At 65.0% G+C, this 54,843-nt stretch carries 55 protein-coding genes, 11 tRNA genes and 2 pseudogenes (2 of these 68 cut by a window edge); 21 read left to right on the forward strand and 47 right to left on the reverse strand.

Annotated elements, in window-relative coordinates:
• Together BM252_RS10185 and BM252_RS10190 are read left to right on the forward strand one after the other, a co-directional pair.
• A tRNA-Met gene (locus BM252_RS10185) sits at positions 1-63 on the forward strand; it begins 14 nt to the left of the window's first position.
• 259 nt (positions 64-322) lie between these two features.
• The gene (locus BM252_RS10190) at positions 323-550 is read left to right on the forward strand and encodes a hypothetical protein (protein ID WP_093387079.1); all 228 of its coding nucleotides are present in this window, start codon (positions 323-325) and stop codon (positions 548-550) included.
• Between the two features lie 176 nt (positions 551-726).
• Here BM252_RS10190 and BM252_RS10195 read toward each other — a convergent pair whose 3' ends face one another.
• Both BM252_RS10195 and BM252_RS32110 read right to left on the reverse strand, forming a co-directional pair.
• Complete coding sequence (locus BM252_RS10195) at positions 727-1,350, reverse strand: glutathione S-transferase family protein (RefSeq protein WP_093387082.1); 624 nt, start codon at positions 1,348-1,350, stop codon at positions 727-729.
• A 184-nt stretch (positions 1,351-1,534) separates the two neighbouring features.
• Positions 1,535-1,990 (reverse strand): acylphosphatase, encoded by a 456-nt coding sequence (locus BM252_RS32110; RefSeq protein WP_313872847.1) that lies wholly within the window; start codon positions 1,988-1,990, stop codon positions 1,535-1,537.
• Positions 1,991-2,092: 102 nt separating this feature from the next.
• On the opposite strand from BM252_RS32110, the gene BM252_RS10205 reads away from it, so the two are divergent.
• The gene (locus BM252_RS10205; RefSeq protein WP_093387084.1) at positions 2,093-2,989 is read left to right on the forward strand and encodes a hypothetical protein; all 897 of its coding nucleotides are present in this window, start codon (positions 2,093-2,095) and stop codon (positions 2,987-2,989) included.
• 28 nt (positions 2,990-3,017) lie between these two features.
• On the opposite strand, the gene BM252_RS10210 is transcribed toward BM252_RS10205, so the two are convergent.
• The 3 genes from BM252_RS10210 to BM252_RS30000 all read right to left on the reverse strand — a co-directional run bounded on the left by BM252_RS10210 (position 3,018) and on the right by BM252_RS30000 (position 4,943).
• Positions 3,018-4,139 (reverse strand): DegT/DnrJ/EryC1/StrS family aminotransferase, encoded by a 1,122-nt coding sequence (locus BM252_RS10210; RefSeq protein ID WP_093387087.1) that lies wholly within the window; start codon positions 4,137-4,139, stop codon positions 3,018-3,020.
• Positions 4,140-4,215: 76 nt separating this feature from the next.
• Positions 4,216-4,623 (reverse strand): PIN domain-containing protein, encoded by a 408-nt coding sequence (locus BM252_RS10215; RefSeq protein WP_093387089.1) that lies wholly within the window; start codon positions 4,621-4,623, stop codon positions 4,216-4,218.
• On the reverse strand, positions 4,620-4,943 hold the full coding sequence (locus BM252_RS30000) for a hypothetical protein (protein WP_139236396.1): 324 nt from the start codon (positions 4,941-4,943) through the stop codon (positions 4,620-4,622). Before BM252_RS30000 ends, BM252_RS10215 begins: the two co-directional genes overlap by 4 nt.
• A gap of 217 nt (positions 4,944-5,160) precedes the next feature.
• Here BM252_RS30000 and BM252_RS10220 point away from each other — a divergent pair, with 217 nt between their 5' ends.
• From BM252_RS10220 to dbpA, 3 genes are all read left to right on the forward strand, one after another.
• Positions 5,161-6,825 carry an acid phosphatase gene (locus tag BM252_RS10220; RefSeq protein ID WP_245774182.1) on the forward strand — a complete coding sequence of 555 codons (1,665 nt, stop codon included), beginning with the start codon at positions 5,161-5,163 and terminating at the stop codon, positions 6,823-6,825.
• Between the two features lie 268 nt (positions 6,826-7,093).
• Entirely contained in the window at positions 7,094-7,318 is a 225-nt protein-coding gene (locus BM252_RS10225; protein ID WP_093387093.1) for a hypothetical protein, read from the forward strand.
• A 114-nt stretch (positions 7,319-7,432) separates the two neighbouring features.
• Complete coding sequence (gene dbpA / locus BM252_RS10230; RefSeq protein WP_093387095.1) at positions 7,433-8,845, forward strand: ATP-dependent RNA helicase DbpA; 1,413 nt, start codon at positions 7,433-7,435, stop codon at positions 8,843-8,845.
• 108 nt (positions 8,846-8,953) lie between these two features.
• On the opposite strand, the gene BM252_RS10235 is transcribed toward dbpA, so the two are convergent.
• Positions 8,954-10,123 carry an MFS transporter gene (locus BM252_RS10235; protein ID WP_245774189.1) on the reverse strand — a complete coding sequence of 390 codons (1,170 nt, stop codon included), beginning with the start codon at positions 10,121-10,123 and terminating at the stop codon, positions 8,954-8,956.
• A 220-nt stretch (positions 10,124-10,343) separates the two neighbouring features.
• Here BM252_RS10235 and BM252_RS10240 point away from each other — a divergent pair, with 220 nt between their 5' ends.
• From BM252_RS10240 to BM252_RS10250, 3 genes are all read left to right on the forward strand, one after another.
• Positions 10,344-11,183 carry an AraC family transcriptional regulator gene (locus BM252_RS10240; protein WP_093387101.1) on the forward strand — a complete coding sequence of 280 codons (840 nt, stop codon included), beginning with the start codon at positions 10,344-10,346 and terminating at the stop codon, positions 11,181-11,183.
• Between the two features lie 201 nt (positions 11,184-11,384).
• The gene (locus BM252_RS10245; protein WP_093387304.1) at positions 11,385-11,975 is read left to right on the forward strand and encodes a helix-turn-helix domain-containing protein; all 591 of its coding nucleotides are present in this window, start codon (positions 11,385-11,387) and stop codon (positions 11,973-11,975) included.
• On the forward strand, positions 11,972-12,502 hold the full coding sequence (locus tag BM252_RS10250) for a GNAT family N-acetyltransferase (RefSeq protein WP_093387103.1): 531 nt from the start codon (positions 11,972-11,974) through the stop codon (positions 12,500-12,502). The genes BM252_RS10245 and BM252_RS10250 overlap by 4 nt, the downstream gene beginning before the upstream one ends.
• Here BM252_RS10250 and BM252_RS10255 read toward each other — a convergent pair.
• From BM252_RS10255 to apbC, 16 genes are all read right to left on the reverse strand, one after another.
• Positions 12,489-13,775 (reverse strand): amidase family protein, encoded by a 1,287-nt coding sequence (locus BM252_RS10255; protein ID WP_093387106.1) that lies wholly within the window; start codon positions 13,773-13,775, stop codon positions 12,489-12,491. The two genes, BM252_RS10250 and BM252_RS10255, sit on opposite strands and share 14 nt — an antisense overlap.
• A 256-nt stretch (positions 13,776-14,031) precedes the next feature.
• Positions 14,032-14,607 carry an elongation factor P gene (locus BM252_RS10260; protein ID WP_093387109.1) on the reverse strand — a complete coding sequence of 192 codons (576 nt, stop codon included), beginning with the start codon at positions 14,605-14,607 and terminating at the stop codon, positions 14,032-14,034.
• 123 nt (positions 14,608-14,730) lie between these two features.
• Positions 14,731-15,909: an elongation factor P maturation arginine rhamnosyltransferase EarP gene (earP, locus tag BM252_RS10265; protein WP_093387111.1), complete on the reverse strand. Its 1,179-nt coding sequence runs from the start codon at positions 15,907-15,909 to the stop codon at positions 14,731-14,733.
• Between the two features lie 195 nt (positions 15,910-16,104).
• Positions 16,105-16,180 (reverse strand) — tRNA-Glu (locus BM252_RS10270).
• Between the two features lie 67 nt (positions 16,181-16,247).
• A tRNA-Glu gene (locus BM252_RS10275) sits at positions 16,248-16,323 on the reverse strand.
• Positions 16,324-16,576: 253 nt separating this feature from the next.
• Positions 16,577-16,652, reverse strand: a tRNA-Glu gene (locus BM252_RS10280).
• A 19-nt stretch (positions 16,653-16,671) separates the two neighbouring features.
• A tRNA-Ala gene (locus BM252_RS10285) sits at positions 16,672-16,747 on the reverse strand.
• Positions 16,748-16,824: 77 nt separating this feature from the next.
• Positions 16,825-16,900, reverse strand: a tRNA-Glu gene (locus BM252_RS10290).
• A gap of 25 nt (positions 16,901-16,925) precedes the next feature.
• A tRNA-Ala gene (locus tag BM252_RS10295) sits at positions 16,926-17,001 on the reverse strand.
• Positions 17,002-17,090: 89 nt separating this feature from the next.
• Positions 17,091-17,166 (reverse strand) — tRNA-Glu (locus BM252_RS10300).
• Positions 17,167-17,219: 53 nt separating this feature from the next.
• Positions 17,220-17,295: transfer RNA gene (locus BM252_RS10305), tRNA-Ala, on the reverse strand.
• Between the two features lie 154 nt (positions 17,296-17,449).
• Positions 17,450-17,525: transfer RNA gene (locus BM252_RS10310), tRNA-Glu, on the reverse strand.
• 57 nt (positions 17,526-17,582) lie between these two features.
• Positions 17,583-17,658 (reverse strand) — tRNA-Ala (locus tag BM252_RS10315).
• Positions 17,659-17,767: 109 nt separating this feature from the next.
• Positions 17,768-19,183 carry a glutamate--tRNA ligase gene (gltX, locus tag BM252_RS10320; RefSeq protein WP_093387114.1) on the reverse strand — a complete coding sequence of 472 codons (1,416 nt, stop codon included), beginning with the start codon at positions 19,181-19,183 and terminating at the stop codon, positions 17,768-17,770.
• Between the two features lie 141 nt (positions 19,184-19,324).
• The gene (locus BM252_RS10325) at positions 19,325-19,672 is read right to left on the reverse strand and encodes a DUF4399 domain-containing protein (protein ID WP_093387307.1); all 348 of its coding nucleotides are present in this window, start codon (positions 19,670-19,672) and stop codon (positions 19,325-19,327) included.
• Positions 19,673-19,855: 183 nt separating this feature from the next.
• Positions 19,856-20,944: an iron-sulfur cluster carrier protein ApbC gene (apbC, locus tag BM252_RS10330; protein ID WP_093387117.1), complete on the reverse strand. Its 1,089-nt coding sequence runs from the start codon at positions 20,942-20,944 to the stop codon at positions 19,856-19,858.
• Between the two features lie 135 nt (positions 20,945-21,079).
• Here apbC and metG point away from each other — a divergent pair, with 135 nt between their 5' ends.
• The gene (gene metG, locus BM252_RS10335; RefSeq protein ID WP_093387119.1) at positions 21,080-23,236 is read left to right on the forward strand and encodes a methionine--tRNA ligase; all 2,157 of its coding nucleotides are present in this window, start codon (positions 21,080-21,082) and stop codon (positions 23,234-23,236) included.
• A 9-nt stretch (positions 23,237-23,245) separates the two neighbouring features.
• Entirely contained in the window at positions 23,246-23,725 is a 480-nt protein-coding gene (locus BM252_RS10340) for a GNAT family N-acetyltransferase (RefSeq protein WP_093387122.1), read from the forward strand.
• A gap of 87 nt (positions 23,726-23,812) precedes the next feature.
• On the opposite strand, the gene BM252_RS30950 is transcribed toward BM252_RS10340, so the two are convergent.
• The 3 genes and pseudogenes from BM252_RS30950 to BM252_RS31625 all read right to left on the reverse strand — a co-directional run.
• A complete protein-coding gene (locus BM252_RS30950) occupies positions 23,813-23,980 on the reverse strand; it encodes a hypothetical protein (RefSeq protein ID WP_174900485.1) in 168 nt (55 codons plus the stop codon).
• Between the two features lie 63 nt (positions 23,981-24,043).
• The gene (locus tag BM252_RS30005; RefSeq protein ID WP_217429896.1) at positions 24,044-24,274 is read right to left on the reverse strand and encodes a hypothetical protein; all 231 of its coding nucleotides are present in this window, start codon (positions 24,272-24,274) and stop codon (positions 24,044-24,046) included.
• Between the two features lie 243 nt (positions 24,275-24,517).
• A pseudogene (locus BM252_RS31625) lies at positions 24,518-24,645 on the reverse strand (IS481 family transposase); the annotation flags it as partial.
• Positions 24,646-24,683: 38 nt separating this feature from the next.
• Here BM252_RS31625 and BM252_RS10345 point away from each other — a divergent pair.
• Positions 24,684-24,836 (forward strand): annotated as a pseudogene (locus BM252_RS10345) (GNAT family N-acetyltransferase); the annotation flags it as partial.
• 111 nt (positions 24,837-24,947) lie between these two features.
• Here BM252_RS10345 and BM252_RS10350 read toward each other — a convergent pair.
• The gene (locus tag BM252_RS10350) at positions 24,948-25,847 is read right to left on the reverse strand and encodes a DMT family transporter (protein ID WP_093387124.1); all 900 of its coding nucleotides are present in this window, start codon (positions 25,845-25,847) and stop codon (positions 24,948-24,950) included.
• A gap of 144 nt (positions 25,848-25,991) precedes the next feature.
• On the opposite strand from BM252_RS10350, the gene BM252_RS10355 reads away from it, so the two are divergent.
• From BM252_RS10355 to panC, 4 genes are all read left to right on the forward strand, one after another.
• Positions 25,992-27,053 (forward strand): porin, encoded by a 1,062-nt coding sequence (locus BM252_RS10355; protein ID WP_093387126.1) that lies wholly within the window; start codon positions 25,992-25,994, stop codon positions 27,051-27,053.
• A gap of 123 nt (positions 27,054-27,176) precedes the next feature.
• Positions 27,177-27,386: a DUF3460 family protein gene (locus tag BM252_RS10360; RefSeq protein ID WP_093387128.1), complete on the forward strand. Its 210-nt coding sequence runs from the start codon at positions 27,177-27,179 to the stop codon at positions 27,384-27,386.
• An 18-nt stretch (positions 27,387-27,404) separates the two neighbouring features.
• Positions 27,405-28,370 carry a segregation and condensation protein A gene (locus BM252_RS10365; RefSeq protein ID WP_245774183.1) on the forward strand — a complete coding sequence of 322 codons (966 nt, stop codon included), beginning with the start codon at positions 27,405-27,407 and terminating at the stop codon, positions 28,368-28,370.
• Positions 28,371-28,426: 56 nt separating this feature from the next.
• The gene (gene panC, locus BM252_RS10370) at positions 28,427-29,266 is read left to right on the forward strand and encodes a pantoate--beta-alanine ligase (RefSeq protein WP_093387131.1); all 840 of its coding nucleotides are present in this window, start codon (positions 28,427-28,429) and stop codon (positions 29,264-29,266) included.
• Positions 29,267-29,377: 111 nt separating this feature from the next.
• On the opposite strand, the gene BM252_RS10375 is transcribed toward panC, so the two are convergent.
• From BM252_RS10375 to flhD, 16 genes are all read right to left on the reverse strand, one after another.
• On the reverse strand, positions 29,378-30,586 hold the full coding sequence (locus tag BM252_RS10375; RefSeq protein ID WP_093387133.1) for an EAL and HDOD domain-containing protein: 1,209 nt from the start codon (positions 30,584-30,586) through the stop codon (positions 29,378-29,380).
• A 178-nt stretch (positions 30,587-30,764) separates the two neighbouring features.
• The gene (gene cheZ, locus BM252_RS10380) at positions 30,765-31,412 is read right to left on the reverse strand and encodes a protein phosphatase CheZ (RefSeq protein WP_093387136.1); all 648 of its coding nucleotides are present in this window, start codon (positions 31,410-31,412) and stop codon (positions 30,765-30,767) included.
• A gap of 2 nt (positions 31,413-31,414) precedes the next feature.
• Entirely contained in the window at positions 31,415-31,804 is a 390-nt protein-coding gene (gene cheY, locus BM252_RS10385) for a chemotaxis response regulator CheY (RefSeq protein WP_008450066.1), read from the reverse strand.
• A 126-nt stretch (positions 31,805-31,930) separates the two neighbouring features.
• Positions 31,931-33,001 (reverse strand): protein-glutamate methylesterase/protein-glutamine glutaminase, encoded by a 1,071-nt coding sequence (locus tag BM252_RS10390; RefSeq protein ID WP_093387138.1) that lies wholly within the window; start codon positions 32,999-33,001, stop codon positions 31,931-31,933.
• 88 nt (positions 33,002-33,089) lie between these two features.
• Complete coding sequence (gene cheD / locus BM252_RS10395; RefSeq protein WP_093387141.1) at positions 33,090-33,689, reverse strand: chemoreceptor glutamine deamidase CheD; 600 nt, start codon at positions 33,687-33,689, stop codon at positions 33,090-33,092.
• A gap of 12 nt (positions 33,690-33,701) precedes the next feature.
• A complete protein-coding gene (locus tag BM252_RS10400; RefSeq protein ID WP_093387143.1) occupies positions 33,702-34,562 on the reverse strand; it encodes a CheR family methyltransferase in 861 nt (286 codons plus the stop codon).
• A gap of 148 nt (positions 34,563-34,710) precedes the next feature.
• Positions 34,711-36,438 carry a methyl-accepting chemotaxis protein gene (locus BM252_RS10405; protein ID WP_093387146.1) on the reverse strand — a complete coding sequence of 576 codons (1,728 nt, stop codon included), beginning with the start codon at positions 36,436-36,438 and terminating at the stop codon, positions 34,711-34,713.
• Positions 36,439-36,592: 154 nt separating this feature from the next.
• Entirely contained in the window at positions 36,593-37,081 is a 489-nt protein-coding gene (locus BM252_RS10410) for a chemotaxis protein CheW (protein WP_093387148.1), read from the reverse strand.
• Between the two features lie 26 nt (positions 37,082-37,107).
• The gene (gene cheA / locus BM252_RS10415) at positions 37,108-39,306 is read right to left on the reverse strand and encodes a chemotaxis protein CheA (RefSeq protein WP_093387150.1); all 2,199 of its coding nucleotides are present in this window, start codon (positions 39,304-39,306) and stop codon (positions 37,108-37,110) included.
• 45 nt (positions 39,307-39,351) lie between these two features.
• Entirely contained in the window at positions 39,352-39,717 is a 366-nt protein-coding gene (locus BM252_RS10420; RefSeq protein ID WP_093387152.1) for a response regulator, read from the reverse strand.
• A gap of 71 nt (positions 39,718-39,788) precedes the next feature.
• Positions 39,789-40,337, reverse strand: coding sequence for a chemotaxis protein (locus BM252_RS10425; protein WP_093387154.1), 549 nt, complete (start codon positions 40,335-40,337; stop codon positions 39,789-39,791).
• Positions 40,338-40,385: 48 nt separating this feature from the next.
• Positions 40,386-41,318: a flagellar motor protein MotB gene (gene motB, locus BM252_RS10430; RefSeq protein WP_093387157.1), complete on the reverse strand. Its 933-nt coding sequence runs from the start codon at positions 41,316-41,318 to the stop codon at positions 40,386-40,388.
• Positions 41,319-41,369: 51 nt separating this feature from the next.
• Positions 41,370-42,230 (reverse strand): flagellar motor stator protein MotA, encoded by an 861-nt coding sequence (gene motA / locus BM252_RS10435; RefSeq protein ID WP_093387159.1) that lies wholly within the window; start codon positions 42,228-42,230, stop codon positions 41,370-41,372.
• A gap of 182 nt (positions 42,231-42,412) precedes the next feature.
• Positions 42,413-43,201 (reverse strand): class I SAM-dependent methyltransferase, encoded by a 789-nt coding sequence (locus BM252_RS10440; protein ID WP_093387162.1) that lies wholly within the window; start codon positions 43,199-43,201, stop codon positions 42,413-42,415.
• Positions 43,202-43,262: 61 nt separating this feature from the next.
• Entirely contained in the window at positions 43,263-43,808 is a 546-nt protein-coding gene (gene flhC, locus BM252_RS10445; RefSeq protein ID WP_093387165.1) for a flagellar transcriptional regulator FlhC, read from the reverse strand.
• 68 nt (positions 43,809-43,876) lie between these two features.
• On the reverse strand, positions 43,877-44,194 hold the full coding sequence (gene flhD / locus BM252_RS10450) for a flagellar transcriptional regulator FlhD (RefSeq protein ID WP_093387167.1): 318 nt from the start codon (positions 44,192-44,194) through the stop codon (positions 43,877-43,879).
• A 661-nt stretch (positions 44,195-44,855) separates the two neighbouring features.
• Here flhD and kynU point away from each other — a divergent pair.
• Together kynU and kynA are read left to right on the forward strand one after the other, a co-directional pair.
• Positions 44,856-46,106, forward strand: a complete 1,251-nt coding sequence (gene kynU / locus BM252_RS10455) for a kynureninase (protein ID WP_093387170.1) — start codon at positions 44,856-44,858, stop codon at positions 46,104-46,106.
• Positions 46,107-46,130: 24 nt separating this feature from the next.
• Entirely contained in the window at positions 46,131-46,985 is an 855-nt protein-coding gene (kynA, locus tag BM252_RS10460) for a tryptophan 2,3-dioxygenase (RefSeq protein WP_093387172.1), read from the forward strand.
• Positions 46,986-47,073: 88 nt separating this feature from the next.
• On the opposite strand, the gene BM252_RS10465 is transcribed toward kynA, so the two are convergent.
• Positions 47,074-48,300 (reverse strand): AGE family epimerase/isomerase, encoded by a 1,227-nt coding sequence (locus BM252_RS10465; protein WP_093387175.1) that lies wholly within the window; start codon positions 48,298-48,300, stop codon positions 47,074-47,076.
• A gap of 79 nt (positions 48,301-48,379) precedes the next feature.
• Between BM252_RS10465 and BM252_RS10470 the strand changes: the two genes are divergently transcribed.
• Entirely contained in the window at positions 48,380-48,925 is a 546-nt protein-coding gene (locus tag BM252_RS10470; RefSeq protein WP_093387178.1) for an RBBP9/YdeN family alpha/beta hydrolase, read from the forward strand.
• A gap of 177 nt (positions 48,926-49,102) precedes the next feature.
• On the opposite strand, the gene BM252_RS30010 is transcribed toward BM252_RS10470, so the two are convergent.
• From BM252_RS30010 to BM252_RS10485, 4 genes are all read right to left on the reverse strand, one after another.
• A complete protein-coding gene (locus tag BM252_RS30010) occupies positions 49,103-49,303 on the reverse strand; it encodes a hypothetical protein (RefSeq protein ID WP_139236398.1) in 201 nt (66 codons plus the stop codon).
• 99 nt (positions 49,304-49,402) lie between these two features.
• A complete protein-coding gene (locus BM252_RS10475) occupies positions 49,403-49,600 on the reverse strand; it encodes a hypothetical protein (RefSeq protein WP_093387180.1) in 198 nt (65 codons plus the stop codon).
• Between the two features lie 328 nt (positions 49,601-49,928).
• Positions 49,929-51,845 carry a molecular chaperone HtpG gene (gene htpG / locus BM252_RS10480; RefSeq protein WP_093387183.1) on the reverse strand — a complete coding sequence of 639 codons (1,917 nt, stop codon included), beginning with the start codon at positions 51,843-51,845 and terminating at the stop codon, positions 49,929-49,931.
• A 149-nt stretch (positions 51,846-51,994) separates the two neighbouring features.
• Positions 51,995-53,506 (reverse strand): aminotransferase-like domain-containing protein, encoded by a 1,512-nt coding sequence (locus BM252_RS10485; RefSeq protein WP_093387185.1) that lies wholly within the window; start codon positions 53,504-53,506, stop codon positions 51,995-51,997.
• Between the two features lie 219 nt (positions 53,507-53,725).
• Here BM252_RS10485 and BM252_RS10490 point away from each other — a divergent pair, with 219 nt between their 5' ends.
• Together BM252_RS10490 and BM252_RS10495 are read left to right on the forward strand one after the other, a co-directional pair.
• A complete protein-coding gene (locus tag BM252_RS10490; RefSeq protein ID WP_093387312.1) occupies positions 53,726-54,586 on the forward strand; it encodes a DMT family transporter in 861 nt (286 codons plus the stop codon).
• A gap of 134 nt (positions 54,587-54,720) precedes the next feature.
• A protein-coding gene (locus BM252_RS10495; protein WP_093387188.1) for a RidA family protein crosses the window boundary here: on the forward strand, positions 54,721-54,843 show its beginning. Its footprint extends 345 nt past the window's final position; 123 of the gene's 468 nt are visible here — the first part of the coding sequence; it begins with the start codon at positions 54,721-54,723; its stop codon lies beyond the right edge, outside the window.

The following is a 54,843-nucleotide window of genomic DNA, read 5'->3' on the forward strand; positions in this document are numbered from 1 at the left end:
GTCTGGCAGCTCGTCGGGCTCATAACCCGAAGGTCACAGGTTCAAATCCTGTCCCCGCAACCAGATCTAAAAAAGCCGTTGATTCCGCAAGGATTCAACGGCTTTTTCACGTTCTGGACTGCGTGATTCGAGCCGGCTTTGAATTTGCGGCGCAGGCAAACTAGACTTCCGCCCCCCAAAGCGGACGTTATGCGGCGCGGCTATAATGCAAGATTGAATTGGCTTCGCTGGTTTGAACAAAAAATGAAGCTGCTGAAGCAGCGTTTTGAGGAAATGCTCCTCACAATAGATAGTGTCAAGTAATAGCCTGGAAATACTCAAAATGATGGATTGGATCCCTATAGTCTTCGCTTCGTTCAAGGCCCTCGTGCTCGGCACGGGCATGTTCTTCGCCATCAAGTGGCATTTCGATCAAGACAAGAAGGAGAGGCGCGCGGTGCTACGCGCGAGCGGCAAGGTGGCCGCAGTCTTCACGCTATCGCTCCTGGGCCTGGTGCTCGCCACCTTCGTCCTTAGCAGGAGTATCGGTTTGGACTTGACCTTCCCGTGATGGCAAAGAACAGTCGGCCGATAGCTGGCATTGGATTTACGATGTCGAAACCATGGATTTCGAACAGCAACCTTGACGTGGGGTAGATGTCCGCATTCGGCCGAAGACGAACAACACGGCGCAAGAAGCCCACGTTCACCGCCATCGAGAAGCCGCAACAATGGCCAGCACTGCCGCTATACCTCGCCATTGCAACAATGCAATCGGCACCCGTCACGTTGGCCGAGCCGCTCCAAATACGCCGAGATTGCTGGAAAGTCTGGTCGTTGCATTGGCGCCATGGCCCATCGGTTGACAGACAGGCCAAGAACAATATCCGCCAGCGTAAAAGCCGGCCCGGTAACGTACCGGCCTGTTTTGCACAGCTGATTCTCAAGAATACCCATGTGCCGGTTCCAAGCAACAATGCTGCTGGCGATTGCCGCAGGGTCCTTGTGCGAGTTACTTTTTCGAACCAACGCCATGAACGCATAACGCCAGGAGTTGTTGAGCTCCCCCGCCTGCCAATCCATCCACTGCTCTACCATGGCACGCTCTATTGGATTGGCAGGCAGCAGGTCGGCGCGGCCGTGTTTGACTGCCAGATACCGGCAAATCGTGTTGGACTCCCATAGCGTGACGGGCCCATCGGTGATGACGGGCACCATTCCGTTTGGGTTGAGCGCGAGGAACTCGGGAACATCGGTGGCCTTGAAGCCAGAGCCCCAAAGCTCCTGCTCGAAAGGTAGCCCGATTTCCACGCAGGTCCACAGAACCTTACGAACATTAATCGATGACGACTTACCTAGAATCTTCAGCATGGGCGACGAATTCAGAAAGAAAATGTCGCCCCCGGGCTATCAAAGGCAACGGCGTGGATTGAAAAATATAATCAGAAGGATAACATATTCCTACTGTACAAGAATGGCCTCATAAGACCGCCGCCAGCTATCCCGTCAATAGCTACTTGCATGCAGTGGCTTCGGCCGACCATTCCCCGTCCCGTTACAAGGTCGGCAAAATCCTGAACCCCCTATCCGACGGCAACGGCGTCGCAACATCCTCAATACAGACATCGGCTACCCGGGCGGCCGGCGGCCCACGTCTTGCCCAGCGAACGAGCGCATCGATTGCCGCCTCGTCGCCATCAAAACAAGCCTCCACCGAGCCATCGCGCCGGTTGCGCACCCAGCCGCAGAGTCCCAGGGATACGGCCTCCTCGGCCAGGGAGGCGCGATAGCCAACCCCCTGCACCCGCCCACTTATCGTCAATCGCATCGCCATCGCCAATCCCATATTTGTCGCAAGCCAGAGTTTCACCGCTGCATAAGCGGCGGCCGGCCACCGCCCGCCGCGAGGCCTTTGCAAACATGATAACAACATTCGGCAGCACACCGGCAGCACGGCACCGAACATTTCCAGTGCCCCGCCGAGCGCCGCCGCCCGTGACAATCCGCGCATCTATCCGCGCGCCGACCCTGTATATTCTGCCATGTCGATATTGACAACGCCCGCCCGCACAACCGCGGCGCCCGTCGCCGGCGCCACCACCGGAGCTTCGCCATGGCCACCACCGCAGCCGCCGCACCCAACGCCTACACGCAACAGAAGGAAGCCATCCAGCTGGAGCTGGACCGCCGCGTCGCCGCCCACCGCGCCCGCTTCGAGCGCAGCGCGATGATGCAGAGCGCCACCCACCAGCTCGGCACCGCGCCGCTCAACCTGATCGCCCAGGGCGACAGCTGGTTCGACTATCCGCTGCCCGTCTTCGCGCCGAGCGACGTGATCGCCAACCTCAAGGCGATGCCGCTGTCGCCCATCATCCTGTCGCTGGCCCACTACGGCGAGGCCGCCGAGGACATGCTCGGCGTGACCAAGCTGCACCGCCTGCTGGCCCAGCTCAACGCCGGCGACGACGGCAGCCAGTACGACGCCATCCTGTTCTCCGGCGGCGGCAACGACCTGGCCGGCGACCAGTTCCGCCTCTGGCTGGCCGACGCCGCCGTGGTCCACAAGGACCCCGCCCGGGGCCTGCAGAGCGAGCGCGTCGACGCCGTGCTCGGCATCGTCAAGGCCGCCTACCAGGACCTGATCCTGGCGCGCGACAAAGTCGCCCAGGCGCAGCACCGCAGCATCCCCATCTTCGTCCACAGCTACGACCACGCCATCCCCAGCGGCGTCGGCGTGTGCACCGTCGGCCCCTGGCTCAAGCCCGGACTGGACGACCGCGGCTGGGACAAGGAGACCGGCCGTGGCATCGTCAAGCAGCTGCTGAGCCGCTTCGCCGACCTGCTCACCGAGCTGCAGGGCCAGCACGCCGACTTCATCCACGTGCCCACCCAGGGCACGCTGACGGCCGGCCAGTGGGCCAACGAGCTGCACCCAACGCCGGACGGCTTCGCCGCCATCTCGGCCAAGTTCGTCGCCGCGCTGCGCGCCCGCTTCCCGCACCGCATCTGAGCCCTCCCGGCGGGGTGGCGCGCCGCAGCTAGCCGGCGACGATCTGCGCCACGGCGGCGCAGACCCGGTCGACGTCGGCCGCCGTCATCGCCGCGTGCAGCGGCAGCGTCACCGTCTGCCGGCCGACCCGCTCGGCGTTGGGGAAGTCGCCCTCGGCGTAGCCCAGGCCCCGGCCCAGCGTGGTGGTGTGCAGCGCCTCGTAGGAGATGCCGGTGGCGATACCGCGCTGTTGCAGCGCGTCGCGGACCTGCTTGCGGTCCAGCGCCATGGTCTCGAACGGCAGCATCACGCAGAACATGTTCCAACTCTGCCGCGCCATGCCCCGCGGCGGCAGCATGGCGCCGGCGATGGCCGGGAAGCGTTCGAAGTAGCGCGCCACCAGCGCCGCGCGGGTCGCCAAAAAGCCGTCCAGCTGCGCCAACTGGCGCAGGCCGATCGCCGCCGACACGTCCGACATGTTGAACTTGCCGCAGGCCGCCACCACGTCGCGCGTGCCGTCGGGCAGGCGGGCGATGCCGTGGAAGCGCTCGATGTCGACCCGCTTCGCCTCGTCCTCCGAGGCCAGCACGATGGCGCCGCCCTCGATGGTGGTCATGTTCTTGTTCGGGTGGAAGCTGAAGGTGGCGATGTCGCCGAAGCCCCCAACCGCCTGCCCGTTCCAGCAGGAGCCCTGCACCAGCGCGGCGTCCTCGATCACCCGCAGGCCGTGGCGGCGCGCCAGCGCGTACAGCGCGTCCATGTCCACCAGGCTGCCCGGGAAGTGGGTCGGCATGATGGCCTTGCTGCGCGGCGTGATGGCCGCCTCCACCTGCGCCAGGTCGATCGCCCGCGACGGCAGCACGCAGTCGACGAAGACCGGCCGCGCGCCGACCTTGACGATCATGTTCATGGTCGAGAAGAAGCTCTGCGCGCTGGTGATCACCTCGTCGCCGGGGCCGATGCCGCAGACCCGCAGCGCCACCTCCATCGCGCCGGTGGCCGAGGTCAGCAGCCGCGTCGGCCGGCCGCCAAAGCGCGCCGACAAGGCCGCCTCCAGCGCCGCCACCTTGGGGCCGGTGGCGATCCAGTTCGACTGCAGCACCGCCGAAACGTCCTGGATGGTCTGCGCGTCCAGCACGGGCTGGGCGAAATTGAGCGGCGAAGCTTGCATGGGATGGCCTTCTGCGACAAAGCGCGAACTGTAGGGCCGCAAATTCTATCATTGCCCAGTAAGTAACTCTGCGGCATCACAACGCCACCTTCCAATTGGCGACCCCGACGCCAATTGCCAGATAGAAGTCCCTGGTGTTGTTCGTTACAACGACAAGCCCGCGCCGTTTGGCCTGGGCCGCGATCATCATGTCGCGATAGAGGTCTTGCCGATGAACCAGGCCGTTCTGAACAATGAGGTTTGCCGCCTCCTGGGCATCCTCATGGTCATAAGGCAAAGGACAAAACTGTTGAAAAACTCGCGTGAGCGCGATCCTTGCCGACTTAGATTGCCTATGCTTCAAATAGAAGCCGATAGTGAATTCAGTAACAACAATCGAGCTCGTCACGATCGAGGTCTTGGGGTATCGAAAAATTTGTCGCCGCAAGTTTTCATCCCCCCTTTCCAAGTCGATAATCGCATTCGTGTCCAGCAAAAATCTCATTTCTTGTGCGCCCGGATAATCCGCAACGCCTCCTCACGCCGCTGTCGAGTTTGGATGTCCATTTCATCCATAAATTCAAAAAACGCTTTGGAGAAAACAGGCTTGAACGGGGCCGGCCGTACAACATCTGGTTGCTCGGAGGAATCATTATCAGCAGGTAGCGACCTCTTGACGTCACCTTTTCGCGGCGAAATTCGATCTTTCATTTTGAGAGCTTTGATTTTTATAGGCATGGTACTCACCTCCATGGCGACGGGTTCTTTAACACTACGCCGGCCACCTGCATTTTTCAACCGGCAGTACCGCAGGGCGATTCGCACAGCATGCCACGCCATCCAGACCCGACATTTGATCGAACCCCGCCAAACAGCGAGCCAATCCGCCAAACCCAGCTCGCCGATTTCACCATCCTCTTGTCAACAGGACAAAACAGCAGCATTTCACTTTCCTCATTTATGACAAACTGTCACAATCCTGCTTTGCCCGGCGCGGCCGCCAACCCGCCCGCCGCCAGCCCAACCACCCGAGGAGAAGTGCGTGAAGGACCAAGACCGCGACCAGCAGAACCCGACTGCCGACCAACCCAGCAATCCCTCGCGCCGGCGCATCTTCCAGGCCGCCAGCGCCGCCGGCCTGGTCGGCGCCCTGCCCGCGATGGCCGACGCCGCCCCGGCCCGCAAGCTGGCCAAGGGCTCGCTCGACGCCAAGCTCAAGGCCCACGTCAAGAACGTCGTCGTGATCTACCTGGAGAACCGCAGCTTCAACAACCTGTTCGCCAACTTCCCCGGCGTCGCCTCGCCGCTGTCGGCCGTGCCGGCCGCCGCCAGCGCGCAAAAGGATCGCGACGGCAGCGTGCTGCCCACCCTGCCCAAGGTCTGGGGCGGCATCGTGCCGACGCCGCAGGACATCGGCGGCAAGAAGTACGTGCTCAACGAGGACCAGGTGCAGGGCCTGCCCAACGCCCCCTTCAAGCTGGTCGACGCCGAGGGCAAGCCGCTGCCGGAGGCGGTCATCACGCGCGACCTGTGGCACCTGTTCTACCACAACCAAATGCAGATCAACGGCGGCAAGAACGACGGCTTCGCCGCCTGGGGCAACACCGGCGGCATGGTCATGGGCTACTACGGCGAAACCAGCAAAAACCTCGGCCTGTGGAAGATCGCCGAGCAGTTCACCCTGTGCGACAACTTCTTCATGGCGGCCTTCGGCGGCTCCTACCTGAACCACCAGTTCCTGGTCAGCGGCCGCACGCCGGAATACTTCAACGCCGCGCAAACGCCGGCCAAGAAGAAGATCGCCGTGCTCGCCGACGGCCCCACCGGCACCCGCCTGAAGCTGGCGCCGGACTGCCCGCCGTCCGCGCTGGACGGCAAGCCGAGCTTCGTCAACGACGGCGGCGCCATCACGCCCGACGGCTACGCCGTCAACACCATGGCGCCGCCCTACCAGCCCAGCTACGTGCGCCCGGCGGCCGGCGGCGACGCCAACCTGGCCGACCCGCTCGACCCGAGCACGCTGCCGCCGCAAAGCTACGACACCATCGGCGACCTGCTGTCGGCCAAAAAGGTCAGCTGGGCCTGGTACGGCGGCGCCTGGCAGGCGGCACTGGACGCGCGCGGCGGCGGCGCCAAGCCGAACTTCCAGTTCCACCACCAGCCGCTCAACTACTTCAAGCAGTTCGCCCCCGGCACCGCCGCGCGCGCCGAGCACCTGCGCGACGGCGGCCTGGGCGACAGCCCGATCTCCAACAAGTTCCTCGCCGACGCGGTGGCCGGCAAGCTGCCGGCGGTCAGCTTCTACAAGCCGCAGGGCAACCTGAACCTGCACGCCGGCTATTCGGACATCGAGTCCGGCGACCAGCACATCGCCAACGTCATCGAGCACTTGAAGAAGTCGCCGCAATGGCAGGACATGGTCATCGTCATCACCTTCGACGAAAACGGCGGCTGGTGGGACCACGTCGCGCCGCCCAAGGGCGACCGCTGGGGTCCGGGTTCGCGCATCCCGGCCATCGTCGTTTCGCCGTTCGCCAAGAAGGGCCAGGTCGACCACAGCTTCTACGACACCACCTCGATCCTGCGCCTGATCACCCGCCTGCACGACTTGCCGCTGCTGCAGGGCCTGGCCGTGCGCAACGCCGCCTTCGCCGAACGCGGCGCACTGCCGCCGGGCGACCTGACCGCCGCGCTGAGCTTCCGCTAGGCGCGGCAATGGGCGGCGCCGTACTGGCCGGCGCCGGCGCGGCCGCTACCGGCGGCCGGCGCCGGCCCGCCCCCCCCCCACGGCCAAAACGGTTTGTGATACACTGCGTCCACTAAAAATTTACCGAGCCCGACTGCTGCAGCCGGGCTTTTGTTTTGTGCGGCGCATTTTACGCGCCGCCTTGTTCAAGCGTCCCCCGGCGTCGCCACGCCGGCCGGGGACGCTCCATTGCGCCAGCCGCCGCGGGCAATGGGTATGAGGTTCTGAAATGAGAGATAAAAAAGACAACGCGACGTTCGACCTGCCCGGCTTTAGCCCGGCGGCGCCGCTCGAGCCCGAGCCCAAGCGCGGCACCGGACCGCGCGGCAAGCGCGCCATCATGAAACAGGTCCAGCTCGAACTGCTCGAGGCGACCGACAACTCCGGCCTGCCGGTCTGGACCCGCGACGACGCGCTGGACCTGACCGGACTGCCGGTCTGGGCGCCCAACTAGCGTCCGGCGCAGCCGCCGCGCGCGGCTGCCCACCCATTGCACCAAGGCCCGCAGCCGCAGCTGCATCCAGCCTGTTAGACTGTGCCCCATCCCCTCTTTACCCGGTCCGCCACCATGACTACAGATTCCTTTTCCAGCCTGCCGCTGACGCCCGCCTTCCTGGCCAACCTCGACCTGCTCGGCTACCACAAGATGACGACCATCCAGGAACAGAGCCTGCCGGCGGTGCTGGAGGGACGCGACCTGATCGCCCAGGCCAAGACCGGTAGCGGCAAGACCGCCGCCTTCGGCATCGGCATCCTGCACAAGCTCAACCCGGCCTGGTTCGCCACCCAGGCGCTGGTGCTGTGCCCGACCCGCGAGCTGGCCGACCAGGTGGCCAACGAGCTGCGCCGCCTGGCCCGCAGTGCCGGCAATATCAAGATCCTGACCCTGACCGGCGGCTCGCCGATGCGCCCACAGATCGCCTCGCTCGAGCACGGCGCCCACATCGTGGTCGGCACGCCAGGCCGCCTGCGCGACCACCTCGGCCGCAACACGCTCGACCTGTCCAAGGTGCAGACCCTGGTGCTCGACGAAGCCGACCGCATGACCGACATGGGCTTCTACGACGAGATCGCCGGCATCGTCAGCGCCTGCCCGGCGCGCCGCCAAACGCTGCTGTTCTCGGCCACCTACCCGGACGACATCCGCCGCGCCACCGCCTCCTTCCTGGTCAACCCGCTCGAGGTGACGGTGCAGGCGCAGCACGACAACAGCCAGATCGAGCAGCGCTTCTACGAGATCGGCTTCGACCAGCGCAACGGCGCCGTCGCCAAGCTGCTGGCCCACTTCAAGCCCGTCTCGGCGCTGGCCTTCTGCAACACCAAGGTGCACTGCCGCGAACTGGCCGACGAGCTGCGCAGCCAGGGCTTCTCCGCGCTGGCCCTGTACGGCGAGCTGGAACAGCGCGAGCGCGACGAGATCCTGGTGCTGTTCTCCAACCGCAGTTGCTCCGTGCTGGTGGCCACCGACGTCGCCGCGCGCGGCCTCGACATCAGCAACCTGGAGGCGGTGATCAACGTCGACGTCTCCAAGGACACCGAGGTGCACATCCACCGCGTCGGCCGCACCGGCCGCGGCGGCGAGAAGGGCCTGGCGCTGTCGCTGTGCGCGCCCAACGAGAAGAAGTGGGTCAAGCTGATCGAGGAGTACCAGAAGGCGCCGGTCGAATGGCACAAGCTCGACGAGATCGAGGACGACGAGTACGCCGTCGCCGAGCCGGCGCCGATGATGACGCTGGTGGTCATGGGCGGCAAGAAGGACAAGCTGCGTCCGGGCGACCTGCTCGGCGCCCTGACCGGCGACGCCGGCCTGACTAAGGAACAGGTCGGCAAGATCAACGTGTTCGAGTTCATGAGCTACGTCGCGCTGGACCGCCGCGTCGCCCACCAGGCCTTCGAGCGCCTGGCCAAGAACAACCCGCTGGGCGGCGACTTCGGCGCCATCAAGGGCCGCAACTTCAAAATGCGCTTCATCGAAGCATAAGCCGGCAGCCCCGGTTCGCCAACAAAGCCCAGCGGCACAAACGAGGGTCAGACCCTAGGGTCTGACCCTGGCTCTTTGCCGTTGGGAGGTTCTAAAAACCTAGCGCCATCAAGCCCGGCCAGCCACGCTGGCCGGCTGCTCGATGTGCGGCAACAGCACCGTCAACACCCCCAGCAGCGGCAGGTAGGAGCACAGCTTGTAGACATAGGCGATGCCGGCCACGTCGGCGATATGCCCCATGGCGGCGGCGCCGATGCCGCTCACGCCGAACATCAAGCCGAAGAAGATCCCGGCGATCATGCCCACCTTGCCCGGCACCAGCTCCTGCGCGAACACCACGATGGCCGAGAAGGCCGACGAGATCACGAAGCCGATCACCACCGACAGCACGCCAGTCCAAAACAAATCCACATACGGCAGCAGCAGCGTGCACGGCGCCGCGCCGAGGATTGATATCCAGATCACGCGCTTGCGTCCGACCCGGTCGCCGATCGGCCCGCCGGCGAAGGTGCCGGCCGCCACCGCCGCCAGGAACAGGAACAGATACAGCTGGGCCGAGCCGACCGACAGCGCGAAGCGGTCGATCAAATAGAAGGTGTAGTAGCTGCTCAAGCTGGACATGTAGACGTACTTGGAAAACACCAGCATCGCCAACACCGCCAGCGCGCCGACCACGCGGCCGCGCGTCAACGGCGGGCCGGCCGGCGCCACGGCCTTGCGCGCCGGCCCGGCCAAATGCCCGCTGTGCCAGCGGCTGACGCGGACCAGCACCACAATCGCCAGCAGCGTCAGCAAGGCGAACCAAGCGATATTGCCCTGCCCCCGGCCGACGATCACCGCCGCCGCCAGCAAAGGCCCGAGCGCCGAGCCGACATTGCCGCCCACCTGGAACAGCGACTGGGCGAAGCCGAAGCGTCCGCCCGAGGCCAGCCGCGCCACGCGCGAGGCCTCCGGATGGAAGGTCGACGAGCCGACGCCGATCAGCGCCGACGCCACCAGCAGCGTGGCGAAGCTGTCCACCAGCGCCAGCATCAACACGCCGACCAGCGTGAAGCACATCCCCAGCGGCAGCAGGAAGGGCAAGGGGCGGCGGTCGGTGTACAGGCCGATCCACGGTTGCAGCAGCGAGGCGGTGCACTGGAAGGTCAGCGTGATCAGGCCGACCTGGGTGAAGCTGAGGCCGAACTGCGCCTTCAGCATCGGATAGATCGACGGCAGCATCGCCTGCACCAGATCGTTCAGCAGGTGGACGAAGGCGACCGCGCCGAGGATGCGCATGACGGCGCCGGCCGGCGCGTGAATGGCCGGCGCCGGGGAGTCGGCGCCGGGCTGGGAACGGGAAAGTGCGGAACTGGAGGTGGTCATAACTTGGCGATTGGTGATGAAAGGGGCCTGCGGCGTAGCGTGGACTTTGCCGCCCGGTGCAGTGTAATATGGCCGTGCCGAACGCAAGTTCCAACAATCGTCGCCCAACTGCCATTACTGGCACAGCACCGCCATGCCCACCATCGCCGCCGCAGCCAACGCCAGCAACGCCGCCCACGCCGTCACACCGCGCAGCCGCGACGCGCGCGACTACCAGCGCGTCCCGCGCGTCATCACCGCCATGCACAAGGACCAGGAGTACGGCAGCCACATCCCGCCACACAGCCACGAACGGGCGCAGCTGCTGTACGCCATCGACGGCGTGATGCGGGTCAGCACCGAGTTCGGCGTGTGGATGCTGCCGCCGCGCCGCGCCCTGCTGATCGCGCCCGGCGTGGTGCACGAGTTGAACATGCACAGCACGGTGCGCATGCGCACGCTCTACATCGAAGCCGGCGCGGCGGCCGCCTTCGGTCCCGGCTGCAAGGTGATCGAGGTTAGCGCGCTGCTGCGCGAGCTGATTTTGGCGCTGGTGGCCGAGCCGATCGAGTACCCCATCCCCGGCCCCGGCGAGCACTTGGCGGCGCTGATCCTGCACGCGCTGAAGGCCGCCGAGACGGTGCCGATCGCCATCCCCTGGCCGCGCGACCGCCGCCTGCTGGCGGTCTGCGACGCCATCGTGCGCGAGCCGGGCCGGCGCCACCGCATCGACGAGCTGGCCGCCGGCGCCGGCGCCAGCGGCCGCACGCTGATGCGCCTGTTCCCCAGCGAGACCGGGCTGCACTTCCGCCAATGGGTGCAGCAGGTGCACCTGGCCGACGCCTTCTGCCGCCTGGCGCGCGGCGAGAGCGTGGCGCGCATCGCCGCCGCGCTGGGCTACGCCAGCCCGAGCGCCTTCACCGCCATGTTCCGCCGCATCCTCGGCCACACCCCGCAGCACTACCTGAACGAATGGCGCCACCGCGCCGACTGAGCCGCATGCCTTGAAGCCAAGGCGCCAGCGGCTGCAAAACCACCCACCGGCAAGAACCCAGGGTCAGACCCTAGGGTCTGACCCTCAATTTTTCCGGCGGGTACGCCGAGCCTCGCCAGATTGCGGAGCATGCCCAGTAGCCACTTGACCACCTCACAAATTCCAATATACTAGACAACAAATTCCACATTAATGGACACCATGGACATCAACACCATCATCGCCCAGCGCGTGCGCGAACTGCGCGACGCACAGAACCTGTCGCTGGAGGCGCTGGCCAAGCTCAGCGGCGTCAGCCGCTCCAACATCTCGCTGATCGAGCGGGGTGAAAGCAGCCCCACCGCCGCCCTGCTCAACAAGCTCGCCGCCGGCCTGGGCGTCGCCCTAGCCTCGCTGTTCGAGCCTGCCCAGCCGCCGGCCGGCGAACCGTCGCCCGTGTCGCGCCGCGCCGAGCAAGCCGAATGGACCGACCCGGCCTCCGGCTACCGCCGCCGCAACTTGTCGCCGGCGGCACGCTCGCCGCTGCAGTTGGTCGAGGTAGAGTTCCCCGCCGGCCAGCGCGTTGCCTACGACGGCCTGGCGCGCGAGGTCGACATCTACCAGCAGGTCTGGATCATCGCGGGTGTGATGGAGATGAGCGTCGGCGACCAACAATGGCGCCTGGAGAGCGGCGACTGCCTGGCCATGCGCCTGGACCAACCCATCGTCTACCACAACCCCGGCAGCACGGCGGCGCGCTATCTGGTCGCGCTGGCGCCGCAACCCTTTAGCCCAAACAGGAGGTCCGCATGACCATCAACATCCGCCGCCTCGACGCCGACGCGGCCGCCGCCAACATCGACGCGCTCGCCGACGTGTTGATCGATTGTGTCGAGGGTGGCGCCTCGGTCAGCTTCATGCTGCCGCTTGCGCGCGCCAAGGCCCTGGCCTTCTGGCGCGACGTGGCCGGCGGCGTGGCGCGCGGCGAGCGCGTGCTGCTGGCCGCCGAGGACGACACAGGCCGCATCGTCGGCACCGTGCAGATGATCACCGCCCAGCCCGACAACCAGCCGCACCGCGCCGACATCGCCAAGATGCTGGTGCACCGCCGGGCGCGCCGCAACGGCGTCGCCCAGCGCCTGATGGAGGGAATCGACGCGGCGGCGCGCGACGCGGGCAAGTCGGTGCTGGTGCTCGACACGGTGAGCGGCGGCGACGCCGAACGGCTATATGAACGCGCCGGCTGGCAGCGCGTCGGCGAAGTGCCGCAGTTCGCGCTGATGCCCAACGGCGAGCCGTGCGGCACCACCTTCTTCTACAAGCACCTCAGCGCATATTAAGCAGCACGCTGGCCGGATACTTCGGCGCGCGCCAATGCAGCGTGGCCTGCTCGAAGGCGTAGGCCATCTGGATCAGCGCCGCCTCGCTGTAGGCCGCGCCGACGAAGGACAGGCCGACCGGCCGGCCGCAGGCCTGCCCGGCCGGCACCGTGATGTGCGGATAGTCGGCCAGCGCGGCCGGCGCGCACGACGGCGCCACCAGCGCGTCGAGGCGGTGCTCGCGCATCAACTCGTCGATGTCGCGCAGCGCCGGCTCGTCCTGCCGCTGCGCCCCGCCCAGATGCACGTCAAGCAGCTGCGCGCCCTGCTGCAGCAAGGCCTGCAGGGCGTCGCCGATGACCAGGTCGAGCTCCTCGCTGCGGCCGAAAAAATCGCGCGCCACGCCGATGCGGCGGCCGGCCAGGCCGGCCTTGTCCAGCGCGGCGCTGTAGTCGACCACCCGGCCGGCGCTGGCCCGGGTGGCCGGATCGGCGGCGTCGACGCCGGCCATCACCGCCAGCATCAGCGCGGCGTCGGCCACGCTGCGCGCCAGCGGGCCGGGCGTGTCCAGGCGCAGCGTGTGCGCCACGATGCCGCTGCGGCTGACCAGCCCCTGCGTCGGCTTGATGCCGACCAGGCCGCAGAACGAGGCCGGCGCCACACAGACACCGTCGTTTTCCGTGCCCACCGCCAGCGTCGCCAGGCCGGCGGCGATGGCCGCGCCGGCGCCGCCGGCGTAGCGCTCGCGCGGGTAGACGTTGGCGCCCTGCCCGCCCAGGCCGTTGAACAGGTCCTCGGCCGGCGCGCCGCCCCGCTCGCCCGGATTGGTCTTGCCGATGATGACGGCGCCGGCCGCGCGCAGCTGCGCCGCCACGTGGGCATCGTGCGTGGCGCGCGTGCCGTCGGCCGTGGCCATGCGGTCGGCGGTGGCGATATTGTCTTTGAGTAGAACGGGAATGCCGTGCAGCGGGCCGCGCAGGCGCTTAAGGGCGCGCTCGCGGTCCATCTCCAGCGCGATCTTCAGCGCCTCGGGATTGATGTCGATGATGCCGCCGTGGCGGGCGCCGCCGGCGATGGTCTTGATGCGGGCCAGGTATTGCGAGGTCAGCCAGTGCGAAGTCAATTTACCGGCCTGCATCAATTCCTGCTGTTCCTGCACACCGGCGTCGAGGATCGGGCTGGCGCCCAGTTTAGGCGGCAGCTTGGGTAGCGTCGCCGCCGCCCCTTGCGCGCGATTGGCCCCCGCCGTGGTCCCGGCGTTCAGCCCAATCCGAACGAAATCCCTGCGATCCATGCCATCCTCGTGAGTGCTTGTATCAAGTATCCGCAATTGCGTGCGAATAGCTTACCAGCAAGAAGGTTTCCAAACAACAAAATTGCTACTAAGAATAGAACATTCTTCAAGATCACGTATAGCAAAAGAAACATTGGTCTGGCGCGCGGCGGCCGGGCGAATCCGCAGGCGTAAAAAAAGCACGCCGGCAAAGCCTGGCGTGCTTCTGTCGCCCGCGTCCCGCGCGGGGCGGAACGTGGCGGTTGCGACGAGGTGCTTAGTTGCGCACGACGCGCTTGTACTCGTTGGTGCGGGTGTCGATCTCGATGACGTCGTCCTGGCTGACGAACAGCGGCACTTGAACGATGTGCTGATGGGCTTCGATCGCGTTTTCGATCTTGGCTTCCTTCAGGACGTTGCCCGAAGTGTTGCCCTTGACCGCAGGCTCCGAGTAGACGATCTGGCGGGCGATGGTGGTTGGCAGCTCGACCGAGATGGCCTTGCCGTCGTAGAACACCGCTTCGCATTCCATGCCGTCCTTCAGGTAATGCAGTGCATCGCCCAGGTTCTCTTCTTCGATTTCGTACTGTTCGTATTCGGAATCCATGAAGACGTACAGTGGATCGGCGAAGTACGAGTAGGTCACTGGCTTCTTATCCAGCACGACGACGTCGAACTTGTCGTCGCCGCGGAACACGTTTTCCAGCGGGCTGTTGGTCAGAAGATTCTTCATCTTCCATTTGTAAGTGAAGCCCGTGCGGCTCGAACCGTTGACATCAGAACGCAACACGATCATAGGCTTGCTATCAACCATAATGATGTTGCCAACACGAATTTCTTTTGCAGGTTTCATAAAGAGTGTACGTAAAAAGTGGGTTGCATAAAAATCATCTGCCGCCTTCGGACTTGGCGCCCTCGGCTCACGTTTGATCGAGTAAAAATACGGTAGAAATTAACCGAATATTATACCTTCTTTTTAGCCTGTCGCCGACCTCAGCGAACAGGCAAACTTCAGCAAATTGCCGGTCATATCATCGTTTTCCGTCATTTTTTGCTGCCATGCCTCGGCCTGGCCGGCCATTTGCGGCAGGTCGGCGCGCAAGGCGGACCACAGGGCGGCCCAGCCGTCCTGCTGCGGCGCGGCCTCGGCGCCGTTCCAGCACAGTGAAAACCGCGCCAGGCTGTCGATGCCGCCGGCGTAGCGGCTCAGGAATGCGCGCAATTTTACATGATGCAGGTTCTCGTCCTGCGGATAAATATGCCAGACGAAGGGCCGGCCGGCCCACTGCGCGCGCACGAACGAGTCCTCGCCGCGCACCAGGTTCAGGTCACAGGCCCACAACAGCTTGTCGTAGTCCGGCTGGGCGACAAAGGGCAGCACGCGCACGCTGAGCGAACCGACGGTGCGCGCCGCGCCGGCGCTCGGCGCCGCGTCGAGGAAACCGCGCACCGTCTCGCTGGCCACACCCTCGGGCACCAGGCAGGTGACCGCCTCCGCACCCTGCTGCCAAGCCTCGAACAGGGCCGCCACCGGCGCGTGCGGATAGCAGAACAGCGACACCTTGATCGACGCCATCTCCGCCGCCGTCACGCCGAACGGCGCCAGGAAGGCAGCCATCGCCGCCGGATCGGCCTGGAACCGGCGCCGCTGCTCAAGCAGATCGGCCTCGCGCAACAGGCCGCCGGTCTTGTCGGTGAAGCCGGGGAAGAAGAAGTGCTTGGTCAGCGGCAGGCGCGGGTGCGACGAGGGCAGCGTGTGGCAGCCCTCGACCCACTCCTCGGCGCTCAGCCCCTCCAGGTTGAACCACACCGGGCGCGGCTGGCACTGCGCCATCGCCGCGATGTAGCCGGGCGGGATGTCGACGGCGAAGAACTCGATGACGATGTCGGCGATGTCCTCGGGCGCGAACACGCCCTCCTGGTCGCGCCAGTGGCACACCGTCACGCCCTCGATCTGCTGCGTCTCGGCGCCCGGCACCACCGCGGGGCAGATGCGGCGGAAGCTGGCCAGGTCGTCGACCCACAGGGTGACGGCGATGCCGTGCTCGCGCCACAACTGGCGGGCGAAACGCCAGCAGATGCCGATGTCGCCGAAGTTGTCGACGACGCGGCAGAACAGGGCCAGGGTGCGGAACGGATGTGTACTCGGGGACATAGATGCTCAGGCGGAACGGGAAAAAATGATCCGCAGCTGGACGACTTGTTGCAGGCGGTCGCGGGCGCGCCGTCGGCGCGTCCAAGGGCGCCATTCTAACCGATTTCGGCTACGGGCCTGAACGGCCGACGAACAAGAAAAAAGCCGCGCTAGTGACCTAGGCGGCTTTTTCTTGTCGCTCCGATGGAGCTTGACTGGCGTCCCCAAGGGGATTCGAACCCCTGTACTCACCGTGAAAGGGTGATGTCCTAGGCCTCTAGACGATGGGGACAGAAATCTGTCCTTGGATGCCGACCACACATCCAGACCTGATGCTACTACAACTTACTACCGAATCCTGGCGTTCCCAGGGGGATTCGAACCCCCGTACTCACCGTGAAAGGGTGATGTCCTAGGCCTCTAGACGATGGGAACCTGGCGATCATGTCGAGTCTTTACCAGCCCTCAAAAAAGCGTGCGCGAATCATAGCACAGCGCAAGAATGCAAATCAATAGATTCGACGGCTTTTCGCTGTTTTCACCAATCAAATTGGTATCGAAACAACATTGCATGCAAAAAATGTGCGGCGCGCGCCCGCCTGCGACAAATAAGCGAAAAATACACGCGGAATAAATAGACAACAAAAAAGCCGCTCTAGGCGACTTGATCGATCGAATCTATATTTTTTGGCGTCCCCAAGGGGATTCGAACCCCTGTACTCACCGTGAAAGGGTGATGTCCTAGGCCTCTAGACGATGGGGACTCACATATTTCTGCGCCAATGGTGGAGGTAAACGGGATCGAACCGATGACCTCTTGCATGCCATGCAAGCGCTCTCCCAGCTGAGCTATACCCCCCGGGCGCAGAAATCACAACAGCCGCTGTGGGCGACTTCGCATCCTCTGCAGGATGCTTTCACTACTACCAACACCGTTGGCGTCTCCAGGGGGATTCGAACCCCCGTACTCACCGTGAAAGGGTGATGTCCTAGGCCTCTAGACGATGGAGACTCATGTCCGTTTGTTTCTGCGCTATTGGTGGAGGTAAACGGGATCGAACCGATGACCTCTTGCATGCCATGCAAGCGCTCTCCCAGCTGAGCTATACCCCCCGGGCGCAGAAATCAATATACCGCTTGCGCGATCTCGTGCCCTTCTACAAGACACTCTTTTTACTACCTTTACCACTACCAGCGTCAGCTGGCGTCCCCAAGGGGATTCGAACCCCTGTACTCACCGTGAAAGGGTGATGTCCTAGGCCTCTAGACGATGGGGACCAGGAACTACCGACAACATGTACTGCTTCACAAACTACCTACTTCTACGCTAGTGGTGGAGGTAAACGGGATCGAACCGATGACCTCTTGCATGCCATGCAAGCGCTCTCCCAGCTGAGCTATACCCCCTCTGGCGTAGAAATAATAAAAGTCGCACAGGGCGACTTTTGTTTCACTACTTGTTTCAAATCCAGCATCAAGCCAAACTTCCAACAATCAGTACAAACAACGGTCAAACTACATCTACATCTACATCTACATCTGTATTCTACTACAACAACTCTGGCGTCCCCAAGGGGATTCGAACCCCTGTACTCACCGTGAAAGGGTGATGTCCTAGGCCTCTAGACGATGGGGACCGCGAACAACTATTTCTGCACCACTAGATCATATCAGAACCGACTGCTTCCCGATATTGGTGGAGGTAAACGGGATCGAACCGATGACCTCTTGCATGCCATGCAAGCGCTCTCCCAGCTGAGCTATACCCCCGTCTGGTGCAGAAACAAGAGTATAGCAAAGGATCCTCACTCTGCAAATACCCTTTTGCAACTTTGCAGATTTATTCTCTGCGGCTGCCCATTCGCACATGTTTGGCGAGTTACAGGAACTTCGCCAGACGCGCCAAAATCGCTTCGCGGCCGAAGATCTGCAACACCGCGTCGATGGCCGGCGTCTGCAGCTGGCCGGTGATGATCAGGCGCAGCGGCATGGCCATCTGCGGCATCTTCAGCGTGTTGGCGGCCAACACCTCCTTGATCATCGCCGACAAGGCCTCCTTGCCCCACTCCACCGTGGCGCAGCGCTCAGCGAACTGGGCCAGCGCCGGCTTGACGGCGTCGGTCAGGTGCTGGGTCAGCAGCGCCGCGTCCGGCTTGGGCTCGCGGTAGAACAGCATGGCGGCGTCGGCCAACTCGTTGATGGTGTTGACGCGCTCCTTCATCAGCGCCAGCACGGCCGGCAGCGCCGGCGCGCCGTCGAACTGGGCGCCGTCGTCGACCATGCGCGGCATGGCCAGCTTGGCCAGGCGCTCGTTGTCGGCCAGCTTAATATAGTGGTTGTTCAGCCAGGCCAGTTTTTCGTTGTTGAACTGGGCCGCCGAGCGGGTCAGGTGGTCCAGGTTGAACCATTCGCAGAACTGCTCCATCGAGAACACCTCGTCGTCGCCATGGCTCCAGCCCAGGCGCGCCAGGTAGTTCAGCATCGCCTCCGGCAGATAGCCCTGGGCCGGGTAGTCCATCACGCTGACGGCGCCGTGGCGCTTGGACAACTTCTCGCCGTCGGAACCGAGGATCATCGGCAGGTGGCCGTACAGCGGCAGCGGCGCGCCGATCGCGCGCAGGATGTTGATCTGGCGCGGCGTGTTGTTGACGTGGTCGTCGCCGCGCAGCACGTGGGTGATGCCCATGTCCCAGTCGTCGACGGCGACGCAGAAGTTATAGGTGGGCGTGCCGTCCGGACGGGCGATGACCAGGTCGTCCATCTCCTTGTTGGCGATGGTGATGGTGCCCTTGACCACGTCGTCCCAGCTGACCTCGCCGTCCAGCGGGTTCTTGAAGCGCACCACCGGCTTGCGCTCGGCCGGCACCGGTGGCAGGGTCTTGCCCGCCTCCGGACGCCAGGTGCCGTCGTAGCGCGGCTTCTCGCCGGCCGCGCGCATGCGCTCGCGCATCGCCTCGACTTCCTCCGGCGAGGAGTAGCACAGGTAGGCGGTGCCGGCTTCCAGCATCTGCGCCACCACCTCGCGGTAGCGGTCCATGCGCTGCATCTGGTAGAACGGGCCTTCGTCGTGATCCAGGCCGAGCCACTGCATGCCCTCGATGATGGCCTGCACCGCTTCCGGCGTAGAACGTTCGAGGTCGGTGTCTTCGATGCGCAGCACGAAGGTGCCGCCGAAGTGGCGGGCGAAGGCCCAGGAGTACAGCGCCGTGCGGGCGCCGCCCAAGTGGAGGTAGCCGGTAGGGCTGGGAGCGAAACGGGTGCGGACGGGCTTGGCTGGTGCGGTGGCAGTGGTCATTGGCGGGGTAGGAATGCTTATATGTAAAAGAAGCTATTTTACCGCGTTGCCACCGAGTTGAGACCCCGGCGCGTCCCAAGGACGCAGAGCCAGGGCCAGAGCCAGGGTCAGACCCTAGGGTCTGACCCTCAATTTGCGCCGCTACTTGACGGTGACCTTGATGCTCTTGCTCAGGCCGGGGCCGTAGGACTGGTGGGCGCCGTTGGCGAACTGCATGGTCAGCGTGTAGCTGCCGGGCGGCAGCTTAACCTCGGCCTCGGTCTGCCCCTTGCCGAAGTGCAGGTGGGTCTCGTCGAACGGCACCGACTCGCCGGCCTTTATCGCCGAGGCGTTGATCAACAGGTGGTGGTGGCCGGTGTTGTCGCTCATGTCGCCGGCCGGTTTGACGTCCATGCCGCTGACGGCGAACTTGACCTTGAACGGGCTGCTGACGGTGGCGCCGTCGACCGGCTCGGCAAACGACACCGTTTGCGCCAGCGCGCCGGCCATCACGCCGCCACCCAGCGCGGCGGCCAACAACACGCGCCGCACCAAACGGGCGGCGGGGAACGCGGTAGTCATATTCTTCGTCATTTTGATCTCCTCTTGTGGTGTAAAACGGAAACTAAGCAAAATGACAATACTATACCGCAAACCGGAGAGCCGGGCCAACACCTGCCCGGCCCGCCAGCCTCAGTCGTTCTTGATGACGATGCTAGGGAACTTGCTGGTCATGTCCTTGGCCTTTTCCGCCACCTGCACGGCGATCTTGCGGGCGATGTCCTTGTAGATGGCGGCCACCGGGCCGTCCGGCTCGGCCACCACGGTCGGCTTGCCGGAGTCGGTCTGCTGGCGGATCGCCATGGTCAACGGCAGCGCGCCGAGGAACTCGACGCCGAAGTCGGCGCACATCTTGGCGCCGCCGCCGGAACCGAAGATTTCTTCAGCGTGGCCGCAGTTCGAGCAGATGTGGGTGCTCATGTTCTCGACGATGCCAAGGATCGGGATGCCGACCTTCTCGAACATCTTCAAGCCCTTGCGCGCGTCCAGCAGGGCGATGTCCTGCGGCGTGGTGACGATCACCGCGCCCGTCACCGGCACTTTTTGCGACAAGGTCAGCTGGATGTCGCCGGTGCCCGGCGGCATGTCGACGATCAGGTAGTCCAGGTCGCGCCAGTTGGTCTGCTCCAACAGCTGCTGCAGGGCCTGGGTGACCATCGGGCCGCGCCACACCATCGGCTCGTCCGGGTCGATCATGAAGCCGATCGACGACACCTGTAGGCCGTAGTTCTCCAGCGGCTCCATGGTCTTGCCGTCCTTGGTGACCGGCTTGCCGCTCACGCCCAGCATCATCGGCTGCGACGGGCCGTAGATGTCGGCGTCGAGCACGCCGACCGAGGCGCCCTCGGCGGCCAGCGCCAGCGCCAAGTTGACGGCGGTGGTCGACTTGCCGACGCCGCCCTTGCCCGAGGCCACGGCGATGATGTTCTTCACGTTAGGCATCAGCTTCAGGCCGCGCTGCACCGTGTGCGAGATGACCTTCGAGGCCACGCCCACCTCGATCGCGCCGACGCCCGGCAGCGCCTGCAGCGCCGTGGCGACGCTGGCGCGGATCGCCGCGAACTGGCTCTTGGCCGGATAGCCGAGCTCGATGTCGAGCGAGACGGCGTTGCCGTCGACCTTCAAATTCTTCACAGCCTTGCCGGACACGAAGTCCTTGCCGGTGTTCGGATCTACAACTTTTGACAATGCCGCCTTGACGTCTTCTACCGTGATGCTCATGAAAATCTCCGTATGTGATGCAGCAGTCTAGCGCAAAATAGCCAAAATTACAGGATTCACCCTGCCGCCAAAGTGCCCACTGCGGGCATCCGCTGTTAAAATGCTTGTTTCCTCCACCCACAAAGTGCATCAATCATGACCCGCAAGCTGTTCGTCACCACTGCCCTGCCTTATGCAAACGCCGCCTTCCACATTGGCCACATGATGGAATACATCCAGGCCGACATCTGGGTCCGTTTCCAGCGAATGCAGCGCGACGGCGCCGGACTGCGCGAGGTGCACTTTGTCGGCGCCGACGACACCCACGGCACGCCGATCATGATCGCCGCCGAGAAGGAAGGCATCACGCCGCAGGAGTTCGTCGCCAAGATCGCCGCCGGCCGCGCCCAGTACCTCGACGGCTTCCACATCGCCTTCGACAACTGGTACTCGACCGACTCGCCGGAAAACGTCGAGCTGTCGCAGGGCATCTACCGCAAGCTGCGCGACACCGGCCTGATCTCCACCAAGATCGTCGACCGCTTCTTCGACCCGGTCAAGGGCATGTTCCTGGCCGACCGCAACATCAAGGGCGAGTGCCCGAAATGCGGCGCCAAGGACCAATACGGCGACAACTGCGAAGTCTGCGGCGCGGCCTACCAGCCGACCGAGCTGGTCAATCCCTTCTCGGTGTTCACCGGCTCGACGCCGATCCTGAAGCCGTCCGAACAGTACTTCTTCAAGTTGTCCGACCCGCGCTGCTTCGAGTTCCTCAAGGACTGGCTGAACACCCCGGGCCGCTTGCAGCCGGAAATGGTCAACAAGGTCAGCGAATGGCTGGGCGAGGCCGGCGAAAAGCTGGCCGACTGGGACATTTCCCGCGACGCGCCCTACTTCGGCATCCCGATCCCCGACGCGCCGGGCAAGTTCTTCTACGTCTGGCTGGACGCGCCGGTCGGCTACCTGGCCAGCCTGAAGAACTACTGCCAGAAGAAGGGCATGGACTTCGACGCCCTGCTCAACGACCCGGCCACCGAACAGATCCACTTCATCGGCAAGGACATCGTCTCCTTCCACCTGCTGTTCTGGCCGGCCATGCTGAAGTTCGCCGACCATCCGGTGATCGACAAGCTGAAGGTCAACGTGCACGGCCACCTGACCGTCAACAACGAAAAAATGTCCAAGTCGCGCGGCACCGGCATCTCGCCGCTGCGCTACCTGAACCTGGGCATGAACCCGGAATGGCTGCGCTACTACATCGCCTTCAAGCTCAACTCCAAGGTCGAGGACCTGGACTTCACCGGCGACGACTTCGTGGCGCGGGTGAATAGCGACCTGATCGGCAAATACGTCAACATCGCCAGCCGCTGCGCCGGCTTCATCGCCAAGAAGTTCGACGGCAAGCTGGCCGCCAGCCTGTCCGAAGGCGCCCAGGGCTGGATCGCGCGCGCCCTGACCACCGCCGACGGCAAGCAACGCCAGGCCAGCATCGCCGCCCACTTCGACGGCCGCGAGTTCGGCAAGGCGCTGCGCGAGATCATGGAGATCGCCGACATCACCAACCAGTACGTCGACGAGAACAAGCCGTGGATTTTGGCCAAGGACGCCGACAAGACCGCCGAACTGCACGACGTGTGCACCACCGCGCTGATCCTGTTCCGCCAGCTGACCATCCTGCTGTCGCCGGTGCTGCCGGGCGTGGCCGCCAACGTCGCCAAGTTCCTCAACGACGAGCAACTGGTCTGGGCCGACACCGACGTCGCCAGCGGCGTCGTCTCGCAGGCCATGCTGGGCCGCAGCATCGGCGCCTACAACCACCTGATGACCCGGGTCGACGCCAAGATGATCGAGGAACTGTTCGACGCGCCGGCGCCGGCCGCAGCGGTAGCTGTTGCCGCGCCGGCCGCCAAGGCCGCCGCACCTGCCGCCGCGTCCGCCGCCGCCCCGCTCGACGGCGTGGAAGCGCTGGCGCCCGAGATCAAGATCGACGACTTCATGAAGATCGACCTGCGCATCGCCAAGATCGTCAACTGCGAGCACGTCGACGGCTCCGACAAGCTGCTGCGCCTGACCTTGGACGTCGGCGAAGGCCGCCTGCGCAACGTCTTCTCCGGCATCAAGTCGATGTACCAGCCGGAAGAACTGGTCGGCAAGCTGACCGTGATGGTGGCCAACCTGGCGCCGCGCAAGATGAAGTTCGGCGTGTCCGAAGGCATGGTGCTGGCCGGTTCGGCCGCCGACGAGAAGGCCAACCCTGGCATCTACATCCTCAACCCGTGGCCTGGCGCCGAGCCTGGCATGCGCATCCGCTAAGGACAGCCGATGAACATCGTGGTGCGCGAAGCAACGAATGACGATGCCAGACTGATCGCCGACCTCACGCGTTCCGCGTGGGCCGGCAAGGTCAACGTCACCTCGAGTGGCCACCGGGAAACCGCCGTACTCGTCGCGCAGCATTTGCGCGACGGCGGCGGTTTTGTCTTGTTGATCGACGAGGTGCCGGTCGGCTCGGTGCGCTGGCTGCCGCTCGACGCCGAGCCGGACGTGTGGGAAATCGTCCGCATGGGCGTGATCGCCGAGCGGCGCGGCAGCAATTTGTCGCAGCACCTGCTGGAGGCGGTGATCCACCACGGCCTGACCTGCGGCGTCGAGGAGCTGCGCCTGGCCGTGCGCAGCGACCAGCCCAAGCTGATCGACTTCTACGCCGCCTTCGAGTTCGAGCTGGCCGAGGAGCTGGAATACAGCCACGCCAACCCGATGGAGCCGCCGCCGCTGGTGATGCGGCGCCTGCTGCGGCACTAGAATTGGAATCAGGTCGTGAAGTTTCTTTCAACGGACTGAAGATTGATCTGACGCCAAACCAGCCTTATCGCATTCTAAATTAATGCGCTATTTCTTCCCCACTTTTTTCTTTATCAAAACACCAATCAATGCGGCCACATTTCCAATAAGAAGATATTCAAAAGCCATTAACCCATTTGCATGCGAATGATCGGCGACGTACCAACCAACTAAACCGCCTATACTCCCTACAATTAGCGTCTTCAAGATGATCATTTCCTATCTCCTGATTTTTCATTCGCATCCAAACAATGATTCGAAAACCATATGAAGGCCGCTTCATTTACTATCTAGACGGCACAGACGACCCGCTGAGATGAAGCCGCCAAATGCGCCTCCAAATGCACACACGACGAACGCCAGTGGGCCACCAAAAATGCCACCAATGGCTCCTGCCATCGCCCCTCCCATCACCGCATTCGTGCACGGCGTATCTACTGGCGCGACCTGACCACGGCTCCCCATTGCACCCGAAATCGCCTGAATCTCTACCAAGTTCAATTGTTTCATTTCGTTCTCCATCAAATGTATTAGAAAAATCCAATTTTTCTCACACCTTGAACGCTTCCGAACAAGTTATTGGAAAGAAGGCGTTGAATGCCTCTCTAAGCTCAGTTTAAGAAAATTCGAAAAATAGATATTGACATCAGGCAAACTAAGTGGAATGCATGCAACTATCATGCATGAATACTCATAGGCCTACGGGCAATGAACGAATGTAGCTGTCAAGTCCGTCGAGCCGATGGCGCGCTGCATCCAGCGCATGGCTTGGTCGATGACAACGAACAAGTAGAGGCGCGAGGTCTCGTCGGGCATCTGAGGCTGGCACTTGAATATCGACGTGCGGGGAAGCTCAGCTCATAGTCCTTGAAGGTCTTTTCGGCAGAGATCGCTTCATCCTCGCCTAACCTACTGCGGCGAGGAGCTGCGCCTGGCCGTGCGCAGCGACCAGCCCAAGCTGATCGACTTCTACGCCGCCTTCGAGTTCGAGCTGGCCGAGGAGCTGGAATACAGCCACGCCAACCCGATGGAGCCGGCGCCGCTGGTGATGCGGCGCCTGCTGCGGCACTAGGCCTTCTACCCCGACCCCGCAAAACTAAGTGGTACGCAAGCGTCACCACTTGGGGTCAGACCCCGTACGGGGTCTGACCCCGGCCTGCTGTGCGGGGTGCGCTCGCGCCCCTCAGCGGCGCGACGACACCACAATCCCGCCGACGATCAAGGCGAACGCCGCCAGGTGGTAGCCGTGCGGCGCCTCGCCGAGGAAGGCCGACGACATCAGCGCGGCGAACAGCGGCGTCAGATTGGTGAAGAAGGCGCCCACGCTGGGGCCGGCCTGCTGCACGCCGGCACCCCAGCAGCGGAAGGCGATCACCGCCGGGCCGATCGCCACATAGGCCAGCGCCGCCGCCAAGGTCCAGCTCCAGTGCACCTGGGCGCTGCTGACGGCCCACTCGCCCGCCGCGAAGGCGCCCGACCAGACCACGCCGAAGGCCACCTGCGCCGCCAAAAAGCCGGCCCAGCTGGCGCGGATCTCGTCCGGCAGCTTGGTCCGCGTCAACAGCCAGCTGTACAGCGACCAGGCGATGGTCGCCAGGATCATGAAGATGTCGCCGGCCACCAAACGCAGTTCGAGCAGATGGCCCCACTCGCCGCGCGCCAACACCAGCAGCACGCCGGCGATCGACAGCACGGCGCCGGCCACCTGGCGGCGCGACACCTTGACGCCGAAGAACATCCAGCCCGTCAACATCATCCACACCGGCATGCCCGAGGCCACCAGCGTGACGTTGATCGGTGTCGAGCTTTGCAGCGCCAGGTACTGCAGCGCGTTGTAGATGCCGATGCCCAGCAGGCCGAGCAGCGCGAAGCTGCGCCAGTGCGGCCACACCGGGCCGTCGCGGCGGAACACCGGGCCGGCCAGCGGCAGCAATATCAGCAGGGCGATGGCCCAGCGCAGGAAGTTGAGCAGGATGGGCGGCACGGCCTCGTGCACCAGACGGCCGACGATGGCGTTGCCGGCCCACAGCAAGGGGGCCAGGGTCAAAAGGAAGGCGGTCTTGGGCGTGAGGCGGTGGTTCATGCGCGGGGGTAGGAATATTGGCAAAGGCACAGCATACGCGATTCGCTTGTCGCCGTCCCGCTACACCGCGCCGCAATAACTTGAAGTTGTGCCAATAAGGGGTAGCATGGGACGGGTTTTAGCCACCGATTGACAGGAAAAACCATGAAAACTGTTTCCGCCGCCATGCTGGTCCAGGCGCTGTTTTGCTGCGTCGCAGTACCGGGCGCGGCCATGGCCCAGGCCCAGGCCCAGCCGGGCAATGTGCGCCTGTACGGCCTGGTCGACCTCTACGCCGCAAGCGGCAACGGCGCCGGCAACGGCGCCGGCAGCGGCACCGCCGGCCCGCGCAGCACGGTCGTCAACAACGGCGGCATGACCACCTCCTTTTGGGGTGTGGCGGGAACGGAACAACTGGGCGGCGGCATGTCCGCCCAGTTCGCGCTGGAAAGCTTTTTCCGCGCCGACAGCGGCGAGGCGGGCCGTGTGCCCGGCGAGGCACTGTTTTCCCGCGCCGCCTATGTCGGCCTGGCCGGCAACTGGGGCACCGTGCGCATGGGCCGGCTGCCCAATCCCCTGTTCATCGCCAGCGCCTACGCCAATCCCTTCGGCGTCTCGACCCGCCTGTCGCCCCTGGTCGACCAGTTGTGGAGCGCGCCCTTCGGCAGCGCCATCGTCGGCGACACGGGCTGGAACAACGCCCTGGCCTACCTGTCGCCCACCGTCAACGGCGTCAGTCTGACGCTGCAGGGCAACTTGGGCGAAGGCGCCGCCACCAGCTTCGGCAACAACAAGGCGGCCGTGCTGCGCTACACCGGCGCCGCGCTGGCGTTGACGGCGGCGGCCCAGCGCGTCGCCAACGGCCTCAACATCAGCGCCGCCGCGCCGCAGCAGACCGTGTATTTCGCCGCCGCCAGCTACGACCTCGGCGCAGTCAAACTGTACGCCGGCTACAACCGCGCGCATACCGAAGTGAGCGACCGGCGCAGCCGCACCGGCCACCTCGGCCTGTCGGTGCCGGCCGGCGCCGGCAACTGGATGCTGGCCTGGGCCCGCACGCGCGAGAACGCGGCGCTCAAGCCGGCCTTCCACCGCGACACCGCCAGCGCCGGCTACGACCACAACCTGTCGCTGCGCACCGACCTGTACGCGGTCTACCTGCGCGACAAGCTGAGCAACGCGGCCGGCGGCAACACCCTGGCACTGGGCCTGCGCCACAAATTCTAAACGGGCCGGTGCCGCCGACCGTGCGCGGCGCGGCCGCCGGATTGCCCACCGGCAGCGATAGAATTACCGCCGCCGCGCCGGGCGCGGTAAAATACGCGCTGCTGATCCACCCACATTGAATCCATGAAACTGACTAAACAACATCAGATGTACGAATCCGAGCACACTTTGTTCATCAAAGAGCTGAAGGCCAAGAATCCGGGCATGGAAGAAGGCCAGCGCGCCGGCCGCGCCCTGCTGTGGGACAAGGCACCGGTGTCGCTGTCGGAACAAGAGCGCCAGCTCGAGTCGGCCGTCAAGCAACAAGCCTACGTCTACCAAAACAAGGTCTAACAGCCCGGGGCGGCTAGGATGTTGCCAGAGGAAACGGCCAGCGCCACGGCGCTGACGCCGGCTGAGGACGCTATCGCGCTGCTCGACGCGCCGCCCACCGGCGGCACCGGGCCGGCGCCCGCCGCCGTCGGCGCCGTCCTGGCGGCCCGGCCGGCCGATCCGGCCGATGCGGCCACAGCGGCGGCCGACGCGCCGGCCGTCGACACCGCGCTGGCCCGCCTGTACGGCGAGCCGCTGCTGCGCATGCCGACCGACCTGTACATTCCGCCCGACGCGCTGGAGATCTTCCTCGAGGCCTTCGAGGGACCGCTCGATCTGCTGCTCTACCTGATCCGCAAGCAAAACTTCAACATCCTCGACATTCCGATGGCGCAGGTCACCCTGCAATACCTGAAGTATGTCGACCAGATCCGCCTGTCGAACCTGGAGCTGGCCGCCGAATACCTGTTGATGGCGGCCATGCTGATCGAGATCAAGTCGCGCATGCTGCTGCCGCCGCGCCACAGCGAGATCCTCGACGCCCCCGACTTCGACCCGCGCGCCGACCTGGTGCGCCGCCTGCTCGAATACGAGCAGATCAAGCTGGCCGCCTACGACCTGAACACCATGCCGCAGCTGGACCGCGACTTCGTCCGGCCGCGCGTGTTCATCGAGCAGGGCCTGGAGCAGCACTGGCCCGAGGTCGAACCGATCGACCTGCAGCGCGCCTGGCTCGACGTGTTCAAGCGCGCCAAGCTGACCCAGCACCACCAGATCAGCCGCGAGGAGCTGTCGGTGCGCGAGCACATGACCTCGATTTTGCGTAAGCTGCAATCGTCGCGCTTCATCGAGTTCGACGACCTGTTCGACAGCGCCGGCGGCGTGCCGGTGGTGGTGGTCAACTTTGTCGCCCTGCTGGAGCTGGCCAAGGAAACCCTGATCGAGATCACCCAGGCCGAACCGTTCGCCCCGATCTACGTGCGCCTGGCGTATTCGCCGGCCTGAGCCGCGACGCCGCGCCCGCCCCCTCTTCCCCATCTAGTCCATCGCGAAAGCCTGCCATGAAAATCATCTCCTCCATTGAAGAACTGCGCGACCAACTGAGCGGCCAACTGCGCACCTCCTTCGTCCCCACCATGGGCAATCTGCACGAGGGCCACCTGTCGCTGATGCGCCTGGCGCGCAAGCACGGCGACCCGGTGGTCGCCTCGATCTTCGTCAACCGCCTGCAGTTCGGCCCCGGCGAGGACTTCGAGAAGTATCCGCGCACCTTCCAGGCCGACGTCGAGAAGCTGGAAAAGGAAGGCGTCTACGTGCTGTTCGCGCCGACCGAGAAGGACCTGTACCCGGAGCCGCAGGAGTTCCGCATCCGTCCGCCCGAGGACCTGGGCAACACCCTGGAGGGCGAGTTCCGCCCCGGCTTCTTCACCGGCGTGACCACGGTGGTGATGAAGCTGTTCGCCTGCGTGCAGCCGCGCGTGGCCGTGTTCGGCAAGAAGGACTACCAGCAACTGATGATCATCCGCAACATGAGCCGCCAGTTCGCCCTGCCCACCGAGATCATCGCCGCCGAGACCTACCGCGCCGAGGACGGCCTGGCCCTGTCGTCGCGCAATATGTATTTGTCGGCGCCGGAACGCGCCGAGGCGCCGGCCCTGTACCGGGCGCTCAACTTCGTCGCCAGCGAGATGCGCGCCGGCCACCTCGACATCTACCAACTGGAGCACCAGGCGATGGACGAGCTGGCCAAGCGCGGCTGGAACCCGGACTACATCTCGATCCGCAAGCGGATCGACCTGCAACCGCCGAGCGCCGGCGACCTGGCCCAGGGCACGCCGCTGGTGGTGCTGGCCGCGGCCAAGCTGGGCGGCACCCGCCTGATCGACAATCTGGAAATCTAAGCGGCGCCAACAAAACCCAGCGTAGCAAGCGGCGCGGCGCGAGGGTCAGACCCTAGGGTCTGACCCTGGATCGACGCCGCTGGGTTCGACGATGGCGCCCAGCCAAGCCGGCTAGCTCGCCACGTTCTGCGCCCAGGCCAGCGCCGACAGGTGGGCCTGGTTGACCTCTTGCGGGCTCAGGCCGAGCGAATGGGCCAGCGCCGCCACCAGCGTCGAGTTGAGCTCGCAGGCCTCGGCCAGCGCCAGATAGGGGCCGTACTTGCCGCCCCGCGTCAGCAGCGCCACCACCACGTCGTCGGACAGCTGGATCGCCTCCAGCACCCGTTCCATCGGCATGCCGAGCAGGCGGTCGAGCAGCGAGAACATGCCGGCGACGAAGATGTTCTCCGCCTCGCCCTTGCCCAGCGCGGCTAGGCCGAGCAACTCGGCCAGGCGGCCGCGCACCACCGCCGTCTCCAGCAGCACCGGCGAGTAGCCGTTGCTGCTGGCGGTGGCCAACAGCAGGGTCAGCCAGCGGTACAGCGGCGAATAGCCTAGCAGGGCCAGCGCCTGGCGCAGCGACTGCACCTCGCGGCCGGCGCCGAAGCCGGCCGAATTGATGAACCTCAACAGTTTGTAGGACAGCGTGGCGTCGCGCTTGAGCACCGCCTCGATCTGTGCCGCGTCGGCGTTCTGCCGCACCATCTGCATCAGTTGCAAAATGACGGTCTGGGCCGGGTTCATGCCCTTGGCCGCGCTGCCCGGCCGCGGCGTCAGGTGCAACTTGCCGACGAAGGCGTCCAGGCCGAGCGCGGCGCAGGCGTCGAAGTCGGCCCAGTTGCCCACCGGCCGGCCGACCATCCGCACCGCCGCCTGCCGCAGCGCGGCGTAGTTGCGCGCCTGGGCCGCCACGTCGGCGCCGGTGAAGCGCACCTCGACGTGCGAGGCGACGCCGGCCAGGCCCTTGCCCAGCTTGGCCAGGTCGGCCTCGCGCAGCAGGATGCCGACGCCGCCGGCGCGCAGCGCCCGCACGGCCGCCAGCGTGGCCGGGTCGGCCAGGGTGGCGGTCTGGATCGACAGCACGGTGTGTTCGGGGGGCATGTTGTGCAGCGCGTCGGTCGACAGCATCGCCGGCACCGCCTGCAGGAACAGGGTCTTGTCGCGCAGCAGCCAGCCGTCGTCCGGGTGGTTGACCTGGCCGGCGACGAAGCCGACCAGCTCCTCCAGCGCGGCCGGCGCGGCCGCGCCGGGCGCGCCGTCCTGCCAGCTCAGCTCGTAGCCGAGCACCCGCTGTTGCGGATCGAGCAGGGGTTCGCGGACGAGGAAATTGGTGTGGTGCATGGCGGGCGCGGCGTTCGAGGTCCGGTGGACTACCCTGCTGGCACGCGGCCGGCGCCCCGCTGGCGGGCCGCTCTTGCACCGCGGACTCGCCACGGCCGCCACGCGGCGGCCGTCCGCGCCGCCCCCAGCAGGGGAGCCGGCGCGGGCCCCCCCCGAGGCGGGGGCGACGCGATCCTAGTTAAAAGCCGAGACTGTCGAGCAGGTCGTCGACCTGCCCCTGGTCGGCCACAACGCCCTCGCCGGCCGGGTCGATCTGCGGACCGTTGAGCAAGCCGTTGTCGATTTCCTTCTTCAGCTGTTCCGGCGCGAAGTCGATCAACATCTGCACCAGTTGCTGCTCCACGTTCTGGGCGATCGAGGTGACCTTCTTGATCACCTGCCCCGTCAGATCCTGGAAATCCTGCGCCATCATGATGTCCATCAAATGCGACTTGGTGCCGCTGGTGTGCGCGCTCGTCGCGCCCAGCGTGGCGATGGTCTGCTGCGCCAGCGCGCGCCAGTCCTGCTCGCCGGCACCGTTGGCCAGCAGCGTCTGCCAGGAGCTGCTCAGCTGCTTGGCGTCGGCGCCGATCTGGTCCTGCAGCGGGCCGGCCGCGTCGGTGGCGTTGAGCACCTTCTGCGCCGCGTCCTCGCTGAGGCGGGCGACGTACTCGAGGCGGTCGCGCGCGTCCGGCATGTCGGAGGCGGCCTTCTCGATCAACTTGTCGAGGCCGAGGCCGCGCAAGTTCTCGTGCAGCGCCCGCGTCATGTGGCCGATGCGCGACAAGAACTCCTCGTTCGGCTCCACCATTGCTGCCTGCATGGCGCCGTTGTCTTGCTCGGCCATCGTCAAGCTCCGAGTTTTTCGAAGATCTTGTTCAGCTTTTCATCCAGCGTGGCCGCCGTGAATGGCTTGACGACGTAGCCGTTGGCGCCGGCCTGGGCCGCCGCGATGATGTTTTCCTTCTTCGCCTCGGCGGTGACCATCAGCACCGGCAGCTTGGCCAGCGCCGGGTCGGCACGAATGTTCTGCAACATGGTCAAACCGTCCATGTTCGGCATGTTCCAGTCGGACACCACGAAGTCGAACGATTCCGCGCGCAGCTTGGCCAGCGCCATGACGCCGTCCTCAGCCTCGTCGACATTGGCATAACCCAGTTCTTTCAACAGATTCCGGACGATGCGGCGCATCGTCGAAAAATCGTCAACAACTAAAAATTTCATCTTTGGATCAGCCATGAATTACTCCGTTGTTTCTTCTTACGCGGTTGTTAATAGTGTCTACAATTGCCAGCAAGTTGTAGGATAGCATTTTCGCTGCCCCGGGGGCGAACAAAGTAACAGGAAAACGTCGGCGATCGTGTATTAAACACGCAAAGCGCGCATGCCGTGTGCCGCCAAATAGCCCAGCACCATGCCCGGCAGCGCCTGCAGCGCGCCGACCTCGTGGGTGGCCCCCACGGCGATGGCCTCGCGCGGCATGCCGAACACCACGCAACTGGCCTCGTCCTGGGCGAAATTATACGCCCCGGCGTTCTTCATCTCCAACATGCCGAGGGCGCCGTCCTTGCCCATGCCGGTCAGGATCACGCCGACCGCGTTCTTGCCGGCGCACTGGGCGGCCGAGCGGAACAGCACGTCGACCGAGGGGCGGTGGCGGTTGACCGGCTCGCCCTGGTCGATCTTGGTCATGTAGTTGGCGCCGCTGCGCGTCAAGGTCAGGTGCGAGTGGCCCGGCGCGATGTAGGCGTGGCCCGGCAGCACCCGCTCGCCGCCGGCCGCCTCGCTCACCGAGATCTTGCACAGGCTGTCGAGGCGCTTGGCGAAGGAGCGCGTGAAGCCCTCCGGCATGTGCTGGGTGATCAGGATGCCCGGGCAGTCCGACGGCATCTGCATGAGGAACTCGCGGATCGCCTCGGTGCCGCCGGTCGAGGCGCCGACGATGATCAGCTTCTCCGACGAGGTCAGGGGGTTGCGCAGCTGCGGCAGCTGGCCGGCGGCCACCTCGCCCGGCTGCGGCAGCGTGCGGGCGCGGATGCGCGCCTTCGAGGCGGCGCGGATCTTGTCGGCGATCAGCTCGGTGTACTCGCGCATGCCGGACTGGATCGAGATCTTCGGCTTGGTGACGAAGTCGACCGCGCCCAGCTCCAGCGCGCGCATGGTGATCTCGGAGCCGCGCTCGGTCAGCGAGGAGACCATCACCACCGGCATCGGCCGCAGGCGCATCAGTTTTTCCAGGAAGTCGAGGCCGTCCATCTTCGGCATTTCGACGTCGAGCGTGAGCACGTCGGGGTTGGTCTGCTTGATCAGCTCGCGCGCCACCAACGGGTCGGGGGCCACGCCCACCACCTCCATGTCGGGTTGGCTGCTGATAATTTCGGTCATGACACTGCGGATCAGGGCGGAGTCATCGACGATCAGGACTTTGATCTTCATAGCGCTACTTTCTTATTCTGGTTCAAATACGGCCCGCCGCCCACGCGGCGCGCCACAAACTGGCGGGCGGCGCGGCCGCCCGTTCCGGCTAGAACAAATCGATCTCGCCGCCGACCGGCGCCTTCTTGAGGCGGCTGGCGTAGTCGAGCTCGCGCTTGGCCAGCGTGTCGTTGTGCGCCTGCATCAACTTCTTCACCAGCACCTTGCCGCTGCGCGGGAAGAAGTAGACCTTGCGCGGGTGGATGTCGTTGAGGTCCTCGGCGACCACGCGGATCTTCTCGACCTTGAGGAAGTTGAGCACGAAGGCGGCGTTGCGCTCGCCCACGTTGATGGCGGTGAAGCCCTTCAACACGGCGCCGCCGCCGAACACCTTGGCCTCCAGGTTCTCGCGCCGGGCGCCGGCCTTGAGCAGGTCGTTGATCAGGATCTCCATGGCGTAGGTGCCGTAGCGCGCCGAGGCCGACACCGGGCTGTTGGTGTCGCTGCCGCCGTCGGGCAGCATGAAGTGGTTCATGCCGCCCAGGCCGGTGACGCGGTCGCGGATGCAGGCCGACACGCAGGAGCCGAGCACGGTGACGATCAGCATGTCCTTGTTGGTGAAATAATACTCGCCGGGCAGGATCTTGGCGGCATCGCAGTCGAACGTCCTATCGAAATAGACGTTGGTGGCAAATTGTTCGAGGTCCATGTCGTAGTCTCATTAGCGGTGCGACGTTGCTTTTTGGCCCGCGCCGTGGTCCAGCTCGTAGACCGTCTTGCCGCGCAGTTTCAAGGATTCCGAGACATACAGGAAATTTTCCGAGTGGCCGGCGAACAACAGCGCGTCCGGCTTCATCAGCGGCACGAAGCGCGCCAGGATCTTGCGCTGGGTCGCCTTGTCGAAATAAATCATCACGTTGCGGCAGAAGATCACGTCGAACTGGCCGCTGATCGGCCAGCTGTCGGCCAGCAGGTTGAGCTGCTTGAAGGTGATCATCTGGCGCAGCTCGGGGCGCACGCGCACCATGCCCTCGCGCTCGCCCTTGCCCTTCTGGAAGAAGCGGCGGGCCCGCTCGGGCGCCATCTTGTCGAGCCGGTCGAGCGTGTAGACGCCGTTGGCGCCGGCCGCCAGCACGTTGGTGTCGATGTCGGTGGCGATGATGGTGACCGGCGGCGTCAGCGTGTTGAAGGCCTCGCACACGGTCATGGCGATCGAATACGGCTCCTCGCCGGTGGAGGCGGCCGAGCACCAGATGGTGATCGGCCCGCTCAGCTTCTTGACGTGCTCGGCGAGCAGCGGGAAATGGTGCGCCTCGCGGAAGAAGGAGGTCAGGTTGGTGGTCAGGGCGTTGGTGAAGGCCTCCCACTCGTCGCCCAGGCGGCCCGCCTCGAGGTCGTCGAGGTACTTGACGAAGGACGAGATGCCGGTGGCCCGCAAGCGCCGCGCCAGGCGGCTATACACCATCTCCTGCTTGCTGTCGGCCAGCGAGATGCCGGCCCGCTTGTAGATCAGGCCGCGCACTCTTTCGAAGTCCTTGGCGTTGAAGTCGAACTCTTTGACGGTGTCTTTAGATTGCGGCATTTGTTAAACCCTTATTTGATGCTGGAACAATGCCTTGCGCCTTGCGGCGCCGGCGCGCGGGGCGCCGACGTACTACGCTCACATTACACGACTGCCGCGCGCTTGCGCGGCCTTACTGCTAAAAAACCCTTGCTTAAAACTCTTAGGCTTAAAACTCTTCCCACTCGTCGCTGCTGGCCGCCGAGGCCAGCTTCTTCGGCGTGGCCGTGGACTTGCTGGCCGCCGGGGCGGCGGCACGCACCGGCGCGGCCGGCCGCGGCGCGGCCACCGCCTTGCTCGGCGCCGGGCGCGGCGCCAGCTGCGGCGCGGCGTGGCGCGGCGCGTTGCCGTCGGCCGACAGTTTGAAGATGCTGACCGCCTGCGCCAGCTTCTGCGCCTGCTCCTGCATGCTCTCGGCGGCGGCGGCGGCCTGCTCGACCAGGGCGGCGTTCTGCTGGGTCATCTCGTCCATCTGGGTGATGGCCTGGTTGACCTCCTCGATGCCGTTGCTCTGCTCCTGGGTGGCGGCGGTGATCTCGCCCATGATGTCGGCCACCTGCTTGATCGAGGTGACGATCAGGTCCATGGTCTGGCCGGCCTCGTCGACCAGCTTGCTGCCGGCGTCGACCTTGTTGACCGAGTCGCCGATCAGTTCCTTGATCTCTTTGGCGGCGCCGGCCGAGCGCTGCGCCAGGTTGCGCACCTCGGAGGCGACCACCGCGAAGCCACGGCCCTGCTCGCCGGCACGGGCCGCCTCGACGGCGGCGTTCAGCGCCAGAATATTCGTCTGGAAAGCGATGCCGTCGATGACACCGATGATGTCGACGATCTTGCGCGAGCTTTCCTTGATCGAGCCCATGGTGTCGACCACCTGCGACACCACGCTGCCGCCCTTCACCGCCACCGACGAGGCCGACACGGCCAGCTGGTTGGCCTGGCGCGCGTTGTCGGCGTTCTGTTTGACGGTCGAGGTCAGCTCCTCCATCGAGCTGGCGGTCTGCTCGAGCGAGCTGGCCTGCGACTCGGTGCGCGAGGACAGGTCGGCGTTGCCGGAGGCGATCTCGCGCGAGGCGACGGTGATCGTCTCGGTGCCGGCGCGCACGTCGCCGACGGTCTTGGCCAGGCTGTCGTTCATGTCCTTGAGCGCCTGCAGCAGCTCGCTGGTCTCGTCCTTGCCCTCGACCACCACGTGCGAGGTCAGCTCGCCGCCGGCGACCTTCTGCGCCACCTCGACGGCGCCCGACAGCGGCCCGGTGATCGAGCGGGTGATGACGAAGGCGCAGGCCACGCCCAGCGCCACGGCGACCGCGCCCAGGCCGAACAGCATCAGCATCAGGCGCGTGTCGGCGGCCACCGAGCCGTCCAGCACCTCGCGCGCGGCGGCCTGCTGCATCTCGACCATCTTGTTGATCGAGGCCAGGGTCTGGGTGTTGAGCGGGTCGATGCGGCTGGCGATGACCTTGGCCGCGCCCTCGCTGTTGAAGGCCAACACCTGGCCGATCGCCTCCTTGAAGGCGGTGTCGACGTCCTTGTCGAGGGCGGCGATGTCGGCCAACACCTTCTTCTCGGCGTCGTTCAGGCCCAGCGCCTTGAGCGCCTCGACCGCCGCCTCGTAGCGTTTGCGCTGGTCCTTGACCTTGCCCTCCTCTTTTTGCATCAGGCTGACGTCGGACTGCAGGCCGATGTTGCGCATCGCGATGCCGGTTTCCAGCATGGCGCTCTTCATCGCCGCCGCCTGCAGGTTCTTGGCGGTCGACAATTGCAGGCCCTTGGTCAATTCGGATTTGTTGCTGTAGTTGAGGAAGTTGGCCGACAACACCATCGCGACCAGAATCAGCAAAATGATCCCGAAGCCGATTCCCAGACGTGCACCAATTTTAAAGTCGCGTAAGTTCATTGTAGTCTCCCCTTGATATGCCAGTATTCCGCTAGTTTTTTTGTGTGTCCGCCGGGTGCTGCTCGCGGACCCCGTGCGCCGGATCGCCGTCCGGCCGGTGCCGCCCTCTATGGAACGATCGCCTCCTGCCCTTACTGCCAGCTGACCAGCCTCCTCAGGCCGCCAGCATGTCGATCAGGCCCATCTCCGGGCTCGACATCAGCTTGTCGATGTCGACCAGGATCAGCATACGCTCGTCGATGGTGCCCAGTCCAATCATGTAGTCGGTGCTGAAGGCGGTGCCCATCTCCGGTGCCGGCTTGACCTGCTCCGGCGTCAGGGTGGTGACGTCGGACACCGAGTCGACCACCATGCCGACGATGCGGCCGTTGATGTTGAGGATGATGACCACGGTGAACTGGTCGTACACCGGCTCGCCCAGCTTGAACTTGATGCGCATGTCGACCACCGGGATGATGATGCCGCGGAGGTTGATCACGCCCTTGATGAAGGCGGGAGCGTTGGCGATGCGGGTGACCGCCTCGTAGCCGCGGATCTCCTGCACCTTGAGGATGTCGATGCCGTACTCCTCCGAGCCGAGCGTGAAGGCGAGGAATTCGTGGCCGGCGATTTCTTTGGCGCCGGTTGTCAGTGCGTCTGCCATGGTGGAGTCCTATATGGTTGGGGCAGTCAAGAAAAAATGGTTTCGTCGGCCAGCTGGCGCGACGAGCGGATCAGCGCGGCCACGTCGAGGATCAGCGAGACGCCGCCATCGCCCAGGATGGTGGCGCCGGAGATGCCGGCCACCTTGCGGTAGTTCGATTCGAGGTTCTTCACCACCACCTGCTGCTGGCCGACCAGGTCGTCGATGAACAGGCCGGCCTTGCGCCCGTCGGTCTCGATGATGACGACGATGCCCTCGGACGGGTCGGCGAAGCGCGGCGTGATGTCGAACATCTGGTACAGCGGGATCAAGGGCAGGTATTCGCCGCGCACCTTGACCACCGTGCCCTTGCCGCTGATCTCCTTGACGTCCTCGGGGGCCGGCTGCAGCGACTCGATGACGAAGCCGAGCGGCAGGATGTAGACCTCCTCGCCGACGCGGATCGACATGCCGTCGAGGATGGCCAGGGTGAGCGGCAGCGAGATCGAGATGGTGGTGCCGAAGCCCTTGGCCGAGCGAATGTCGACGACGCCGCCCATGGCGGTGATGTTGCGCTTGACCACGTCCATGCCGACGCCGCGGCCGGACACGTCGGTGACCACCTCGGCGGTCGAGAAGCCGGGCGCGAAGATCAGTTGCCAGACGTCGGCGTCGCTCATGTTCTCGGCCAGCGGCAGGCCGTTCTGCGCCGCCTTGGCGAGGATGCGCTCGCGGTTCAGGCCGCCGCCGTCGTCGGACACCTCGATGATGATGTTGCCGCCCTGGTGGCTGGCCGACAGGAACAGGCGGCCGGCGTCGCTCTTGCCGCCGGCGCGGCGCACCTCGGGCATCTCGATGCCGTGGTCGATGCTGTTGCGCACCAGGTGGGTCAGCGGGTCGACGATGCGCTCGATCAGGCCCTTGTCGAGCTCGGTGGCGGCGCCGTTGGTGATGAAGTCGACCTTCTTGCCCAGCTTGGCGGCCAGGTCGCGCACCATGCGCGGGAAGCGCGAGAACACGAAGTCCATCGGCATCATGCGGATCGACATCACCGCCTCCTGCAGGTCGCGGGTGTTGCGGGTCAGCTGGCTGACGCTGTTGAGCAATCGCTCGTGCTTCATCGGGTCGAGCGTGTCGACGCGCTGCTCGATCATGGCCTGGGTGATGACCAGTTCGCCGACCAGGTTGATCAACTGGTCGACCTTCTCGATCGAGACGCGGATCGAGCCGGCCTCGGCGCCGGCGGCGACCGCCGCCTTCTCGCCCTTGGCCGGTTTCTTCTCGTGCTCCTCGACGTGCGCCGCGACGGCGGCCGGGGCGGCCTCGGCGACGATGCCGGCGGCGGCGCGGATCTGCTCGATCGGCTCGAAGAAGCCGTAGCCGCGGTTGTCGTCGGCGCCGGCCTCGGCGGTGGAGCGGATCTGCTCGATCGGCTGGAAGAAGCCGTAGCCGACCCCGCCCACCTGGGGCGGCGGCAGCAGCTCGATCTCGTCGAAGAAGCCGTAGCCGAGCTCGGCCTCGGTCTTGGCGCGCTCGGCGCTCTCCAGCTCGGCGCGGGCGGCGTCCAGCGGCGGCAGCTCGGTCACCACCATCTGCTCGGGATCGAGCACGAAGGAGCAAATGGCGATGATGTCGTCGAGGCTCTCGTGGGTGGTCACCACCATGGCGTTGCGGTCGTGGTCCAGCGGGGTGATGGCGACGTGGCCCATCAGGCCCAGCTCGGCGCCCAGCGCGGTCACCTCGCGGTGCACCATCACCGGCAGCTCGAGGCGGTAGCGCCGTCCGCCGCTGTGGTCGACCACCTTGGCCTCGGGCGCGTTGAAGCCGGGCGCCATCGGCGCCAGCGCCGCCACCGGCGCGTGCGCCGTCAGCGACTGCAGCATCATGCCGACGTCGGCGACGGCGTCCTGGTCGACGGCGCTGCCGAGGCGGTGGCCGTCGAGCTGCATCTTGAGGATGTCCTTGGCGGCCAGGAAGGCGTCGACGTGCTCGGTGGTGAGCGCCATCTCGCCCTTGCGGATGCGGTCGAGCAGGGTCTCCAGGATGTGGGTGACCTCGGTCATGTCGGTCACGCCGAACGTCGAGGCGCCCCCCTTGACGGAATGGGCGGTGCGGAAGACCGCGTTGAGGTCCTCCGGATCGGGATTGTCCAGGTCGACGGCCAGCAACAGCCGTTCCATTTCAGCCAGCAGTTCCTCGGCCTCATCGAAAAAGACCTGGAAGAACTGGCTTATATCGATGGTCATAGGGTGACTCCGTGAAGTTCGCTCGACATCATTGCACTCGCTTCATCAGCCGATGACCTTTTTGACCACCTCGATCAGTCGCTGCGGATCGAAGGGCTTGACCAGCCAGCCGTTGGCGCCGGCCGCGCGGCCCTTGGCCTTCATCTCGTCGGACGACTCGGTGGTCAGCATCAGGATCGGCACCTTCTGGTAGGTGGGCAGCTCGCGCAGCAGCTTGATCAGCTCGAGGCCGTCCATGCGCGGCATGTTCTGGTCGGTCAACACCAGGTCGACCGCCTGCTGCTTGGCCTTTTCCAGGCCGTCCTGGCCGTCGACCGCCTCGACCACCAGGTAGCCGGCCGCCTTCAGGCTGAAGGCCACCATCTGGCGCAAGGAACTGGAATCATCCACTGCAAGTATTGTCTTTGCCATCTTTGCTCTCACTCTTTGAAATTCCGGGACAGCGGCCCCGCTCTATTAACGTTCGATCAAGGGCGCCCGGGCTAGAACAGCTCGATGTCGCCACTCTCCAGGTGTTTTTGACTGACGGCCTTGCGCAGCACGCTGCGCAACTCCAGGCTTTGAATCGCCAGCGCCATGCTGACCTTACCGAGCAGGTCGACAATTTCCTCATTGTCGCTTTCAGGCAACATCTCGGCGCCGTGGGCGCCCAGCGTGCCGAGAAATTCGCGCAAGCCGGTGACCCGTTTCAGGGTGCGGTCGATCAGCTGGCTGGTCATGTCCTGGAACTGCATGCTGGTGATGGCGGCGTTGACGTGGCCGCCCACCTGGCCCTGCAGCGCCTCGAGCTGGGCGCGCTGCTCCGGCGTCGGCGCGCCGCCTTCGAGCAGCATGCGGATGGTCTCCTGCTGGCCCTCGACGGCCTGGTGGATGGCCATGAAGTTGAAGGACAGCTTCTCGATCGCCTCCTCCAACAGCAGGCCGGTCTGGATCAGGTCGGTCTCGACTTCGGTCAGATGTTTCTTGCCGTGGTCGGACACGCCCGACAGCAGGCGCTTGACATGTGAACCAAGGATTTTTTTTCTCGTCATAACAGTCTCGTTCTGGTGTAACAGCGCCCTCGCTGGGGGCGCGCTGCGCTATTTCCTGGCGCGCGGCGGCGCCGCCGGCGCCGCCGCGCCCTGCTCCTCGGCGCCCACTTCGATCTTGGCGCCGTCGCGCATCACGTTCTCCTCGGTCTTCTTGTTCATCACGATGATGCTGATGCGCCGGTTGATCGGGTTGAACGGGTCCTGCTTGTCGAGGTGGGCGGCGGCGGCCAGGCCGACCACGCGCAGCATCTTGGCCTCGCCCATGCCGCCGGCGATCAGCTCGCGGCGCGAGGCGTTGGCGCGGTCGGCCGACAACTCCCAGTTGCTGTAGCCGGCGTCGCTCATATAGGGCGTCGAATCGGTGTGGCCGGACAGGCCGATCTTGTTGGGCACGTCGTTCAGCACGAAGCCGATCTCGTGCAGGATGTCGCGGGTATAGGGCTGCAGCTCGGCCTTGGCCAGCGCGAACATCGGACGGTTCTGCTCGTCGACGATCTGGATGCGCAGGCCCTCGCTGGTGAAGTCGAGCAGCAGCTGGTTCTTGTATTTTTTCAGCAGCGGGTTGGACTCGATCTTGGCCTCGATCTTCTCCTTCAACTGCTGCAGGCGGACCGTCTCCTCGCGCTCGAGCGCGGCCTTGGCGGCGCTCAGGTTGTAGGTCTTCTTGACGGTCGGGTCGTCGGCGTTGCGCACCTGGCCGTCGCGCCGGGTCAGGTCCTTGCCGCCGCCGGGGATCACCGACGAGCTGTCGCCGCTGCCGGAGCCGCCCTGCATGGCCACCTTGAGCGGCGTCTTGAAGTATTCGGAGATGCCGTTGAGGTCGCCCTTGGTGGTCGAGCCGAGCAGCCACATCAGCAGGAAGAAGGCCATCATCGCCGTCACGAAGTCGGCATAGGCGATCTTCCACGCGCCGCCGTGGTGGCCGCCGGCGGTTTTCTTGATGCGCTTGACGATAATTGGCCGCAAGCCCTCTTCAGCCATGGCGATTCCCCGTTGTTTCCATCGTTACAAACATCATATCCGCGGCCGCGCCTACTTGGCCTTGGATTTTTTGATGTGGTCCTCTAGTTCGGCGAAACTCGGCCGCTCCGTCGAGTACAGCACCTTGCGGCCGAACTCCACCGCCAGCGCCGGCGCGTAGCCGTTCAGGCTGGCCAGCAGGGTCACCTTGACGCACTGGTACATCTTGGTCGACTCGTCGAGCTTTTGTTCCAGCAGGCTGGCCAGCGGCCCGACGAAGCCGTAGGCCAGCAGAATGCCGAGGAAGGTGCCGACCAGCGCGTGGGCGATCAAAATGCCCAGCTCGGCCGGCGGCAGGCCGACCGACTCCATGGTGTGCACCACCCCCATCACCGCCGCCACGATGCCGAAGGCCGGCATGCCGTCGCCCAGCTTGGCGATGGCGTGGGCCGGCACGGCGCCCTCGTGGTGGTGGGTGTCGATCTCGTTGTCCATCAAGTTCTCGATCTGGAAGGCATCCATATTGCCCGACACCATCAGGCGCAGGTAATCGGTCATGAACTCGACGATGTGGTGGTCGTGCAGCACGCTGGGATACTTGTTGAACAGCGGGCTCTCGTTCGGACTGTCGATGTCGCCCTCGATGGACATCAGGCCTTCCTTGCGCACCTTCGACAGCACGTCGAACAGCAGCGACATCAACTCCATGTACAGCTCTTTGGTGTAGCGCGAACCCTGGAACAAGGTCGGAATGGCGGCCAGCGTGGCCTTGATCGCCTTGCCGTTGTTGCCGACCAGGAAGGCGCCGGCCGCGCCGCCGCCGATCATCAGCAACTCCAGCGGCTGGAACAGCGCGGCCAGGTGGCCGCCGCCCATCGCGAAACCGCCGAACACGCCGACGCAGACGATGACATAACCGATTATGACTAACAAGTGCGCTAACTCCCAAAAGTCCGAATGCGCCGGCGGTGCCGCCCGGCTTGGCGCGGGCCGGCGAGCGGCCACCAAAAAGGGGGAATTTCCCCTTGAATACGCTCGAATTCAATAAATTTACACGTGGAACTACAATAGCGTGAGAGTGGTAGCAGGAGCAAGTAAATAACGCAAAATGATGCTTAAAAGTACCATCCGAAGAGCGCCGCTCCCCCTGCTGTGGTGTGGATGGTCTTGTCGGGCGGGCGCCCGACGATGGCGAATTCATAGCTGAGCAGCAGCGTGCCGGGGCGCATTTCGGCCGCCGCCTTGGTCCACAGCCGGCTCATCACGGCCGGCGACAGGTAGGCGAAGACGAGGTCGAATTGAGCGAAATCAAGTTCCTCGTAATCGCCGCGCACAAAGCGGGCGCGGCTGCCGGCCAGCGCGGCGCGCAGGCGGCTGGCCAGCCAGGGCAGCGGCGCCAGTTCGATGCCGACGCAGTCGACGTCGGCGCGTTGGCGCGCCAGGTGCAGCACCAGCCCGCCCAGGCCGCTGCCGATGTCGACCATGCGCGCCGGACCGGCCGGCAGCAGCGTCTGCACCGCCTGCCACACGGCCGGATTGGACGGGTAATACGGCACCTGGGTGCGGAAGGTCGACCAGTACAGGCCGAGCAGGAAGAGGAAGACCAGCAGGAACAGCAGCGGCGGCAAATGCCAGGCGCTGGCGCCCAGCAGCGCCAGCGGGAACAGCAGCTGGATCGGGCGCCACCAGGCGGCCAGGCCGGCGCGCCAGCTGAGCGCCGCCGCGCAGACGCCCTGCGCCAGCGCCGCCAGCAGCGGCGTGACGAGGTGGCCGCCGCGGGCCAGCAGGGTCAGCAATAAAAAGGTGGGCAGCAGCGCCAACGTCTGCAGCAACAGGGCGCGCACCGCCGGCGCCCGCCACAGCCACGACAGCCGCGCCAGGTGCGCCAAACGCGGCCGGCGCATAGCAAAACGCGGCCGGGGACTCATGCCCGGCCGCGCGATGGGAAGATGGGGGAACGCTGGATCACGCCGCCAGTAGCGCGTCGGCCTTGGCTTTCTTGGTCTTGCCGGCGCGCGAGGGCATGTGGCACAGGCCGCAGACATAGCTGCCGTTCAAGTCCATGCAGTTGACCACGAACTTGCCCTGGCATTTGCCGCAGGGCGCCAGCTCGAGCATCTTGCCGCTGAAGAAGCGCACCAGCGTCCAGGCGCGGGTCAGCGACAGCATCGGCTCCTCGCCCGGCTCGGGCGGCATTTGTTCCAGGTACAGCTTGTAGGCCTTCATCACCGCCTCGACGCCGCTGGCGCCGGCGTGCTCGACGAGGAATTTGTGGATGTTGATGAACAGCGAGGAATGGATGTTCGGCTGCCAGGTGAGGAACCAGTCGGTCGAGAACGGCAGCATGCCCTTCGGCGGCGAGACGCCCTTGAGTTCCTTGTACAGCTTGAGCAGGCGTTCGCGCGACAGCGACACCTCGGATTCGAGCAACTGCAGGCGGGCGCCGAGCTGGATCAGTTCAATCGCAAGCTGGATCTCTTGCGCTTCGGACACTACACTCTTCTTGGCCATGATATCGACTCCGGGACGTTGCATTGCGGACAGCTCACTACTCTGCTATTTACGACTGGCGACCAATCTTAAACGATTTCTTCGACCGCTTGGCCGGCCATCAGGATGGCGGCGTGCGACTGGGCCAGCACGCGGTCTTTATTGTGGCTGGTCAGCATCGACAGGATGGCGCTGTCGTCGAAGCGGAAGCGGGCCAGCATCATGTTGCCGCCGGCCAGTTTCAGGATCTGGGCGTTGCTCATGCCCTCGATCAGGTCGGCGATTTCGGCGGCGAGGCCCAGGCGGAAGATGGCGGTCACCTTGTCCGCGCGGATCATTTGCTGAGCCAGCATCAGGTAGCTCAGGTTGGCATCGCGAATCTCAGCCATCATGTCGTTTGCAGTCATTTCCATCTCCTCAATCCGTTGCGGTGTATTCACTTCGGAACACGTTTGCGTTTCCAGTGAGATACATTCTGCTTGAGCAACAAAAATGCGAGAAGAGGTGGGGAGCTGTATTTTCCGTCGGGAAATAGCGGATGCGACCTGTCGGTGTTTGTCTTACAAACACTCGCAGATTGCTTGCCGACGCCCTAGCGGCGCGGATATTTGGTGGTCTGACAGCTTCAAAAATGGCCTTTGGCACGTACAACTTATTTGATTTAAGTCGACTCTTTTTTGCTACGTCTGACTCTTTAACGACACCCTTTTCAGGAACTTTAGGGTTGGAGCGAAATATTTTTGAAAATTTTCGATTTCCTTGCCTGTCGTCCGAAGAACTTGAGGAGGCTTAACGCCAACCCATTTCCGCTCTTCATGAAACTGGTAACGGCGCCGTTTCGGAGAACTTTAGGGTTTTTTTGAATTATTTTTAAAAAAACTGAAAATACTTGCGCGATCGGCCGCAAAGCCCGTATCCATGCGGGCTTGCCCCGTCGAGAAAAATACCCGCCCGGCCCCCCGGCCGCCCATTTTGTGGTTGCGGGGGCAAGAAATTGCTACACTCCGCCATGCATCGCAAAATAGATGAAGCTTCAAGTATCTCCTCCCACTCGAAGAAAGTTACTTAATGACAACACGTGACGACTGCCTGGGCCGCGACGCGCAAGATCCGCTCGCCGCCCTGCGCGCCCGGTTCGACCTGCCCGCCGGCCTGATCTACCTCGACGGCAACTCCCTCGGCGCCCGGCCGCGCGCCGCGCTGGCCCGCGCGCAGGACGTCATCGCCCGCGAATGGGGCCAGGACCTGATCCGCAGCTGGAACACGGCCGGCTGGTTCGACCTGCCCAAGCGCCTGGGCAACCGCCTCGCCCCCCTGCTCGGCGCCGGCCAGGACGAGGTGGTGGTCACCGACACCACCTCGGTCAACCTGTTCAAGGCGCTGGCCGCCGCGCTGCAGATGCAGGCCGAGCAGCCGGCCACGGCAAGCCGCCGCGTGCTCGTCACCGAACGCAGCAACTTCCCCACCGATATTTACATGGCCCAGGGCCTGGCCGGCTGGCTGGCGCGCGGCTACACGGTGCGCCTGGTCGACTCGGTCGAGGAGATCGCCGCCGCCATCGACGCCGACACCGCCGTCGTCATGCTGACCCACGTCAACTACCGCAGCGGCTACCAGCACGACATGCGCGCCACCAGCGCCCTGGCCCACGCCGCCGGCGCCCTGGTCGTCTGGGACCTGGCCCACTCGGCCGGCGCCGTGCCGCTAGCCCTGAACGGCGACGGCGCCGACCTGGCGGTCGGCTGCACCTACAAGTATCTGAACGGCGGCCCCGGCGCGCCGGCCTTCATCTGGGTGCCGGCCCGGCACCAGGCGCGCTTCCGCCAGCCGCTGTCCGGTTGGTGGGGCCACGCCGCGCCGTTCGCCATGGCGCCCGACTTCGCCCCCGCCGACGGCATCGGCCGCGCCCTGTGCGGCACCCAGCCCATCGTCTCGCTGGCCATGGTCGAAAGCGGGCTGGAGGTGTTCGAGCAGACCGACATGGCGGCGGTGCGCGCCAAGTCGCTGGCGCTGACCGACCTGTTCATCGAACTGGTCGAACGGCGCTGCGGCAGCCATCCGCTGGGACTGGTCACGCCGCGCCAGCACGCGCGGCGCGGCAGCCACGTCAGCTTCACCCATCCGCACGGCTACGCCGTGATGCAGGCGCTGATCGGGCGCGGCGTGGTGGGCGACTACCGCGAGCCGGCCATCATGCGCTTCGGCTTCACGCCGCTCTACACCAGCTACACCGAGGTGTGGGACGCGGTCGAGATCCTGCGCCAGATCCTCGACGACACCGCCTACGACATCGCCGCCAAGCGCGACGCCGTGACCTGACCCCACCACAAGAACAGAGCCACCATGACCGACAAGAACGACAGCCCGCAATGCCCGCACGCCCAGTGGCACGGCGCGCAGATGGATTTCAGCGAATCGATGAGCTACGGCGACTACCTGGCGCTGGACCGCATCCTCACCGCCCAGCACCCGCTCTCGCCCAACCACAACGAGATGCTGTTCATCGTCCAGCACCAGACCAGCGAACTGTGGATGAAGCTGATGCTGCACGAGATGCACGCCGTGCGCGCCAACCTGCAGGCCGACAACCTGGCGCCGGCCTTCAAGATGCTGGCCCGGGTGGCCCGCATCATGGACCAGCTGGTGCACGCCTGGGACGTGCTGGCGACCATGACGCCGCCGGAATACTCGGCCATCCGGCCGTATCTGGGCGCCTCGTCCGGTTTCCAGTCCTACCAGTACCGCGAGATCGAGTTCATATTGGGGAACAAGAACGCCGCCCTGCTCAACGTCCACAACACCGCGCCGGCCGCCTTCGCCACGCTCGACGCCGCGCTGCGCGCGCCGTCGGTGTACGACGAGTCGATCAAGCTGCTGGCCCGCAACGGCCTGGCCATCGCGCCCGAGCGCCTGAACGCCGACTGGACCCTGGCCACCGTGGCCGACGAATCGGTCAAGGCCGCCTGGCTGGAGGTCTACCGCGACCCGAGCAAATACTGGGCCTTGTACGAGCTGGCCGAAAAGCTGGTCGACCTGGAGACGGCGTTCCGCTTCTGGCGCTTCCGCCATGTGACCACGGTCGAGCGCATCATCGGCTTCAAGACCGGCACCGGCGGCACGGCCGGCGTCAGCTACCTGCGCAAGATGCTCGACGTGGTGCTGTTCCCCGAGCTGTTCGCCCTGCGCACCGCCCTCTAATCCCACCCCGCACCCCGGGGTCAGTGCCGACATTCGGACATTCACGCGATGAATGTCCGAATGTCGGCACTGACCCCGATGCTTTCTCCTAGCGCGATTGCCAGCGCCGCAGCGCGTTGACGGCCTCGTAGCAGGCGCCCATGTTGTGGTAGTCGACCTTGCCGGCCGGGCTCTTGTCGTCGGTGCAGGCGCTGTTGTCGCCGCGTAGGATGCGGAACCAGGCGCCGTGGCGGTGGTCGACGAAGTGCGTCCAGCAGTAGTCCCACAGCTTGTCGTACCACAGCCAGAAGCGCGCCTCGCCGGTGCGCTCGGCCAGCACGGCGGCCGTCGCCATGCTCTCGGCCTGCACCCAGTGGTATTTGTCGGCGTCGCAGATGGCGCCGTCGGGGGCGAAGCCGTAGCAGATGCCGCCGTGCTGCTGGTCCCAGGCGGTGTCCAGGCCGGCGTCGAACAAGGCGATGGCGCGCGGCAGTATCCAGTCGGCCGGTTGGCGCAGCTGCTTGGCGTGCCGCTCCAACAGCAACAGCAGCTTGGACCACTCGGTCAAATGGCCCGGCTGGTAGCCCCACGGGCGGAAGATGTTGGAGGCGTCGTCGCGGTTGTAGTCCCAGTCCACCGACCAGTCGATATGGTAGTGCTCCCAGATCAGCCCGTCGCACAGAGCCGCCTGACGCACCGTGATGTTGTGGGCGATGCGCTCGGCGCGGTGCAGGAAGCGCAGGTCGTCGGTGGCCTCGTAGGCGGCCAGCAGCGCCTCGACCGAATGCATGTTGGCGTTCTGGCCGCGATACGGCGCCAGCGTGGTCCAGTCGGTGCTGGCCTCGTCGGCGTACAGGCCGAAGTCGGCCTGCCAGAAGTGCTTCTCCATCAAGTCGTAGGTTTCGTCTATCCAGCCGCGCGCCTCGTCGACGCCGGCCAACAGCGCGTGCGAGTAGGCCAGCAGCACGAAGGCCAGGCCGTAGCAGTGGTTGCTGCCGTCGACCACGGTGCCCTGGCCGTCGCGCCAGTCGAGCAGCCAGGCATAGCCGCCTGTAAGCGGATTACGGTGCGCCTCGCGCAGGAAGGCGAGGCCGTGGCGCACCTGGGGCAGGTATTCGTCGGCGCCGAAGTGGCGCGCCGCCATGGCGTAGGTGAAGACGAAGCGGGTGCTGCTGACCAGATGCCGGCTGCGCTCGTCGTAGACCCGGCCGTCGTCCTTGTAGAAGTGGTAGAAGCCGCCGCTGGGGTCGATACAGCGCGGATGGTAGAACTGCATCGTCTCTTGTATGTGCTTGCGCAAATCTGTTGGGGAGTGAAAATCCGGGGCGGTCGTCATGGCATACTCTTCCACATTGAGGAGCGCTAATTCTACGCGTTTCGTCCGCTCCGCGCGTCGCAAGAAGAAAGGAAACTACATGGATTTCGAGGTACTGACACTGGCCGGCCTGTGGAACTCGGGCCCGGCCCACTGGCAAACCCGGTGGGAGGCCGAGCATCCCGCCTGGCTGCGCGTGCCGCACCGCGACTGGGACACGCCCCGCTGCGACGAGTGGGTGGCCGAGTTGGACGCCGCCATCGGCCGCTGCCAACGCCCGCCGGTGCTGGCGGCGCACAGCCTGAGCTGCTCGCTGGTGACGCGCTGGGCCGCCGCCGGCTCGCGCCACGCCGTCGCCGGCGCCTTCCTGGTGGCGCCCAGCGATGTCGACGCGCCGTCCTACCCGGACTGCACCAGCGGCTTTCAGCCGATGCTGCTGGCGCCCCTGCCCTTCCCCAGCATGGTGGTGGCCAGCAGCGACGATCCCTATGTGACGGAGCAGCGCGCCCGCCTGTTCGCCGCCAGCTGGGGCAGCGAGTTCGTCTCGATCGGCGACGCCGGCCACATCAACGGCGACGCCGGCTACGGCCCCTGGCCCGCCGGCGCGGCGATGCTGCTGGCCTTCTGCGCCCGCGTGCAGGGCTGATCCGCCTGCTGGCCAGCCGATTGCGCATTCTGTCGCATGGCACTGGCGGTGCGCCGGCCGCCGAGGCGCAGGAGAAGATGGTGTTGATGAGCTTGATGCCGACGCTGAACAAAGGAAAGTGATGCAAGGCGCCGCCTGCCATACCCGCACAGGCGGCGCTGAATCGCACGTCCGCGGCTACATCGCCCGGCCGCCGCAATCCTCAAAGCAGGCGTCGCGGTCGGCGGCGCACTCCACCGGGTCGCCACCATGTTTGATGCAGTTGCGGTAACCGATCGCGCACCAGCCTTGGCAGCTGTTGGTGGACGACTCGGCGGCGTAGGCGAACGAGCTGCCCAAGCCGATAGCAAACATGAATAGTGCGAGCTTCATTTTCATTTGAGTTCCCTAGAATTAGACATCCGATTGATCGTTCTTCTTGCCGCGCCGGCGCGACATCTGCCAAGCCAGCGAGCGGGACAGGCAACGCCGCCTAAATTAGGGCTCTTGGATGCCACAACGCTGCAAGCAAGCGGTTTTCCGCGGCTCGCAGAACTCCATCGTGTTCACGCTCATGCAATAGCGGTAATCCGAATAGCAATAGCTTTCGCAACTGAAGCCGTTGGTCTCGGCGGCGTAAGCGAACGAGCTACCCAGGCCGATGGCAAACATGAACAACGCCAGTTTCATCTTCATTATTTCTCTCCAAATTTAGACATCAGACGGATCGTTATCCAGGAAAGACATTCCGCCCCACACGCCCTTCCCGCAACAAGGACATCGTTGCCTTGTTCAAACTGCGCCCCGGTGGGGACGCCAGCCCAGGAAGGCAAACCGCAGGCCGCTTAGGTCCGCCGCTTACCTTTGCTTTACATCAATTGCATGAAAAAATATCATATGAATATTACCAAAACAATATATTTATTTATTTCGCATTATTGTTGTAAATTTAAGACGCGGCGCGCCGGCGCCGGACGAAAAAAAAAGCCTCCGAAGAGGCTTTTTTTTGCTACACGAGGGTCGCTTACTTGCCGGCGCCGGCCAGCAGCATCTCGTTGAGGCGCTTGACGAAGGTGGCCGGATCGCTCAGCGAACCGCCTTCGGCCAGCATGGCCTGGTCGAACAGGATGTGGGCCCAGTCGTTGAACTGGCTGCCGGCATCCTGGTACTTCAGGCGCGTCACCAGCGGGTGGTTCGGGTTGATCTCCAGGATGGGCTTGGAGTCCGGCGCGTTCTGGCCGGCCGCCTTCAACATGCGCAGCAGGTTGCCGGACAACTCGTTCTCGTCGGCCACCAGGCAGGCCGGCGAATCGGTCAGACGGAAGGTGACGCGCACGTCCTTGGCCTTGTCGGCCAGCGCTTCCTTCATCTTGCCGACCAGGTCCTGGTAGGAGGTCTCGGTCTCTTGGTGTTCCTTCTTCTCGGCCTCGTCCTCCAGCTTGCCCAGGTCCAGGCCGCCCTTGGCCACCGACACCAGTTCCTTGCCCTCGAAGTCCTGCAGGAAGGACAGCATCCACTCGTCGACGCGGTCGGTCAGCAGCAGCACTTCGACGCCCTTCTTGCGGAAGATCTCCAGGTGCGGACTGTTCTTGGCGGCGGTGTAGTTGTCCGCCGTGACGTAGTAGATCTTGTCCTGGCCGTCCTTCAGGCGCGCCACGTACTGCTCGAACGAGACGTTCTGCTCGTCGTTGTCGTTGCCGGTCGAGGCGAAACGCAGCAGCTTGGCCAAACGCTCCTTGTTGCCGGCGTCCTCGCCGATGCCCTCTTTCAGCACCTGGCCGAACTCCTTCCAGAAGGTGGCGTACTTGTCCTTCTTGTCCTGCTCGTCGGCGTTGGCCAATTCCTCCAGCATGCCGATGACGCGCTTGGTCGAGCCCTCGCGGATCACCTTGACGTCGCGCGACTCCTGCAGGATCTCGCGCGAGACGTTCAGCGGCAGGTCGGCCGAGTCGATCACGCCCTTGACCATGCGCAGGTAGGCCGGCATCAGCTGCTCGGCGTCGTCCATGATGAAGACGCGCTTGACGTACAGCTTGATGCCGCCGCGCTTGTTGCGGTCCCACAGGTCGAACGGCGCCTTGCTCGGGATGTACAGCAGCTGGGTGTACTCGCTGCGGCCCTCGACGCGGTTGTGGGTGTGCGTCAGCGGCGACTGGAAGTCGTGCGAGACGTGCTTATAGAACTCGTCGTACTGTTCCGGCGTGATGTCGGCCTTGTTGCGGGCCCACAGCGCGCTGGCCTGGTTGATGGTTTCCAGCTCGTCCTTGACGACGGTTTCCTTCTTCTCGTCGTCCCACTCTTCCTTGGCCATGACGATCGGCAGCGAGATGTGGTCGGAGTACTTGCGGATGATGGATTTGATCTTCCAGCTCGACAGCAGCTCGTCCTCGCCTTCGCGCAGGTGCAGGATGATGTCGCTGCCGCGCGAGGTTTTTTCGATCTGTTCGACGCTGTAGTCGCCCTCGCCGGCCGATTCCCAGCGCACGCCCTCGTTGGCGGCGGCGCCGGCGCGGCGCGTTTCGACGGTGATCTTGTCGGCGACGATGAAGCCGGAGTAGAAGCCCACGCCGAACTGGCCGATCAGCGCGGCGTCCTGCTGCTGGTCGCCCGACAGCTTGCCGAAGAATTCCTTGGTGCCCGACTTGGCGATGGTGCCCAGGTGCGAAATGGCCTCGTCGCGGCTCATGCCGATGCCGTTGTCGGAGATGGTGATGGTGCGCGCTTCCTTGTCGAAGCTGACCTTGATCTTCAGTTCATGGTCGTTGCCGTACAGGGCGTCGTTGTTGATCGCCTCGAAGCGCAGCTTGTCGGACGCGTCGGAGGCGTTCGAGATCAGCTCGCGCAGGAAAATCTCCTTGTTCGAGTACAGCGAGTGGATCATCAGTTGCAGCAGCTGTTTGACTTCAGCTTGAAAACCCAGGGTTTGCTTGTTGTCGGCCATTTTTACCTCTAATTAGTCTGTGTTGATACGGGGTTTGTTGCGCGGATTTTCCAAAAGTGGGGATTATATGGCCGATTTCAAGGCTTGGCGAGGCGCCGCGCTCGCGGCCCGGCGCGCGGCCCAACTGGCGGCCCAACTGGCGGCCCGGCTCAGCGCCCCAGCTCGCGCTCGAGGAAGCGCCAGATGGCCGGGTCCTGCATCGCCGCCACGTTCAGCCGCATCCGCGTCGAGGCCAGCTGCTTGGGCGAGAACAGGCTGCCCGGCGCCAGCAGCAGGCCCTCGGCCATGGCCCGTTCGGCCAGGGCGTTGGTGTCGCGGCCGGCGTCGGCCCAGACGAACATGCCGGCCGGGCTGACGATGTCGACCGTCAGGCCGACCCGCTCCATCTGCCGCACCGTCTTGCCGCGCACCGCGTCCAGACGCAGGCGCATGCGGTCGGCGTGCTTGCGGTAGGAGCCCTCGGACAGCACCTTGTAGACCACCCGCTCGCCGATGTCGCTGGTGGTCAGGGTCGACAGCATCTTGCGGTCGGCCAGCCGCTCGGCCCACTGGCGCGAGGTGGCGATGTAGCCGACCCGCAGGTTGGCCGCCATGGTCTTGGAGAAGCCTCCCAGGTAGATCACCCGCTGCAGCTGGTCGAGCGCGGCCAGGCGGGTGGCCGGCTGCACCGCGCTGCCGGGGTGCAGGTCGCAGTAGATGTCGTCCTCGACGATGGTGAAGCCGTGCTGCTCGGCCAGGCGCAGCACCTGGAAGGCCTTGGCCGCCGACAGCGAGGTCGAGCTGGGGTTGTGCAGCACCGAGTTGATGATGTACAGCTTGGGCTGGTGCAGCGCGGCCAGCTCGGCCAGGCGGGCGATGTCCGGCCCGTCGCCCAGGCGCGGGATGCCGACCACCTTGGCGCCCAGCGCGGCGAAGGAGCCGAACATCAGGAACCAGGCTGGGTCGTCGACGAAGATGGTGTCGCCGGGGCGGGTGAACTCGCGCGCCACCAGGTCCAGCGCCTGGGTCACGCCGGCGGTGGTGACGATCTGCTCGGGCGCGGCGACGATCTCAAGCTCGGCCAGTTTCTGCTGCAGCTGCTGGCGCAGCGGCAGGAAGCCCTGCGGCAGGCCGTAGCTGAGCAGCAGGTTGGGGTTCTGCCGGCCCACCGCGCGCAGCGCGTTGGCCACCGTCTGGCCGTCCAGCCACTCGTTGGGCAGCACGCCGGAGCCGGGCATCTGCTGGTAGGGCGTCTGGCGGAACATGTTGCGGATCAGCCAGACCACGTCGATCGCCTTGCCGGCGTCGGCATCGGGCCAGACCGGCGCCGGCTCCACCCCGGCACCTGCGCCGGCGGCGGAGCGCTGGTCGGCGTTCAGCGGCGAGCGCTCGCGCACGTAGAAGCCGGCGCCACGGCGCGACTCCAGGTAACCGCGCGCCACCAGCTTGTCGTAGCTGGCCACCACGGTGAAGCAGGATACGCCCTGGGCGCCGGCGAACTGGCGGATCGACGGCATGCGGGCGCCGCCGCGCAGCACGCGGTCGTCGATGCGCGCCGCCACCGAGCGGACGATCTGCTCGATCAGCGACTCGCCCGATTCGCGCGACAGCAGCGCCACCAGCGCGGTCGGCTGGGCCTTGCCGGCACGCGCCGGCGATGCTTGGGTTTGTGTATTGGTCATTTTACCGTTACAGCATAGTGAATTATGTTCGAAGGTGTATTGGCACTGTACTGGTTTTGTCATTTAGGATACACCTAACTCCCGCCCAAAGCCACCCAGAAAGACAGCGCCATGCACCAGCCCAGCACCGCCGCCACACTCGCCGCCAGCGCGCCCGCCGCGCCGCCGGGGTCCCTGCCCCCGGTGGGCCGCGCCGGCCTGTCCGACGAAACCCGCGGCATGCTGCTCGGCCTGGCCGGCGTGGCCATCTTCAGCCTGACGCTGCCCTTCACCCGCATGGCGGTGGCCGGCCTGGACCCGCTGTTCGTCGCCCTCGGCCGCGCCCTGGTGGCGGCCGTGCTGGCGGCGGCCTGGCTGGCCTGGCGCCGCGCCCCGCCGCCGCCGCGCGACGCGCTGCCGGCGCTGGCGCTGGTGGCCGGCGGCTGCATCATCGGCTTCCCCTGGCTCACCTCGATCGCCATGCGCACCCTGCCGGCCGCCCACGGCGCCGTGTTGGTCGGCGTGCTGCCGCTGGCCACCGCCGCCTGCGCCGCGCTGGGCGGGCACGAACGGCCATCGGCCGGCTTCTGGGCCATGTCGCTGTTGGGCAGCGCGCTGGTGGTCGGCTTCGCCCTGCGGCAGAGCGGCGGCGGCCTGCAGGCGGCCGACCTGGCGATGTTCGCCGCCGTGCTGCTGGCGGCGGCCGGCTACGCCGCCGGCGGCCGGCTGGCGCAGCGCATGGGCGGCCAGCAGGTGATCTGCTGGGCCCTGCTGCTGGCCGCGCCGCTGCTGCTGCCGCTGCTGCTCTGGCACAGCTGGGACCAGGCCGGAGCCATGCTGCGGGCCGGCGCGCGGGCCTGGACCGGCTTCGCCTATGTCTCGGTTTTCTCCATGTTCATCGGCTTTTTCTTCTGGTATCGCGGCATGGCGCTGGGCGGCGTGGCGCGCGTCGGCCAGGTGCAACTGGTGCAGCCCTTCCTTTCGCTGCTCGGCGCCAGCCTGGTGCTGGGCGAAGCGCTGGAATGGGACAACCTGGTTTTCGCACTCGCCGTGATCATTGTGGTGGGCCTGGGCCGCAAAATGCAGGTGAAACGGCCATAACACCATACAGGATTTTGATTTCGGCCCTGTTGTGGGCAGCTCCAGCCGCACGACGTACAATATCGGTCTTGCCGCGCCCGTCGCGCACCGACACCAACCTTCGTCGAGCAATCGACACCTAACCGGGACGCCACATGTCTATTTACGAAAAACTCAAAGCCCTCGATATCACCCTGAGCGCGCCCGCCGCACCGATGGCCGCCTACGTCGCGTACGTCCAAAGCGGTAACCTGGTGTTCATCTCCGGTCACATCGCG

The organism is Rugamonas rubra (assembly GCF_900114705.1).
Taxonomy (GTDB): domain Bacteria; phylum Pseudomonadota; class Gammaproteobacteria; order Burkholderiales; family Burkholderiaceae_D; genus Rugamonas; species Rugamonas rubra.

Coding starts and splice junctions, on each gene's coding strand:
- BM252_RS10340 (WP_093387122.1), top strand. CDS start 23,246: ATGAACATCGTGGTGCGCGAAGCAACGAATGACGATGCCAGACTGATC.
- BM252_RS10260 (WP_093387109.1), bottom strand. CDS start 14,607: ATGAAACCTGCAAAAGAAATTCGTGTTGGCAACATCATTATGGTTGAT.
- kynA (WP_093387172.1), top strand. CDS start 46,131: ATGACCGACAAGAACGACAGCCCGCAATGCCCGCACGCCCAGTGGCAC.
- BM252_RS10210 (WP_093387087.1), bottom strand. CDS start 4,139: ATGCAAGCTTCGCCGCTCAATTTCGCCCAGCCCGTGCTGGACGCGCAG.
- BM252_RS10390 (WP_093387138.1), bottom strand. CDS start 33,001: ATGAAGATCAAAGTCCTGATCGTCGATGACTCCGCCCTGATCCGCAGT.
- BM252_RS10195 (WP_093387082.1), bottom strand. CDS start 1,350: ATGCTGAAGATTCTAGGTAAGTCGTCATCGATTAATGTTCGTAAGGTT.
- BM252_RS10375 (WP_093387133.1), bottom strand. CDS start 30,586: ATGCACCACACCAATTTCCTCGTCCGCGAACCCCTGCTCGATCCGCAA.
- dbpA (WP_093387095.1), top strand. CDS start 7,433: ATGACTACAGATTCCTTTTCCAGCCTGCCGCTGACGCCCGCCTTCCTG.
- flhD (WP_093387167.1), bottom strand. CDS start 44,194: ATGACTGCAAACGACATGATGGCTGAGATTCGCGATGCCAACCTGAGC.
- BM252_RS10465 (WP_093387175.1), bottom strand. CDS start 48,300: ATGACGACCGCCCCGGATTTTCACTCCCCAACAGATTTGCGCAAGCAC.
- motB (WP_093387157.1), bottom strand. CDS start 41,318: ATGGCTGAAGAGGGCTTGCGGCCAATTATCGTCAAGCGCATCAAGAAA.
- BM252_RS32110 (WP_313872847.1), bottom strand. CDS start 1,990: ATGCGCGGATTGTCACGGGCGGCGGCGCTCGGCGGGGCACTGGAAATG.
- BM252_RS10420 (WP_093387152.1), bottom strand. CDS start 39,717: ATGGCAAAGACAATACTTGCAGTGGATGATTCCAGTTCCTTGCGCCAG.
- cheD (WP_093387141.1), bottom strand. CDS start 33,689: ATGGACCTCGAACAATTTGCCACCAACGTCTATTTCGATAGGACGTTC.
- gltX (WP_093387114.1), bottom strand. CDS start 19,183: ATGACCACTGCCACCGCACCAGCCAAGCCCGTCCGCACCCGTTTCGCT.
- BM252_RS10255 (WP_093387106.1), bottom strand. CDS start 13,775: ATGGATCGCAGGGATTTCGTTCGGATTGGGCTGAACGCCGGGACCACG.
- BM252_RS10405 (WP_093387146.1), bottom strand. CDS start 36,438: ATGAACTTACGCGACTTTAAAATTGGTGCACGTCTGGGAATCGGCTTC.
- BM252_RS10475 (WP_093387180.1), bottom strand. CDS start 49,600: ATGAAGATGAAACTGGCGTTGTTCATGTTTGCCATCGGCCTGGGTAGC.
- cheY (WP_008450066.1), bottom strand. CDS start 31,804: ATGGCTGATCCAAAGATGAAATTTTTAGTTGTTGACGATTTTTCGACG.
- BM252_RS10240 (WP_093387101.1), top strand. CDS start 10,344: ATGCCCACCATCGCCGCCGCAGCCAACGCCAGCAACGCCGCCCACGCC.
- BM252_RS10440 (WP_093387162.1), bottom strand. CDS start 43,201: ATGCGCCGGCCGCGTTTGGCGCACCTGGCGCGGCTGTCGTGGCTGTGG.
- BM252_RS10250 (WP_093387103.1), top strand. CDS start 11,972: ATGACCATCAACATCCGCCGCCTCGACGCCGACGCGGCCGCCGCCAAC.
- BM252_RS10425 (WP_093387154.1), bottom strand. CDS start 40,337: ATGACGAGAAAAAAAATCCTTGGTTCACATGTCAAGCGCCTGCTGTCG.
- flhC (WP_093387165.1), bottom strand. CDS start 43,808: ATGGCCAAGAAGAGTGTAGTGTCCGAAGCGCAAGAGATCCAGCTTGCG.
- BM252_RS10485 (WP_093387185.1), bottom strand. CDS start 53,506: ATGACCAATACACAAACCCAAGCATCGCCGGCGCGTGCCGGCAAGGCC.
- BM252_RS30005 (WP_217429896.1), bottom strand. CDS start 24,274: ATGAAACAATTGAACTTGGTAGAGATTCAGGCGATTTCGGGTGCAATG.
- BM252_RS10470 (WP_093387178.1), top strand. CDS start 48,380: ATGGATTTCGAGGTACTGACACTGGCCGGCCTGTGGAACTCGGGCCCG.
- cheZ (WP_093387136.1), bottom strand. CDS start 31,412: ATGGCCGAGCAAGACAACGGCGCCATGCAGGCAGCAATGGTGGAGCCG.
- BM252_RS10325 (WP_093387307.1), bottom strand. CDS start 19,672: ATGGCCGGCGCGCTGGCGCAAACGGTGTCGTTTGCCGAGCCGGTCGAC.
- panC (WP_093387131.1), top strand. CDS start 28,427: ATGAAAATCATCTCCTCCATTGAAGAACTGCGCGACCAACTGAGCGGC.
- BM252_RS10190 (WP_093387079.1), top strand. CDS start 323: ATGATGGATTGGATCCCTATAGTCTTCGCTTCGTTCAAGGCCCTCGTG.
- earP (WP_093387111.1), bottom strand. CDS start 15,909: ATGTCCCCGAGTACACATCCGTTCCGCACCCTGGCCCTGTTCTGCCGC.
- BM252_RS30950 (WP_174900485.1), bottom strand. CDS start 23,980: ATGATCATCTTGAAGACGCTAATTGTAGGGAGTATAGGCGGTTTAGTT.
- BM252_RS10245 (WP_093387304.1), top strand. CDS start 11,385: ATGGACATCAACACCATCATCGCCCAGCGCGTGCGCGAACTGCGCGAC.
- BM252_RS30010 (WP_139236398.1), bottom strand. CDS start 49,303: ATGAAAATGAAGCTCGCACTATTCATGTTTGCTATCGGCTTGGGCAGC.
- BM252_RS10355 (WP_093387126.1), top strand. CDS start 25,992: ATGAAAACTGTTTCCGCCGCCATGCTGGTCCAGGCGCTGTTTTGCTGC.
- BM252_RS10400 (WP_093387143.1), bottom strand. CDS start 34,562: ATGCCGCAATCTAAAGACACCGTCAAAGAGTTCGACTTCAACGCCAAG.
- cheA (WP_093387150.1), bottom strand. CDS start 39,306: ATGACCATCGATATAAGCCAGTTCTTCCAGGTCTTTTTCGATGAGGCC.
- htpG (WP_093387183.1), bottom strand. CDS start 51,845: ATGGCCGACAACAAGCAAACCCTGGGTTTTCAAGCTGAAGTCAAACAG.
- apbC (WP_093387117.1), bottom strand. CDS start 20,944: ATGAGCATCACGGTAGAAGACGTCAAGGCGGCATTGTCAAAAGTTGTA.
- BM252_RS10225 (WP_093387093.1), top strand. CDS start 7,094: ATGAGAGATAAAAAAGACAACGCGACGTTCGACCTGCCCGGCTTTAGC.
- BM252_RS10205 (WP_093387084.1), top strand. CDS start 2,093: ATGGCCACCACCGCAGCCGCCGCACCCAACGCCTACACGCAACAGAAG.
- kynU (WP_093387170.1), top strand. CDS start 44,856: ATGACAACACGTGACGACTGCCTGGGCCGCGACGCGCAAGATCCGCTC.
- BM252_RS10365 (WP_245774183.1), top strand. CDS start 27,405: ATGTTGCCAGAGGAAACGGCCAGCGCCACGGCGCTGACGCCGGCTGAG.
- BM252_RS10490 (WP_093387312.1), top strand. CDS start 53,726: ATGCTGCTCGGCCTGGCCGGCGTGGCCATCTTCAGCCTGACGCTGCCC.
- BM252_RS10235 (WP_245774189.1), bottom strand. CDS start 10,123: ATGCGCATCCTCGGCGCGGTCGCCTTCGTCCACCTGCTGAACGATCTG.
- BM252_RS10350 (WP_093387124.1), bottom strand. CDS start 25,847: ATGAACCACCGCCTCACGCCCAAGACCGCCTTCCTTTTGACCCTGGCC.
- BM252_RS10215 (WP_093387089.1), bottom strand. CDS start 4,623: ATGAGATTTTTGCTGGACACGAATGCGATTATCGACTTGGAAAGGGGG.
- metG (WP_093387119.1), top strand. CDS start 21,080: ATGACCCGCAAGCTGTTCGTCACCACTGCCCTGCCTTATGCAAACGCC.
- BM252_RS10410 (WP_093387148.1), bottom strand. CDS start 37,081: ATGGCAGACGCACTGACAACCGGCGCCAAAGAAATCGCCGGCCACGAA.
- BM252_RS10360 (WP_093387128.1), top strand. CDS start 27,177: ATGAAACTGACTAAACAACATCAGATGTACGAATCCGAGCACACTTTG.